Genomic DNA, 56,932 nt, shown 5'->3' with positions numbered 1-56,932 from the left:
GTGCTGCACTGTGGGAGGACATCGGAAGTGGCTCTCCTCGCCGATCGTCAGGAACACCCGGCATGGTAGCCGTTCCGGCACCGCGCGTCACCGGGCCACCGGCCGTCTCATGCATTGCGCTGACCGAGTCCGGCGACGCGGCTAACCACCGGCGAATAGCGCGCGTTCGGATATGGCAACTGCACCGGTGGTGGCTGACATAACACCCCGTCCCAGCTGCCGACGGTGTCCCCCTGGTGGTGTTCCCACCGTGAAACCGTCATCGACGTTGGGCGCGGCGGCACCTGGTGACAACTCTCTTGGCCGACTGGTGACCACAATCGTGTCCCGAGCGGCAAATGATTGTGCTTGTGGCTTCCACGGCGTTGAGTCCCACGGTGGCCGACGCTTGCTAGGCCACTACTCCAAATGGGCCGATCATGTGGATGGAGTGTGACATCGGGTAACTCGGCTGTGACTGATCCGCTACGCAACGCGCGAAATATTATGGGCTCCGCTCGACGTATCGTCACCGTCCTGACCACCGGCGCTGCCGCGTTCGGTGGCTTCATCGCGACCGCGGCCGCCGCGGAACCCGCCCTCTCGATGCCGTTGCCGGTCGATCAACAGCTTCTGCAGGTGAGAACACTCCGAATGGAGCGGAGATCGGCTCGCCCGGACTCCTGTCAGGCAATGCCGTCCAGGTGCAGTCAACGTCCCGGTCAATCTCTGCGCGAACAGCATCGACGTGCTAGCACTGCTCATTCCGACTAACGGCAACCTCTGCAACAAGCAATAGAACGCGGGGCCGGCGGGAACTGCAGCCAGCGGGAATTCTAGTCAAGACACCGGCGAATGGTCGTTTTCCGAACGGACACGAACACCTGCGCCACCACGGGACGTGCGCATCCACAGCCGGTGCTCGACGCTGAGTGCCGCAGGGCCGACCTCACCGCGACCGTAGGCACGATCGTCTCCCTCCACAAGAGATCCACTGACCATCGCTGGGCCGTCCTGGTTTGGAGCAGGCCGGGTTGGGCACTTCCCGGTGCGGCCACCGGCCGCCAGGGTGAGGACTCGCATGTCAGCGGCGCCTTATGCGCTCGCTACGGCGATCGGGCCGCGGTGGCGGAGGAGACGTTCACCCCGGAGACACCCGGCGTCCAACCGTTCTGGGACGGGATCCCGCCGTGTATCCAGACGGGTACGACCTCGGTGCCCAGGACCTGGGAGTCCTCGGCGTGACCGCGAGTTGCAGGACGTCGTACGGGGCGGCGGTGAACGTGAAGGTCTCGTTCCAGGTGGCGGTCGAGCCGGTGGGGTATCGGGTCGGAGTGCGGTGTTGTTGTCCCGGCGGACGTGATTGACCCCAGTGATGCCGGTGTGTCGCCCGGGTGGGGTGGTGCTCGTCCGGGTGGCTGCTGGTGCCGGAGCTGCCTCAAGGGGCATCCCCAAGCGGAAACCGAGCACGGGGTCGGCGAGTACACGAGCCTCGGGGGTGAGCCGCGGGCACAGGCAGTCGCCGTAGTACCAGAGATAGTTCCAGTGACCTTTGGTGGTGGGGGCGTTCCGACTCTCTCTGACCACGTCTCACCCTCATCATCAACGGCCACGTCGCCACGTCGCACACGTCCTGACCAGTAAACGGGAACAATAGCGCCACCGTGACCGGCGAACAGCGCAACTCACCGCCACAGAACCGGCCGTTGTCCGGGCGTTCGGATACCAGGCCGGCCATGCCGACCAACGCGACTCGATCCATCGGAAGACCGGCCGCGAGCAGATGACGGTGACGACGCACACGAGGTCTCACCGCCTGGTCCCGGGACCACCCCGGGTCGTTTCAGGCCCTCGACGGAACCGGCGGGCTATACGGCCACAACGTGGAATCGCAGCACGCGACGAACACAGCCCGCGGCGTCGGCGGGCCGAGGGACCGGCCGTGCTCAGTCCGCCCGGCGGTCGTCACGCGCCTTCTTGGTAAGCGACCTGCTGACGAAGATCAGCCCGCTGGATAGGACCACGATGTCGTCGAAGTACACCGGGTCGGGCAACAAGTCGAACGGGAACACCGTGTAGGCCAGGGAAACCCAGTAGGCGACCTTGGTCGGCACCGGCGTGCCCGGCTGATGGACCTCACGGTGCTTCCGCACCAGCTTGACCACAAGGAATAGCGCGACCACAACGAGGACGGCGACCACCACTACGGCCACCACGCCAAGTGTCGTCCACAGAGATTCCACGTGATCCGCTCCCATCACCACAACGCCGTCACCGTAGCGGCACAACCGCGATACGGATCTTGCTGTGCTGGCGCCTCCAGATTCAGGACCTCAGCTGGGACACAAGTTGAGCAAACCGGGCAGGCGACCTCCAGCCCAGAGTGCCACGGGTGCCACACGAGTGGCACACCGAGGCCTACTGACCTCCACCGTCGACTAGGCCATCACCGCCACCAGAAACCGGTTAATATACAGCGTGAATGGCTCACCTCGCTTACCATCTGCGGCCGCGGAGAAAAGGGCGAATGTCACCGGCGACGAGTGTGGGCGCCAGGCAGATCAACGAGCTCGTCTCGGAGAACACTCCGTGGCGGCTCAAGCAGGCCAACGCCAGGCAGGCCAACGTCGTGCACCAGTGCGGAACCGCCTCCCTGGACGCTCGGCGAGAACACGCGTCCGCGCTACCTGCGGGCCCCGCCATCCGGATATCTACCGGTCGGTTGCTTCGGGCTCGAGCTGCCAGATGTGTTTGCGCTAGCCGATGTGGTGATTTCCCAGAGCGGGCGGTGACCATCGCCCAGGTGACCGAGCTAAGGGACGGCGAAGGTGGTCGTTCGGTTGGCGTCCTCGTCCGGTGGCGAGCGGGTCCGCAACACGCGGCATCTCGCCGAGCAGGGTGCCGCGGCCGCGGCCGCGGCATGGCCGTTCGTGTACGCGAACTGGGACGACCGGGCCCTACTGACCTGCTCGTTGACGTCGCCCTGGACGCCGCGGGCGGAGTGCCGGGCACCGGTGGTGAGCAATGAGATCGAGTAGGTCATGTTTCAACTGGATCCGAGGATCGGAACTGCGACTGCCTCGGATCCGAACCGTAGTTCGGTCGGCAGAGGGGTCGTTCAGCTCAAGTTGTGGGGGCGAGCAAGGCACGCAGCCTTTGCAGAGCGCTGTGTCCGTGCGCGGCGACCGTGTGAAGACCGTGGCTATTAGCAGCTCGGAGGACCCGTTGGAGTTGATGCGGGAGCCGTCGTTGTTCAGCGGCGTGGAGCGCGTCGTTGAGTACTTCGGTCGCGCCGGCGTGGTCTCCCATGGCGGCCAGGGTCTCGCCGTGGGTGACGTGTTCGATGACCTGCCATTGTGGTGCGGCAGCGTCGGCTGCTGCGGGTCGGGACAGGACGTGCAAGGCGTCGGTGGGACGGTCGAGGGCCAGCAGGCCGCGGGCGTGGATTTCGCGTAGCGAGAATGGGTTCAGCAGCATGCCATCGTGGTGCGCGGTGTCGTCGAGTACGCGGCGGCACTCGGTGATCGCGGCAGTGAAACGTGGTTCGTGGCGCGCCTCGCCGGCCGCGCGGGCGAGCAGCGCGAATGCGGTGCCGCAGTCTTCGGGTGTGGTGGCGATGGCGGTGGCGTGGTCGAGGCGGGCGATGGCGGCGGGAAGCCGTTCGGCTTTGCGGAGTTCGTTGCCGTGCATGCGCAGGGTGTGCCCCAGAAAGGCAGGGTCGTCGAGATGGCGGGCGAGCAGGAGCGCTTTGCCGGTCCAGACAGCGGCGCCGGTGAGGCGTTCCTCGGGCAGGACCGTGCCCAGAGATACACCCAGAGATAGGCGACCGTGGGCCAGCAGCCGGAGGGTGTGGGGATCGAGGCGGCCTTCCGCGGCGCGTGCTTCGAGCCGCGCTACCAGGGGCCACAGCTCGTTCACGGCATCGACGGCGCGGCCGGCTTGCCGGGCGATGTCGGCCAGCCGGATGACGCTGTCGCCGAACTGGACGAGCGCGGCGAAGTCGGCGTCGTCGGGGTCGGTGACGCCGAGAAGGTGGTACGGCAGGCCGAGACGGTGCGCCAGGTGCTGTCTGGCGCGGACCCCGTCGAAGGACCGCTTCCCTGTCTCGATCATCGCGATGTACGACTTGTCGTAGTCCAGCAGCTGGGCGAGTTCCTGTTGGGACAGGTCGTTAATGGCGCGGTAGGCGCGCAGGTTGGTCGGCAAGTCTCGGGAGGCGAACGCCGTGGCTGCGGCGGGATCGGACCACATCCACACTGCCGGAGCGAGCCGGGACGGTGCGGTGATGAGGGAAGCGATGCCGCTGCGGCAGGCCGGACACACTGCCGAAGTTTCGACGCCGCTGAGGCGGTGTCCGCAGCGTTCGCACCGCTGGTCCACAACAGACCTACCCGACCGCACTGTCCGCGGCGAGCCGGTGAAACCAGGCCGCGATCGAACGTTTGTAGCCGTCCGGCATGACCAGGCCCGGGACCTCGTCGGTGGTGGCACGGCAGCCGTAGGTCACGATGAACACGTTCTTCTTCGCCACGGCGATGTGGTACATCCACGAATCGAGGATCTCCACGACGTCGACGCTGATCCGCGTCTCCTTGTGGATCTCGCGGGCAACGCATCGCTCGGGGGTCTCGCCGAGTTCGACGCGGCCGCCGGGCAGTTCCCATTCGTCGCGTTCGTTGTGCAGGAGCAGCACGCGGCCCGCGCGCACGACGACGCCTTTGATGGAGACCGGGTAGTCAGGCATCGCCGGCAGACCTCCCTGCACAGGGTGGACGAGGTGATCAGAACCGTAGCAGGCACCTGGCGAGACAGACCGCTGACAATCTGTCAGTGGACACCGACAGTGAGCGACCGGCGAACGCACTCTCATGCCGCGAAGCGCACGTTGGGCGGTTCCCTGCCTCGTGTCCCTTGTGGACGGTCATCGGGATGTGCGTGAGCGTTTTGAGTCGTTCTCTTGAAGGGAAAAGCGGAGCCCGGTCACCCGAGGCGCGCGCTGTCCGCGATCCTGGTGAGATCGTCTTCGGCAGGCGAGTCCGGCATCTGCAGGTCACCCCACACCACGACCAGCAGCGTCCCCTGCGCGGTGGGCAAGGCGACCACCCGGTAGGTGGTCGACGGCGGGTCGCAGTCGTCCCTGCCGTGCGGGGTGACCGTGCCCTGCACCTGCGCCCCGCCGTCCGGGCGGCGTCCGACAGGGCCGGAAGACACCTGACCGCCGCTGCGGAAAGCCCGCGTTCCCCGATACATCAACGCGTCCGCCGCGGCCGCCATCGGATCGGTGGTACGCGCCCGGTCGAGGTAAAGCTGGCCGAGGATGGCTTTCGGATTCGCTGCGCAGTAGCCCGGTTTGTACCGCGCGCCTCGGGTTCGAACGTCCGGGATGTAGGTTCCATCGACCGGCTGCCAGGTGGGTGGCACCTCGACGAACACGCCCAGCCCGAGGTCCAGCGTCTTCCAGCCGGGCGCCGGCGGGGTTCGGGAGGTACTGCTCTCGCTGATAGGCCAGGATGAGGCAGCGCTGTCGTCCTTGCTGTTCAGGAACACCAGCAGCCCGGCCACCAGACCAGCGATCACCACCAGCACGCCGACGGTGATCCCGGCGATCATCCCCGTGCGACGCCGTTTCGGCGAAGGCGCCGGGTAACCGGGCTGGGACGGGAAATCCGGAAACCACTGCTGCTGCCCCTGTCGCTCCACGAGCGCAGGCTAGCCCTCCGGCACGCGGTTCCGGCGCTGCTGTCCGCATCCTGCCAACGTCCTGTCATGCCGATGAGCGAGTGTTTTTCGATGCCGCCGGGTTTCGTCCTGAGGGTCGTTTGGGATGCGGCTTACGAGCGGGCCGCAGGGTTACAGTTCACCAGCGGCAACGCCCCGTCGCCCAGCCGCTCAACGGCCGAAGCCTTCGTCCCGCAGTACTAGCGCCAGCGCATCAGGTAGGTGGGGCCGTTGTCGTCGTGGCGCTCCTCGCGTTCGTCATAACGCCATTGCGCGAACATCGTCCGCGCGGTGGCGGGCGGCGTGCTACGGCGAGCCTTCAGCAGGGCTTCCAGTTCATCGAGGCGCGCGGGCATATGGTCCCCCGCATCCCATGCCTTCACCCAGACGCGCCAGGCTTCCTGTTCGAGGGCGAGACTCTCGTCGTCGATCGGCCAGACGGAGAACTCGTCGCCGTCCTCGAAGAAGCAGTTCAGCCTGATGAAATAGTGCGGAACGCCGGAGATGTCGGCGACACCGGCTTGCGGGCCGTCGTAGCGCTCGTTTTCCACGTGGACGTATTCGAAGCCAACGGAGATCAGCTGCTCCCGCGTGGTGAAGCCGCGGTTCTCCAACGGAACGATCGAGACGGGGTACTCGGTGAACCAGCCGCCGGCACGGAAACCGAGCTTACGGTACATCGGCTCGCCCTCGGCGGACGCTTGAAGCGCCACGGTGTCGTATCCGGTGGCGCGAGCGCTGTCCACTGCGGCCAAGGTCATGACGCCGCCGAATCCCCGGCGGCGGAAGGCGGCCAGGGTGGAGATGTTGTAGATACCGGCGACCTTGGCGTGCAGGAACGTTTCGCCTGAGCACACCGGCTCGCCGTGGTGGTAACCGATCAGATAGTGCGCCGGGCTGTCCTCGGCGAGGGCGGACGGGGCCACACGGTCGTAGAACTCGATCACGGCGGCGGCGGGTGGGTTCCAGTTGGCTGCCAGGATTTGGGCGTAGCTGGCGAGTTCCTTGGGTGTGCGGACCCGGCGGATCTCCAGGCCCGGGTGCGAGCCTCCGGCGGGGACTTCCGCAGTGTGGGCCCACATCGCGGCTTCCCTCTCCCCTGCAGCCAGCTCGACGTAGTCGAACGGCAGGTCCGCGGAATTCGGGCCTGCCCACCATGAGAAGGCGCGGCCGGTCAGACGCAGCTTGAACGCTATGAAGGAGAGGCGGTTTTCCCTTTCGTCCGGCGCGAAACGAGCATTCGCGACGATGTTGAAGGTGTCGGCACCGGTGCTGACATCGCCTTCGATACCGCTGTCGGCGATCACCACATCGTCGGTTTCCGTGACAGTCATGCCTTCGGTGTGGCGATGCAGATGACAGGCATGTTCGGCGAGGTTCGCCTCGATGCGCTGCGTGAGCCCGGCGTACATGGGCTCACCGTACGGTCATGGTCGGCACCTGACCACTTGATTTGCCAGTGGAAGCACCACTTCTCGTGCGTACCTGTACCCGGAAGCTTATTTCGTTCGCTCGCTGGACAGCGCGATCCACTTCAGTTTCTCTTTCTCCCGCTTGGAAAGCTGAGCGACCACGAAGTCGTAGGAATTCTCGATCGTCTCCCGGACCAGCTCGTCCGGTACCGATCGGTCCAGGACAACGGTGTTCCAATGTCGTTTGTTCAGGTGGTAACCGGCGTTGATCGCCGGATGGGCCGTGCGGAACTGGACCGCGAGATCGGGGTCGCTTTTGAGGCTCACCCGCAACGGCTTCGCCGACAACGGGGTGAGCGCGAAGATTTCCCCGCCACCTTGAAGACACTGGTGTTCTCGGCGAACGGGAACTCTTGGCGGGAACCGGGGAAGTCCGAACACAGTTTCTCCAGCGCGGCAGGCGTCATAGGGCGAGACCAGCCCCGCAAGACCGGTCCATTCGGCGGATAGCCGCCGGTCAGGGCCGCCGTCATGGATCGGATCATGAAACGCTTGCTGGTGCGGTGGTTAAAGCGCGGCCGCGGTTGTCCGTCTCCTCACATGCCGATGGGCGAGCGTTCGTCGTACACCCGTTACTGCCGTTGTCCCAGGCCCGGTTAGGGCCATGCCGGCTGGTGGCGCTGACCTGAAATCAGCCGGTGTTCGCGCGGTTTTGGCTGGTGCGGGTTCGCGCTGTGTCGGCGCGCGGAGAGAAGCGTGCAGGTACGGACAGGCAAACGTGTTCAGCCGTGGGAGCGCGAAAGTGCTCCTGCGGCCGTGATCGGTCGGTGTTGCGGGTGCTGAGCTTGGTTCTACCTCGCCGCGTCCGACGCGCGGAAGGTGTGCCGGTAGGTCGACGGGGCGACCCCCGCTTCCGCCGCCAGGTGTCGACGTAGCGAGGTGGCGGTGGCGAAGCCGACCTCGTGGGCGACTCGATCCACCGGGAGGTCGCTGGACTCCAGCAGGTGCCGCGCCCGCCGCAGCCGGTGCTGGGTCAGCCAGCGACCGGGACTCATGCCGGTTTCCTCGCGGAAGCGCCGGGCGAAGGTACGGGTGCTCATCGCCGCGTGGGTGGCCAGTTCGTCCAGCGACAGTGGCGATTCGAGGCGCTGCAGCGCCCAGTCACGCGTCGGCCCGGTGCCGGTCGTGCTCGCCGACGGCACGGGCTTTTCGATGTACTGCGCCTGACCGCCGTCCCGGTACGGCGGCACGACGCACTGGCGGGCGACCTGGTTGGCCACCTCGCTGCCGTGGTCCTGGCGCACCAGGTGCAGGCAAACGTCGACCCCGCTCGCCGCCCCGGCTGAGGTCAGCACGTCGCCGTGGTCGACGAACAGCACGTCGGCATCGAGCTCGACCTGCGGGAACAGTTCCCGGAAGTAGTCGGCCAGCGCCCAGTGGGTGGTGGCCCGCCGCCCGTCCAGCAGACCAACCGCGGCCAGCAGGAAGGCACCGGTGCAGATGGACACCAAACGGGCGCCAGGGCGCACGCGGGACAGGGCTGCGACGGCCCGCGGGTCCGGGGAGGCGGCCGAGGCCGGGAAGATCGCGTACGGCGGGATGACGAGGGTGTCCGCCTCGGGCAGTACCTCGGGACCGTGTCCGGGGGTGACGGTCAGGTCCGCGTCGGTGCGTACGGGCTGTCCGTCCACGCTCGCGGACAGTACCTCGTAGCGGCCACCGGCTGATCCCAGAACTCGGTGCGGGATGCCGAGTTCGAAGGGGTAGACGCCGTCGAGGACAAGGACGACGACCTTGTGTGCGTCCGGCCGCGGGCGGCGGCGCATCCGGCGGTCGAGTTCGGTCGCGCGGTCGGCGAGGTCACGGGCCCGGGACGACGCGGCGCGGGGGACGGCAGAGTCGGGGGGCATGGCAAGAACATATCGGAAGATGACCTTCTTGCCATCGTCGTGGATCGGGCGTCCGGCCAGGATGACCACATGACCTCGACCGAAACCGCGGAACACTCCGGCTCCACGGGCACCCCGATAATGCTCGCCCTGCACCAAACCGCCCTTGGTGGCCCCGACGTCCTGCGGCTGACCGAGCTTACGCGGCCCGCGCCCGGCCCGGGAGAGATCCTGGTCGCCGTGCACGCGGCCGGACTCAACCCCACGGACTTCAAACACCGCGCTCACCACATCTTCCTGCCGCCACCGCCGATGACCCTGGGGTGGGACGTCTCCGGCACCGTGGTGGAGACCGGCGTCGGCGTCACCCTGTTCCGGCCCGGTGACGAGGTGTTCGGCATGCTGCCGTACCCCTACGGCGCCGGTTCCCACGCGGAGTACGTGACAGGTCCCACCCGCGCCTTCGCGGCCAAGCCCGCCGGGATCGACCACGTCCAGGCCGCCGCTCTGCCTTTGGCCGCACTCACCGCCTGGCAGGCTCTCGTCGACACCGCGGACCTGCGGGCGGGGCAACGGGTGCTGATCCACGCCGCAGCCGGCGGCGTCGGTCATCTCGCGGTGCAGATCGCCAAGGAGCGCGGCGCGCATGTCACCGGGACCGCGAGCGCCGCCAAACACGACTTCCTGCGCGAGATCGGCGCGGATGCCTGCATCGACTACCGCACTGAGGACTTCACCGACACCGAACAGCGGTACGACGTCGTCCTCGACGCCCTCGGCGGGGCAACCGCGACCCGTTCGGTGGGCGTGCTCCGTCCCGGTGGGGTCCTGATGTCCCTGGCGCCGTACGCCGAAGACACCCAGGCCGCCGCGGAGAAGGCGCAGGTCCGCGCCGTCACCCTGCTCGTCGAGCACGACCAGGCCGGAATCCGCGCTGTTGCCAGACTCGCCGACCGGGGAAAGCTCCGCGCCTACGTCTCCGGCACCTTCCCCCTCGCCGAAGGCGCCCGGGCCCACGCCCTCGGAGAGACCGGCCACACCACAGGCAAACTAGTCATCACCGTGCGCTGACCCCGATGGCACAACCATCGCCCGATTCCGCGTCACGGTCAGCTCAGGGCCGCCCCTGAGCTGGTGATCTCCGACGGGCTCGCGTCTCCTGCCCGACACCCTGCACCGTCCATAGTGGACTAGTGAGGCATATGGCCAGCGCATCGCCACCTGAGCGCGTTCACCTTTACGGGGTGAGCACATTCAGGCGTACGCCGACACGCCGCGATGTCTGGCATCGCGCTGCTCGACCAACAGGCGCTGGAGCCAGCGCCGGAACGGCTGCGGTCCGATCTGACCACTGGCCGTTGGCATCGTCGGCACACTGACCTGCTGGCTATGGACGGTATGGACCTGGACTCATACCGGCTGTTGGTTGGTGGTGCGGGGTGAGTGCGGCGCCCCGATGATCATCCAGAGGCTCGCCGGCCAGAATCAACGCACTCTTCTGCCGCTGACCCAGTGTCTGAGCGCACGTGCCGGATGTTCGACGTGACAGTGACCGTCACGGTCCGGCGGTTGGATCGTCGAGGTCGAGCGCCGGCATCGCCGCTATGTCCTGGGCCCAGGTGTCGCAGAACCCCGGCTGGACCGCGAGGTCCACCAATTCGATCCGGGCTCCGATGCTGTCGAGACGGTGGTAGGTGAAGGAGCGACCGTAAGGGCACGAGTCGAACTCGATCGGTGCGCCTCGAGTCACCAGGCGCTGTTTGTCCGCCGTGACGTCCTTGGACCAGTAGCCGATGTGGTCGAAGCGGGAACCGTCGGTCGCATCCCACGGACTACCGACGGGGCCCTGAATCACTTCGAAGAACGGCGGCCCCTTGACGGAGAACACGATGCGGTAGTCCCAGTCCCCGAGGGTGCCCGCGCGGACTGGACTCCAGGTCACGCCCAGAGTGCGGGTGAGGTCTTCGGTCGCCCGTCCGATGTCCTGAACGACGAAGCACAGGTGGTAGAAGGAGTTCACCCGTCCTGTCTACCAACTCCGCGATGTGCGTGGCCGCCTGACCGAGACGCCGCGACATGTCCGGTCATGCCGCATGTCGCGCGCTCATGCCGAGGGCGGGAGTTGGAATTGGTCATCGCCGCCGCTGCTCACATGGATGGTTCGAGCGGTTTGACTTGGCTATAGGGGTGTTCGGGTCTCAGTACTTGTTCGGCAACGGGATCGCCTGGCCAGGCGGCAAGGTGATCACAGGACGAGCATGAGTTTGCCGCCGGGTCGGCGGGATTGGCTGAGCTTGGCCGCTTCCCGGATCTGGTCGAGTGTGTAGGTGCGGGCGACCGGTACGACCAGGATGCCTTCGCCGGCGAGCCGGGCGAACTCGTCCATCTGGTCGTAGCGGATCTCGGTGGTGATCCGGACTCCCAGGTCGGCCGCCGCGGCGAAGTCCGAGAGGGTGAGGACGCGGTCGGGGTCGCCGGTCAGCTCGATCAGAATCGGCAGCGAGCCACCGGCCGGGCTGGGCTGGTCGGCGCGGTCGATCCGCCCGCCGGTCGGAGTCGCGTCCAGGGCGCGGTCGACACGGCCTCCGGCCAGTGCGCTGACGCGTACGGCCGTGCCCTCGCCGTAGGTGGTCACCTGGGCGCCGATCTCTTCCAGAGCGGCGGTCCGAGTGGGTCCGGCGGTGGCGATCACCCGAATATCCTGGTGCAGCGCGAAGCGCACCGCCGCCTCACCCACGGTGGTGCCCGCGCCGTGGACGAGCAGCAGCTCACCCGGCTGAATGCCGAGGTCGTCGAGCGCGCGCCGCGCCGTTTCGGCCGCCATCGGCAGCGCGGCGGCCTGCTCGGCGGTGACGCCGTCGGGGATGTGTGCCCAGGCCGGCATCAGCGCGTACTCGGCGGCGCCTGCCGTCGGGCCGTCGAAGGTGGCCGGGCCGAACACGCGGTCGCCGATCTGGACGCCGGTGACGCCGTCGCCGAGCGCGTCGACGGTGCCCGCGACCTCGAGGCCGAGCCCGCGCGGCAGCGGTGGCAGCTGGTTGGCGAGGAGACCGTCGACGACATGCCAGTCGGCCGGTGTCAGGCCGCACGCCCGCACGGCGATCCGGATCTGACCAGGTCCGGGCTCCGGCTGTGGGACGTCGCGAAGCACGATCACGTCCGGGGAGCCGAACCGGTCGAACTGAAGAGCCTTCATGACGATCTCCTATGTGATGACAGCATCTGTTGTCATCGACCGTACCAGCTGATAACAGCTTCTGTTGTCGTACTCTGGTGGGTATGCCGAGATGGGAAGCCGACGCACAGGGCCGGCTCGAGCGCGCGGCGCTCGAGCTGTTCGAGACCCAGGGGTTCGAACGCACCTCGGTCGCGCAAATCGTAGGCGCTGCCGGTCTGAAGGAGCGCTCCTTCTATCGCTACTTCCCCGACAAGCGGGAAGTCCTCTTCGCCGGCAACGAACTCGAGGCCCACCTCGTCGCCCAGGTCGAGGCAGCCGACCCGGACCTCACCCCGATCGAGGCGCTGCTGACCGCGCTGGGAACCGCCGAGGAGATCTTCCGCCCGCGCGAGTTCCTGCTGCGCCGGGGGAGAGTGATCGCCGCCAACCCGGCACTGGCCGAGCGCGATCTGATCAAGCTCGCCGACATCGCCGACGCGCTGGTACCGGCGCTCGAGCGCCGCGGCGTCGAGCCCGGCAAAGCACGCTTCATCATCGACGTGGTGCTGGCGATCCACCGGCGCGCCATGCCTCGCTGGCTGGCCGAGCCGGACACCACCCTCTCCCAGCTCATGGCCCAGGCCGCCGCTGAACTGCGCGAGACGGTCACGCTGCCAGCTCCGACGACCGGCTGAGCAGGCTCGGCCAGGCTTCCCCCATCGGCGATCAAGCCCAGGCAGACGTTGCGGCTGGGGCCGGACGCATGGCGCTGCTGAACGCCCTCTCATGCCGCCGAGCGCACATTTCGGCTGGTCCACTGGCGTGCCATTGATCGAGCGCGTGCGAGGATCTACGCCTGTGGAGGTAGAGATCGTTTCACGTGCGATGGCTGCGGTGACGACACTGGCCAGAGAGCTGCGTCTGCGGGTCGACGACGTCGTCGTGATTCATGATTCGAACAGGCTCGCCCTGCATCTGTTGCCGTGTGGCGTCTCGCCCGAGTAGCACCGGCGGGACAGGAGGTAGCCGCGCTTGAGGTCGAATTCGCTCTGCGACTCGGTGAAACCGCGAGCCTCGTCGCGGCGCTGGAGGCTGGGGTTGAGCCGCGGGTCTACGAGCGTGACGGCTTCGCCGTGACCTTGTGGACTTACTACGAGGTCGTGCGTCCTGAATTGGACTTCCCGGGCGCATACGCGGGCGCGCTCGGTCCGGCCCTGCTCGAGTAGTGCCTGAGAGCTATGTCATAGACCTTGCGCCCACCGGCGTATTTCCGCGTGAGCGTCGCCGTGGGGGATGGCCCGGTCGGCACCGAGGTCGTTCGTCCCGCCTTCCCGCTGATTGCGCCTCCCGGAAGAAGCAGTCCCAGCATCATGCGGCGCGCAAGGTGGTTCGGGAGGCCTCGTCGCAGACGAAGAACGTCTCCACGTTGGAGTGAACCTGCTCGGCGGGCAGACCGAGCAGGCCGGTTCTGTCGGTGGTGCCTGCTCGGATCTGCGCTCATGAACAACGATTTCACCGAGTTGCTAGCCCAGCTGCGTGCCGCTACCACTGATTCTCTTGTGGACCAGGCCGAGCTCACCAGCGCTACTGGTCCACGGAGTCGTCCAATCTCACCACGGCGTCACCAGTCTCTCGGCCGCCCACTTCGAACCACTGGACCTGCGTGGACTCGCGGGACCATCACGTGACTTCCGAGAGCGGGCGCGGTGCCCCTACTGGCATGTAGGTTCTCAATTTCGACGTCGTAATCTCACGAATGATGTCGTGCGAAAGTCGTATACGACGTCGCCTTGAGACTTGCTCCTTCGCCGGTCTGCCACGGCATACGATCGCGGCCCCGTGGGCGAACGGGGAAACTCGCTGCTCAATGCCACCTTCAGGACACTGCGCAACGTCAGGCTCTGTCCCTGGATGATCGGCAAGATCGCCGCCGCTGGTGCTCCTCCACGTCGGGCACGACCCGTTACGTGGAAAGGCCCACTAGGAGCGGCTGTCGGTGAGCCTGCCGCCGCGCACCGGCGGCAGGCCGTAGGCGCGGCGGTATTCCCGGGTGAACTGGGTGCGCTGGTGTAGCCGACGGCATCGGCGGTGTGCACGGCCGTGGTGTCGCCTGCCACCAGCAGGCGCCGCGCCTCCTGGAGTCGCAGGTGCTTCTGGAACTGCAGCGGGCTCATGCCGGTGGCGGCCTTGAAATGCCGATGCAGGGTGGCCGGCTGCTGTTGGAAGGCCTGAGCCTGCACTGGGCCAGCATCCAGGCCGTGTGGCGCGGTGCGGTCAAGGACCGCCGCCTCGACGCCGTGCTGCTGGGCGCGCACATCGCGGTCTACCTCGCCGCGGTGTTCCTCTTGCTGTCGCCGCCGGTGGCGATCGCGTTCATCGCTGGGCACCAAGGCGTCTGGGGCGTGTACATGGGCTGCTCGTTCGCGCCCGGACACAAGGGCATGCCCACCTACACCGACGCCAGCACACTGGACTTCCTCCGCAAGCAGGTCCTCACCAGCCGCAACATCCGCGGCGGCCGGTGGGTCGACGTCGCACTCGGTGGATTGAACTACCAAATCGAACACCACCTGTTCCCCAGCATGCCGCGCGTCAACCTGCGCCGCGCCCAGCCTGTGGTGCACAAATTCTGCGCCCAGCACGGCATCAGCTACGCCCAATGCGGCCTGTTGCGCACCTACCGCTATGTCCTACAACACTTTCACGACGTCAGCGCGCCCCTGCGCACCTCGGCCTGATCCAGCCGCCGGTGTCACAAGGTCCGGTTGCTGTGCCGCCGCCATGACGAGCTGGTGTTCGGCCAGGCGCCTCCGGCGCCGCCCGTGCGCGGAGCCGGTCCCGCCGCATCCGCGGCCGTGCCGCTGCCAGCTCGACGCCGGGATCGCCGGTGAGGGATGGGAAGCCGACGCACGCCGGGCGAACTGTCCTTCACCAGCCAGCGTCCCATCGGTCTCAGGGCCCGCCGCGCAGGTGAAGACAAGGTGATGGCTCCCCGCTTCACCGCCGATCTACTACATCGACCCTGACCTCGAGCCTCCCGAAGATGCTGTCCTGAAGCGAGGTCAGGGCAACGAAGGCGCGGTCGCCGCCGAGCTGTTCCGGTGTCGGGCCGGCGGGTGTGGGGACGTTGGCAAGGCGCTCGGCCAGTGCGGCAAGCGCGTCACGGTCGCCTTCGAGGGCGGCGCGTTCGTCATCGGTGAGGGTGAGGCGTTCCAGCATCGGATCGACACCGTCCTTTACCTCGAGCAGGCGCCCGGCACTGGATTCCTTGGGCAGGTAGAACGGACAGCGCGCGCTCGAGTGTGCGATTCGACTTGACTGTGCCCTTGGGGCACGGTGTTCGCTGCATTCGGCTCGCACCATCGTCCGCTGTGGACCGCGCGATGGCGTCACCCCGAGGAGGAGCACTCAATGCGTAGATCTGTGGTTGCCGTTCTCGCCGCCGCCCTGGTGGTGCCCCTCGCCCCGCCGGGCCTGGCTGCGGACGCGGCACCGGACAGGCCGGCCACCGTAACCTGGGGGAAGTGCCCCAACGGCACACCTTTGGGGCCGCTGGAATGCGGGAGGCTGAAGGTTCCGCTGGATTACAACGACCGCGGTGGCAAGACAATCAACATCGCGATATCGCGGATGGCCAGTGCCAAACCGGAGAAGCGCCGCGGTGTACTGCTGCTCAATTCCGGCGGACCGGGCGCCCCGGCGATGAATTACTCGATGATCTTGACCTATCTCGGGTTGCCGCAGAGCGTGCGGGACAGCTACGACGTGGTCGGCATGGATCCGCGTGGCGTCGGCTACAGCACCCCGGTGACCTGTGACATGCCGCCGGGGACGTCACAGACCGCCAACATCCCGGAATACGCGTTGGATTCGGCCGATGTCGCCAACCGCGCGAAGAGGATGGTCGAGATCGCAAAGAAATGCGGCTCCTCTTCGACGGCGTCGATCCTGCCGTATATGACCACCGCGAACACCGCACGTGACATCGACAAGGTCCGCGAGGCACTGGGTGAGCGGAAGCTCTCCTACCTCGGTGTCTCCTACGGCACTTACCTCGGCGCGGTCTACGCCACGATGTTCCCGAACCGCGGTGACCGGATCGTGCTCGACAGCTCGATGAGCAACGAAGGCAGTAGTCCCGCGGCTTCGCGCGGGTTCGGTCAGGGTGTCGAAGACAGGTTCCCGGATCTGGCGAAGTTCGTCGCCGCACATCCGGAGTACGGCCTTGGCGCCACGCCAGAACAGGCGAAGCTGAAGTACTACGAACTGGCCGCCCGGCTGGACGCGAAACCGATGGCGGACGGCTTCGACGGCAAGCAGTTCCGCAAGGGCACGTTCGAGCGGATGTACACCGACGCGGGCCTGCCCCAGGCAGCCGAGATGTGGCGTGCCGTCAACACCGGCCAGCCCGTGGAACCGCTGCCGAGCACGCCGCCGCCTCCGGACCAGCCTGCGGACAACGCCGCCGCCGCCCAGCTGGCGGTGCTCTGCAACGACCGGAACTGGCCGGAGTCGGTGGAGTTCTACCAACGTCAGGTCGAAACCGACCGGTTCCGGCACCCGATGTGGGGTGCGGCCGCGTCCAACATCTGGCCGTGTGCGTTCTGGCCGACCGAGCCGATCGAGCCCCCGGTGGAGATCACCGGCCACGGGCCGTCGAATGTGCTCATCGTGCAGAACCTCCGAGACCCGTCCACCCCGTTGTCCGGTGCCGAGAAGATGCGTGCGGCCCTCGGTCACCGCGCCCGGATGATCACCGCCGACCAGGGCGGGCACGGTGCCTACCTCTACCAGAAGAACAAGTGCCTCAACGACGCCACGACCGAATACCTCGCCACCGGAGAGCGTCCGCCGCAGGATTTCGCGTGCGCGGCCGAAGGAACGTCTTGACGCAGGTGGACATTCGTTCGCCGTGCCCAGGTCGCTGTTGACGCCGAATGCTTCGAATGGTGGCAAGGTAATCGTGCGCTGGGCTGAGCCCAAATGTTTGCTGGCGCGGTGGAGGTCGAGGTGTCGCGTTGCCATGAGCCTCGGCGTGGACCTCCGTTCGTGTTCACCAGCTGACGCGGCTGCCACCTACGCCGGTGTCGGCCACCACCCGGCCCCGGTCATGGACCGGCTCGAAACCCTCGGCGGGCCGACGCTGCCGAGAGCCCTCCTGTCCGGTCGGACCGGTCGGTGATCAGCCGTAGCGCGGCGGTGCCGGCGTGGTTGATCACGCCCTGGTCGGCTGGTCTCGACGGCCAGAGCGACCGACCACGAGGTAATGTTCCGCACCGGAAAAGTGCTCCTTGGTTGTGTTGGGGAATAGGCGTAGACACCCTCATTTCCCCAGTCCAGGAGCACTTTTCTCGGTCAGGACACAGCCAGCTTGAACTACCCGGGTATCCATACCTTCGGGAGTACCCTCCGGCGTCATGTCGGCCCGGAAGGGACACCCGGCCCGCAGCACATAGCCGGCCTCCTGAGATTCCATGTATCCCGCTGGCAATACGTTTGGAGCGGGTCACTTCAGTGGTGAGTGCGCCATGAAGGATGTAGGTCCGTTCTCGGCGCTGTTGGTCGTGCGCCTTGTCAGCTCTGTGGGGTCAGTCCTGCTACGGCCAGCCGGAACAGTCGGTCCGCCGCGGAGGCGGGCTCGGGGTAGTGCTCGGTGGCCAGGGCGATGCCGACGATCAGCGTGATCAGGTCTGCGACAGTCCAACTGAGGCCACGGCGGCGGTTGGACACCTCCGGCACCGGGCGGTATTGCCGGTCAGCCGATCGCGGAGGCATAGTGAGCCACCAGCCGAACCACCTCCGGACTCGATTCCTTCGCCGAGAGAGGGAAGTGCCGTGCCAAATCCTTTCGAGGACCCCGACGCCCATTATTTCGTCTTGGTCAATGACGAGGGTCAGCATTCCCTCTGGCCCGTTTTCGCCGACGTTCCCGCCGGATGGAAATCCGTTTTCGGGGAAGCCGGACGACAGGATTGCCTTGACTACATCGAGAAGAACTGGACCGACATGCGTCCGAAGAGCCTCATCGAGGCGATGGAGAAAACAGCGTCGACGTCATGACCATCGACCTCACCGGATACCAGAGCCTGGGTGAGGCCTTCGCCGCGCGCGCCGCCGAGTTCCCCGATCGCACCGCGTTGACCTTTTACCAGGGCTCGACCGCGACGGAACACGAAAGTATCGGCTATCGGGAGCTGGAGCGCCGAGCCCGGGTGCGCGCGGCGGAGCTCGCTCAGCGGCTGGGCCCCGGCGAACGGGTGCTCATCGCCCTGCCGACGAGCCCGGAGTTCGTGGAGATCTACCTCGCTTGTCTGTTCGCCGGACTGATCGCTGTTCCTTCGCCGGTGCCGGCTTACTCGGCGAGCGCCGATGAGCGGATCGCCGCGATCGCGGCCGACTGCTTGCCAGCGCTGACCATCACCACCGACGCCGCGCTCGCGGAGGTCACCTCGCACCTGCGGGAGCACGGCCTGCCCGTCGAAGCCGTGCGCCCCGTGAGCGCGCAGCACCTCCCCGAGCCCGTGACGGGCGAGCGGCCGATTGGCCGCGACACGGACGCGGTGCTGCAATACAGCTCCGGCTCCACCGGGTCGCCGAACGGCGTGATCCTCACCCACGGCGCCGTCCTGTCCAACCTCGAGGCGCTGTGCGTGAACTTGCGCCTCGGCCCGAGGGACCGGTTCGGCGGCTGGTTGCCGCTGCACCACGACATGGGCCTGTTCACCCAGCTCACCGCGGCACTGCTGTGCGGCGCCCCGCTCGTCCTGATGCAGCCGACGACGTTCGTCCGGCGGCCGGTCGAGTGGCTCCGCATGCTCGACCGGTTCGAGATCACCTGTACCGGCGGTCCCAACTTCGCCTACGAACTCTGCACGCGCGTCATCACCGACGAGAAAATGGGCGGTCTCGATCTCTCCGGGGTGCGCTACTTCCTGAACGGCGCCGAGCCGATCCACGTGCCCACCTTCCAGGCGTTCACGGAACGGTTCGCCCGGATCGGGCTCGACCCTCGCACCCATTCCCCCGGCTACGGCCTGGCCGAGACCACGGCGTACGTGGCGTGCGTATCCGACGAGGTTTTGCCGACCGTGCTCACGGTGGACACCCGGCGCCTGGAAACGGCCGAGCGGCCCGAACTGGCCTCGGTGCCCAGTGGCGACGGCAGGCCGGTGACCGGAGTGGGACGGCCGCACGCCTTCGACACGCGGATCGTCGACCCGCGCACCCGCGAACCGCTACCCGAGGGCCGGGTCGGCGAAATCTGGTTACGCGGGGACAGCATCGGCCGCGGCTACTGGAGCAAGCCGGAGCTGAGCGCACGCGTCTTCGACGCCGCGTTGACCGGCGTCGAGGACGGCGGCGGCTGGCTGCGCACCGGCGACCTGGGTGCCTTCGCCGACGGCGAACTGTTCGTCACCGGCCGCCTCAAGGAGTTGCTGATCGTCCACGGCCGCAACCTGTTCCCCCAGGACGTGGAGCACGAGGCCCGTGCCGCGCATCAGGCTCTCGGCGGCCAGCTCGGTGCCGCGTTCGGGGTCGGCGCGCCGGACGAGCGCGTCGTGTTGGTCCACGAGGTCCGTCCCGGAACCCCGAAATCCGAGCTGGCGGCGGTGATCACGGCCGTCACCCGCAGGCTCAACCGGTCGTTCGGTTTCCCCGTGCGCAACGTCGTGCTCATCCGGCACGGCACCGTGCGCCGCACCACCAGCGGGAAGATCAGGCGCACCGCCATGCGAGACCGGTTCCTCGCCGGCGAAATGACAGTGCTGCACGCCGAACTGGAGCCGGGCCTGCGTCCCGCGCCGTCGGGAGTGGAGCCGTGACGTTCACCCGCTCCGGTGTCGAGATCGAGATCGCGCTCGACACCGCGCTGGTGGACGTCACGGCGACCGGCTCCGGCGGGGTCGGCCGCCGGATCGCCGAGCTGGACTCCGCCGAAGAATTCCCGTCGCCCCTCGTCGACCTGTTGGACGCCTTCGGCCTGCCCGCGTACTACGTCCCCACCGGATGGGGCGGCGCCGTCGAGGACCATGAACTGCTGCTTCGCCTGTGGCGCACGGTGGCCAGGCGCGACCTGAGCGCCGTGATCGCGCATGGCAAGACCTATCTTGGGGCCGCCTCCGTCTGGATCGCGGGCGACGCCGAGCAGGCCGCCGCTACCGCGGCCCGGATACTGGCCGGCGCCCAGATCGCCTGGGCGCTGTCCGAACCGGACCACGGCGCAGATCTGCTGAACGGGGAGGTGGCCGCGACAGCGCGTGCCGCCGGTTATCGGCTCGACGGCGTGAAATGGCCCATCAACAACGCCACTCGCGCCCGCTACCTGACCGTCCTCGCCCGCACCGGCAAGGCGGGTACCGGACGCGGCCAGAGCCTTTTCCTCGTCGACAAGGCCGCGCTCGAACCCGGCACCTGGCGACTGCTGCCCAAGGAACCGACGCACGGGATCCGCGGCGTGGACATCTCCGGCATCGCGTTCCAGGACGCGACACTGCCAGCCACCGCGCTGCTCGGCGCCGAGGGCACCGGAGTGGAGACCGTCCTTCGCGCGCTGCAGCTCACCCGGACCCTGTGCACCGCCTTGTCCCTCGGCTCGGGCGAACACGCGCTCCGGCTCGCCGCGGCCTTCGCCGCCGAACGGATCATCCAGCGCCGCCCGTTGCTGGCCCGCGCGTACCCGCGCGCGGCCCTCGGCCGCTGCGCCGCGTTACTGGCCGCCGCCGAAGCCACGGCAGTGGTGAGCAGCCGTTCGATTCACGCGCTCACCGGAGAGATGAGCGTGATCTCCGCCGTCGTCAAGGCTTTGGTGCCCACACTGACCGACGTGATGCTCGGCGAGGTGGCCGAATTGCTCGGTGCGCGCTCCTTCCTCACCGACGTGTACGCGCACGGCGCGTTCCAGAAGATTTGGCGGGATCACCAGATCGTCTCGGTCTTCGACGGCAGCACCCCGGTGAACCGCAGCGCGCTGATCCAGCAATTCCCCCGCCTGGCGAGGGAATTCGCCGCCGGCACGGTGGACACGGACGGGCTGGCGAAGGCGGTGTCGGTCGGAAGCGCGCCGGGTCCGCTGGACCGCGGTGCCCTCACCCTGCTGTCCCGGCGGGGGTGCTCGCTGCTGCAATCCCTTCCAGCGCTGGCCGGATCGATCACCGCCGAGACCGCCCCGGACGGGCTCGCGGCGCACGCGACCGCCCTGGCCGCCACCACCAGGCGGGTCCACGAACTGATGGCCGAGGTGCCCCCGGCCGCCCACCCGCCGATGGCCGCTTACGAACTCGCCGCCGCCTACGAACTCTGTTACGCGGGCGCGGCGTGCCTGCACACCTGGTCGGCCGAGCGGCACCGGGACGAACCGCTGTGGGAGAACGGCCTTTGGGTACGAGCCGCGCTCCGCGCACTGCGGGTCAGGCTCGACGCCACGCTGCGGCTCCCCGCGCCCGGCGCCGAGGCGGGAGACGACCTGATCGACGACGCGATCGCGGAACGCGTGGCCGCGGCCGCCCGCACCGGCGCCCCGGTCACCCCGTTCGGCACACCGATGATCCCGGAGGACCGGTCATGAGCGCCGCCGAGCTGGACGCGCTGTTCGGCGACGCCCTGGACGACCGGAACCCGTTGGGATACAGGGAGATCCTGGCGGCCGACGAACGACAGGAGATGCTCGCCGCAGGCGAACGGGTACTGGACGAGTACGGCCTGAACGCCGAGTTCGTTCCCGTGGCCTACGGGGGCCGCTGGGAGCGCGCTGACCGGCTCGCCGAGGTGCTGCGCACGGTGTGGCGGCGAGACCCGTGTCTCGGCCTCGGCTACGGCTTCAGCTCTCTCATCGCGTCCGTCAACATCTGGACCACCGGGAACGAGGAGCAGCGCCGCCGCGCGGCAGGCCTGCTGCTGGCGAACCGCCGGATCGCCGCCGCCTTCCACGAACTGGCACACGGCAACGACTTCGCGCACGCCGAGTGCGTCGCCCGACCGGACGGTGGGGACTGGCTGCTCTCCGGTCGCAAGGAGATCGTGACCAACCTGCGGCGGGCCGAGGCCATGGTGCTGTTCGCCCGCACCGGCGCGGCGGGGAGCCGCGGCCACAGCCAGTTCCTCGTCCTGCGGGACGACCTGCCCGCCGCGGGGCTGCGGGACCTGCCGCGGTTTCACAGCTCCGGCATGCGCGGAGTCCAGCTGGGCGGCGTGGAGTTCGACGGCTGCCCCATCCCCGGCGACGCCCTGATCGGTTCCCCCGGCCAGGGCATCGAGATGGCACTGCGCTCGTACCAGATCACCCGGTCGGTGGGCGCCGCGATGTTCGCCGGTCCGCTGGAGACCGCGCTGCGGCTGGCGATCCGCTGCTCGCTCGACCGCCGGCTTTACGGCGGCTCGGCCGCCGACCTGCCGTACGTGCGCGCGGCGATCGCCCGCGCCTACGCCGATCTGCTGGCCATCGAGGCGTTCTCGTCGGTGGTCCTGCGTGCCCTGCATCTGGCGCCGGAGTCGATGGCCGTCTACGCCCCGGCGGCGAAGTATCTGACCGCGCGGATGCTGCTCGACGCGTTCGCGGACCTGCGCGCGGTACTGGGTGCGCGTTCCTACCTCCGGCAGGGCCCGTACGCGATGTTCCAGAAACTGGCAAGGGACATCGCGCCTGCCACCTTCGCCCACGTGTCGCTCAGCGCGGCGCTGGTGACGCTGCTGCCGCAACTCCCCCGGCTGGCCAGGCGATCGTGGCTGTCCGACCCGGCCGCGACGCCTCCGCTGTTCGACATCGGCGGTGACCTTCCCTCGCTCTCCCTCGACCGGCTGAGCGCCGGAATGCCACGCCATGACGGGATCATCGGCGCCCTCGCCGAGATCGATGGCGAGGCGTCACCGCACGGCTCCGATCCCGTGCGCCGGTTCACGGCGCGCTACGCGGAGGAACTACGGAGGTTGCGGGACGGGTGCGCCGCACTCGAACCCGCGGACCTCGCCATCGACGCGTCGCCCGCCGCGTTCGCGCTTGCCGACCGGTACACCGTGATCCTCGCCGCCTCCTCCGTACTCGCGGTGCGGCGACACGGCGGCGAGCGCCACGACGAGGCCGTGCTGCTGGGCGCGCTGGACCGACTGACCGAACGGATGGGCGGCCCGGCGGTGCTCAGCCCGGCCGAACGCGAAGAGACGGAGCGACGGCTGTTCGACCAAGCCGTCGCGCGGTGCCTCGACGGCCTGCCCCTGAGTGCCTGAACCCGAATGACGTAGTGGCGGCCGGATGGTGCCGCACGGGCATGCAGGGAATCACTCACGAAAAAGGAAAGAGGAGACGGCAATGATCCGAATCATGCTCAAATCCGCGGTGACGATGACAGCGATGGCCGCCGCGCTGAGCTTTTCGCCCGCGATGTCCTCGGCGGCGGCTGCTCCCCCCGGCTACCTGAGGTTCTGCAATACGGGGGCCACTTGTCTCAATCGCCCAGTGGTCGAAGGGCCGGGCTGCAGCAACATCGGTGTCGGCGCTCCGCACGTCTGGGCGAAGAACCACTCCGACAGGGGCCAGTACATCTACCACCAGGAGGACTGCGCTGGAGCGAACCGGGTGTACCTGGGACCCGGTGTCACCAGAGGCGGCTTCGGTACCTACCGAAGCTTCAGCGACGCGTGACTTCTGATGAGGTAGGTGGCCCCACCCGGAGTACATGAAGGACCCCTTCCTGGCGCCTGGCGCCAGGGCTCCGGCAAAGTCGCGCAACTGCCGTTCGGTGTCGCGATAGCCACTTTCGGGACATCTGACGTCGCGAAAGTGGCTTTCGCGACACCGGGGGGCGGCCGCATTTGACGTCTGAGCCACTCACGACCCGCGTGACCAGCTTTGCGACTTCGCCGGGACCCCTTCCTGGCGCCAGGAAGGGGTCCTTCATGTACCCGCGCCCAGTGTCAGTTCCCGGCGGTGCAGCGGAAGACGAAAAGCCCGGGGTCACCACCGTGCTCGGCCGGCGGTACGAGCGGGCAGCTGGTGGCCGTCCAGACCACGATCCGGTACAGCTCCGAATCGTTCGTGAAGAGGCCACCCGCGCCGCCCAGCACCACGTGCCGCACTTCCCCTGCCTCCACGAGCTGCCGCACCCGCGCGAGGGTCGGCCACGGCACTTGCCCGGAGAACCCGCCCATCGGCAGGAACCGTTCTCCGGTCGGCACGATGAACTGACCGGCGGTCTGCCAAGACGTCGTGGCCGCCACGTAGCGCGCGCCTTCGCGATGCGCCAGCAGATAGTCGTACAGGCTCCGCTGTGTGTCGGTCAGGGTGTCCTTCGTGTCGCTGTCCAGATCCACCCCGACCGGTCCGCTCGGCCCGGCACCGGCCTCGAAGGCGCTGCCCGCGTACTTGTGGTCGAAAGCCGACAGGCCCCAGGCACACGGAAGCACCAGTACCGCGACGAGGCAGGCGACGGCCGCGGGCGCGACAGTCGCACGCCGCAGCGCCCCGGCGATCAGCACGGCCGCCGCCACCGCCGCCCCGCCGAGGGAAAGCCAAGTCAGCCAAGGCAGGAAGTCCGGGTACCCCGAGGCCAGGTACGCCGTCCAGGCCAGCTGCGCGACGAGCACCGAAGGCAGCAGCCAAGTCGCCCGGCGGTCGCGATACAGCCGCAGGCTCAGCACCGCCCCCGCCGCGGCCAGCGCGGCCAGCGGTGGCGCGAGCGCGACGAGGTACGCGCTGTGCATGACGGTCATCCGGCTGAGGACCACAGCGAAAGTGACCAGCCACAGCCCCCACAGCACGAACCCGCCCCACACCGGACCGGTGCGCCGGGTACGGCGATACAGGACGAGACCGGCGGCCAGCCCCGCCAAGGCGAGCGGGTACAGCCAGCCGACCTGGGTCGCGTAGCGCTCGCCGAACAGTTTGTGCCAGGCCTGGGGCGGGTCCTCGGCCGCGGGTGCCGAAGCGGGCTCCGGTGCGGGCTCCGGAACTGGTTGCGGCTCCCCCGGTTGCTCCGGTTGCGGCGGAGCGGCCAGGCGTTCGAGCTCGGGAGGCAGTTTCAGGTCGGTGGACAGAGAGGGATCCGTGAAGTCGGTGCGAGCGGCGCCCGGTACGTGGAGACCGAACCGGTCCAAACCGTTGTAGCCGAAGACCATCGAGAACGCGTTGTCGTTGGTGGTCGCGTCCATAGCGGGCCGCTTCCCCGCGGGAGTCACCGTGTACAGCAGGACCCAGCTCAACGAGACCGCGATCAGCACGGCACCGGTGAGCGCGAGCTGCCCGGCCCGCCGCCGCCACGAAGCGGGAGCGACGAGCAGATAGGTCACGGCGAACGCGGGCACCACCATCCAGGCCTCGATCATCTTCATCTGGAAACCGACCCCCACCCAGACGGCGGCGAGGATCAGCCAGCGCGTCCTGGCCCGCGTCACCGCGATCATGAACGCGTCCGCGGCGAGGAGCAGGCACAGGATCAACGCCCCGTCTTCCATGGCATGGCCGAACACCGAGGCCACTATCGGCGTGAACGCGAACAGGCCCGCTGCCAGTAAACCCGCGGCGGCGCCGAGCCAGCGCCGGACCAGCCGATAGAGCACCAAAACCGAGAGCACGCCCCAAACAACCTGCGGCAGGGTCAACGACCACTCGTGAAATCCGAAGATCCGCGCGGACAGCGCCTGCGGCAGAAAAGCCCCGCCCAGTTTGTCGAGGGTGATCGAAGCGCCGGGATCGAAGGCACCGTAGAAGAACGCCTTCCAGCTCACCGACATGCTCTTCACGGCCGCCGCGTAATAATGCGCGTACCCGCTCCGCCCGATGTTCCACGAATACAACGCCCCCGTGAGAACGACAATACCGAGCAACGCGGGACGCGCCCAGCGCGGCTGATCCGGCGGCGAGCGCCAGAACCGCAGCCGCGCCCAGCCACGCTCTGGTGCGCCGGCGGGCTCCGCCTTCACCATTTCGGTCTGCGTCGAAGGTAAAACGGTCTCCTCGGCCACGGCGCGCCCCTCGACACGTAGGTGGAGTTTCTGCGGTGAGAAGCACTTTAAGCGCCTGGGGCCGGATCACCGCAGTGTCAATATCGGCCCAAAGCACGGCCTTTCCCGCACCCTCCTGTACTTTCGGCTGATTCCCCGGACGCCAGCCCTTCCTATTCTGAGTCACATGACTTCAGCGGAACGGCCAGCGGGCATCATGGTCAACGTCGGGCTCGGCATCGTGTTCGCCGCGGGCATCGTGTTCACGGCGGTCATGCTCATGAACAGCTGGGGCAAAACGTCCTGGGTCTTCTGCTCGCTCGTCGCGGTGGTGTTGTCCGTACTCGCGCTGCTGCGCGAGCGACAGAAGACACTGATGGCGGGCGCGGGCGTGGCCGTCGCGGCCGTCGCCGTCGTGGTGTCGCTGGTCTCCGGTGACTCCCTGCCGAAGGAGCCCTCGCCCATCACGGCACTGGCACTGGCCGTACTCGTCGGCTCCGCGATCAGGACACTCCCGATCGGACCGGCCATCGCCATCGCCGCGGGCGGCATCGCGGTGAACGTGGGTGCCTGGCTCGACGGACGGGACACGGTGCCGTACCTGGCCACCGCGGCGCTGGTCGTCGCGCTGGTGGTGGGGCCGTCGCTGCGTACCCGCGATCATCACTTCCGGGTCACCAACCCCGCGCCGCGGTCGTACTGGTCCGATTCACCCCAACGGTAACCGTGCGCGAAGACATTTACCTCGCCATGTCCACCGCTCGGCCCGTCGGCCAGGACGAAACCCCCACGTCCGACCGCTCCGGGCTGCCCGAGTCGCCGCCGTACGGCCAGTCCGCACGGCGGCGACTCGGTACCCTGACCGTCGTGACCACTCCGGATCGCTGGGTCAAGGTCGCTTCCGACGCCGGGCTCGGCGCCTTGTTCCTCGCCGCGATCGCGATCCAGGTCTTCGCGCTCGCGGCGAGCTGGGGTGGCGCGTCCTGGGTTCCGGGCGCCCTCGCCGCCATCGTGGTGTGCGGGCTCGCACTGGCACGTCGGCGCGAGCGAACCTGGACCGCGGTCACCGGGCTCGTCGTCGCGGCGCTCACGATCCTGATCGGCCTGCTGCCGGCCACCCGCCTCCCCACCGAACCCGGACCCGCCATGGCGCTGGGCCTCGCGGTGCTCATCGGGTCCGCGGTCCGGACACTGGCACCGGTGCGGGCCGGTGCCATCGCGGGCGCCGAGCTGCTGCTGATCGTCGCCCAACTCGCCGTCGGGCCGGTGTCGGCCGTACCCGCGATCGCCGCCGCGACCTGGCTGGCCGGGGTCGCGGCGGGGTTGGCGCTGCGGGTACTCGACGGCAGGACGCGAACGGCCGCCGACCGGGTGCGCCGGGCCGAACGACTGGAACTCGCCAGGGAACTGCACGACATCGTGGCCCACCACCTCACCGGGATGCTGATCCAGTCCCAGGCCGCGCAGGTCGTCGCGCGGCGGAATCCCGAAAAGGTTTCGGAGTCGCTGGTCGAGATCGAGGCCGCGGGGTCCGACGCCATGGTCGCGATGCGCCGCGTCGTCGAGCTGTTGCGCGACACCGACGACACGGCACCCACTTCGCCGCAACCGGAGGGGCTGGGCGAGATGGTCCGGCGATTCGGCAAACAGCACGCGAACGTCCGGCTCAGCTCCCCCGAAGACACGACGGACTGGCCGCCCGAGGTGACCAGCACGGTGTACCGCATCGTCCAAGAAGCGCTGACGAACGTGCTGCGGCACGCGCCGAACGCCCGTTCGGTCGACGTGACCGTCGACCGTGACACCAAGGGCGTCACCGTCGAAGTCGTCGACGACGCCTCGCCGAGTACGGCCCGGCCCGGCCACCGAGGGGGCTACGGTTTGATCGGTATGCGCGAACGTGTCGAGACGCTCGGTGGGACGCTGTCCGCCGGACCGCGGCCTTCCGGCGCCGGCTGGTCCGTGCGGACGACTCTGCCCATCCCCACCAGGGAGCCTCGATGACGATCAAGATCCTGCTCGCCGACGACCAGGCAATGGTCCGCGCGGGCCTGCGGCTGATCCTGGAGGACCAGTCCGATCTCGAGGTCATCGGGGAGGCCGAGGACGGCGCGGAAGCGATCACCATGGCCAGACAGCTGCGGCCGGACGTGTGCCTGGTGGACATCAGGATGCCCAAGCTCGACGGCATCCAGGTCACCCGCACGCTGGCGGGCCCCGGGGTGACCGACCCGATCCGGATCGTCGTGGTCACCACTTTCGATCTCGACGAGTACGTCTACGGTGCGCTGCGCGGTGGTGCGGTCGGCTTCGTCCTCAAGGACGCCGGGCCGGCGCTGCTCATCGAGGCGGTGCGGGCCGCCCACAACGGCGAGGCGCTCGTCTCGCCGTCGATCACCCTCCGGTTGCTCAAGCACCTGAACGACACCGGCGAGGTGTCGCAGGCCGATCCGGCGCAGACGGCGTCGTTGTCCAGACGCGAGATGGAGGTCGTGCGGACCATCGCACGGGGCCTGTCCAACCGGGAGATCGCCGCCGAACTGTTCATCTCCCTCAGCACGGTCAAAAGCCACGTCGCCGGGATCCAGACCAAGCTCGGGGTGCGCAACCGGGTCGGGATCGCCGCGTGGGCCTGGGAAAAGCGGCTCGTCCAGAGCCCGACGTGACGGCGTGGCTCAGGACCGCAGCGATTCCGCCAGCTCACGCACCGTGGGATTGAGGTAGAGCGCACGCGGATGCAGCGGCGGCAAGCCGCGCTCGCGCATGGCCCCCGCGATCCGCATGGCCAGCAGCGAATTCCCGCCCATCTCCCAAAAGCTGTCGGACGCGCCGACAGCGAAGCCGAGCACCTGCCGCCACACCGCCAGCAGCTCACCGGCGAGGTCGTCTTCCCCCGCCGGTGATTCGCCGTCCACACCGGACTCCGGCGGAGACACCCGCGCGAGGGGCGCGGCGGGTTCCGGTAGCGCGGCGAGGTCCACTTTTCCGTTGGCGGTCACCGGGAGCGCGGGCAGCGCGGTGATGGTCGACGGCACCATGTGGTCCGGCAGGATGCGGCCGATCCGCTCCCGCACCGCCGCCGTGGTCCCCTCCGCGAGCACCACGTACGCGTCGAGCCGTGCGGTGGCCGCGTCCGTCCCGCGCAGCGTGACCGCGGCCGCGACCACCCCGGCGCATTCCGCCAGCACCGACCGGATCTCGTCCGGTTCGATGCGGAAGCCACGCAGCTTGACCTGGTCGTCCAGCCTGCCGAGGTGCTCCAGCACACCGTCCGGCCGCAGCCGTCCCCGGTCCCCGGTGCGGTACATCCGCCCGCCACCGAACGGGTCGGGCGGGAATCGTTCGGCGGTCAGTCCTGGACGGCGCAGGTAGCCGAGCGCGACACCGCCGCCGGCGACGTGGATCTCGCCCGCCACTCCCGGCGGCGCGAGCCGCCCGAGTTCGTCCAGCACGTACACCCGCCACCCTGGGATCGGCCTGCCGACGGACTTCGACCCGGCGAGCGCGTGCCACCGGGTGATGGTCTCGGCGGTGACATGCACGGTGGTCTCGGTGATGCCGAACATGTTCACCAGACGGCACCGGGTCTCGGGGTACCGGTCCAGCCACGGCAGCAGGCTCCTGACGTGTAGCGGCTCTCCCCCGAAGATCACCAGCCGGACCGGCAACCGCTCGTGGCTCGTGCGATCCACCTCCGCGAGCGGGGCGAACGCCGACGGAGTCTGGCTCAGCACGGTGACCCGGCGTTCGGCCAGCAGGTCGCGCGTCTGCTCCGGAGACCGCGACACCCAGTACGGGACGACGACGAGGTGCCCGCCCGTGAGCAGGCAGCCCCAGATCTCCCAGACCGAGAAGTCGAACGCGACGGAGTGGAAGAACGTCCACACGTCGTCGGCGCCGAGGGCGAAGTCGTCCCGGGTGGCGTCCACCAGCGCGACGACGTTGGCATGCGGGACGAGCACGCCTTTGGGCCTGCCGGTGGAGCCCGAGGTGTAGATCACGTACGCCGCTTCGTCCGGGCCACCCTCGATGGTGCCGGGTGCGCCGTCGCCACCCAGTTCCGCGACCGTTCCTGGTGTCACCACCCGAAGTCCCGGGGAGACGGGGAACCCGGGGAGCGTGGTGATCACGACGGAGAGCCGGGCGTCGTCGACCGTGTAGGCGAGACGCTCCGCCGGGTAGGCCGGATCGAGCGGCACGTAGGCGGCGCCCGCCTTGAGCACGGCGAGCAGGACCGCCACCAGTTCCACCGACCGGTCGAGGCAGACACCGACCAGGTCTCCCGGGTTCACCCCGGCGGCGCGCAGGCCGCCGGCCAGCCTGGCGGACCACCGGTCGAGCTCACCGTAGCTGACCTGACCGTCCTCATCGGACAGTGCGATCGCGTCGGGCCGCTCGGCGGCGCGCTCCGCGAACACCTCCGGGATGCGGCGTGGCGTGGCACGCGGGGCGCGCGACGAGCGTCCGAGCGCCAGCACGTGTTCGCGCTCGGCCTCGTCGAAGATGTCCTCCCCCGCCGTCCGGTGGGCTTCGAGCAGATGCCGGACGAACCGGTCGGCGACCGGCAGGCCGACCCCGCCGGGCCGGTAGTGGCACCGCAGTTCGCCCACTCCGTCGCCGCCGCGGGCGACCGTGACGGTCAGCGGGAACGGAGGCGCGAGGCAGGGTACGTACTCCCCTGTGTCGTCGGAATCGAGGCCGTCGAGATCGAACAGCATCCCCGCACCGGCGAGCCGCTCCCCCGGCTCGTACCGGGCGAGGACGGTGGCGAGCGCCGCCTTCCACCGCTCGGGGTCGCGGTCGGTGCCGGACGGCAAGGCGACCCGGAATTCGGCGGGTTCGTAGTAGCCGAGCCCCCGGTCACCCAGTCCCCACACCGGTACGTGGTCGGTGCCGGGCGGGCGGGCGAACGACCGTGCGGGTGCCGGGCCGCCCTCCAGCGCCGCGGCGGCGAGCAGGCGCAGCGCCTGGCCGTCGAACGCGGCCCGGTGCGCGACGACCACCAGATCCGCCCGGCCGTCGGAGTACTCGACCAGCGCGGCCCGCGCCCCGCGCCGGGCATCGACCGGCCTGGCCAGCTCGCGGGCGCGGCGTTGGGCGGCGGCCGGGTCTTCGGCGGAGAACGGGACCCGCTCGGCCCAGAGCTCTCCAGGGCCGGCGATGCTCGCGAAGCGCTTGGCGACCACTTCGGCGTCGACCGGGCCGTCGAGCAGGAGGCACAGCGCGTGGCAGTGCCTGGCGTTCCTGGACCATTGCGAAGGCGTGACCACAGCCATCTCCCCACGGTTCGGCGGTTGTCCGGTCAGCGGGCGGTGAACCCGCCGTCGACGGTGATGACCGATCCCGTGACCTGCCGGGATCCGTCGGAGGCGAGCCAGACGCCGGCCTCGGCGACATCGTCGGGCTCGACCAGGGCGTTCATGGGCTGTGACTGGACGAACGCCGCTTCGTGCTCGCCGACCGGCACCCGCAGCGACCTGGCGATCTCCGCCAGCATCCGGCCCTCCACCTCGGGGTCGTCCCGGACCGACCCTGGGCAGAGGGCGTTGACCCGGACCTTCACCGGGGCGAAGTCGAGCGCCGCGGCCTTGGTGAGCCCGATGACGCCGTGCTTGGCCGCGACGTAGCCCGCGAAGTGGCGATACCCGACCAGCCCCGCCGTCGAGGCGACGTTGATGATGCTGCCGCTCCGCTGGGCGGTCATGATCTTGCCGACCGCCGCCGTCGCACGCCAGGCACCGGAGAGGTCCACGTCGATCATGAGCTGCCATTCGTCTTCGGTGATCTCGTCGGTGGGGGTGCCCGACGGCGTGGCGATCCCGGCGTTGTTGACCAGGACGTCGATCCGTCCGCTCCAGCCGTGGGCGTCGTCGGCGACCTGCCGCAGCGCGGCGAGATCACGGACGTCCGCGTGCCGGGTCAGCACGGCGGCACCCCGCGCACGGCAGAGGTCGGCGGTGTGCGCGAGCTGGCTCGCGCTGCCCATCGGATACGACACACCGGGCAGGTCCTCGCAGACGTCGAGGAGGACGAGATCGGCGCCTTCACGGGCGAAGGCGACCGCGCAGGCCCGGCCGAGACCGCGGGCGGCCCCGGTGATGATCGCGGTCTTGCCGTCGAGCCGCATGGCTTCTCCTCACCACTCTCGGTGGGCGAGTTCGTCGTTGACCAGACGCAGCAGGGCGCCGGGATCCTCGGCGATGTACATATGCCCGCCCTCGATCTCCTCCTGCGCGAACTCGGCGCTGGTCGCTTGCAGCCACTCGGCCGTCTGCTCGGCCGTCACCAGGTCGTCCTCGGTCCCGCGCACGGCGGTGATCGGCCGCGGCAACGGCCGGTCCGTCGCGGGCACGTAGTTCTCGTGCATCTCGACGTCCGCGCGCAGGGTCGGCAAAATCAGCTCCCGCATGTCCGGCTCGGCGAGCGCCTCGTGGTCGTACTTGGCGAACTCCTTGACCCTGGACAGGAACTCCTCGTCGGGGAGGCCGGTCGCGCACCGGGTCCGCCGGGTCCAGGGGCCGGGCGAGCCACTCACGAACAACCGCACCACCTCGGCGTCGCTGTGCGCGACCAGCAAGTGGGCCAGCTCGTAGGCCAGCACCGCGCCGAGGCTGTGGCCGAAGACCGCGATCCGTTCCCCGGGCGCGAGTTCGCCGGTGACGGCGGGCAGCAGCCCGGCCGCGGCTTTGCCCACGTCCCGGTACGGATCCTCGGAAAGCCGCCATTCCCGTCCGGGCAGCTGCAGCGCGACGATCCGCGGTGCCCCGTCCGTCAGTGCCGCCCAAGGGTGGAAGAACGAGGCGCCCGCCCCCGCGAAGGGGACACACACCAGGGATGTCCGTCGCATGTCCGCTCTCTCCGTTCCTTCGGTCATCGCGATTCCAGCCAAGCCGCGATCGCCCGCCAGACCAGGCCCATCATGTCGGGACGGACCATGTCCGCGTGCTCACACGGAATGGGCACTTCGGTCAGCGCGCCGGAGACATAGGGGGCCCACCGTGCCCGGAGGGGGCCGTCTTCCGCCGCGTTGTCGGTCGCCGTGAGGATCAGCGTGTCGCCGTCGAACCGTCCGGTGGGGTGCGCCGCCCTGATCCGGGTGTTGTTCTCGAAGATCCGCGCGAAGACGGCGAGTTCCTCGTCGGAGAAACCGCCGAGCAGGTGGCCGAACTCCGCCCGGATCACCTCCTCCCACGGCTCGTCACCGTCGTCCGCGTCATCCGCTTCACGCACGATCTCGGCGAGCGGGAACGAGTCCATGACGACCAGGGCGACCTCCTCGCCCAGCGCCCGCAGCCGCACGGCGATCTCGTGGGCGGGAGTGGCGCCGAAGGAGTAGCCGACGATGTAGTACGGGCCGGTCGGCCGCACCGCGCGCAGTTGCTCGATGTAGTCGTCCGCCATCTCCGCCACCGAACCCGCGAGCGGGGTCTCACCGTCGATGCCGCGGGCCTGCAGGCCGTGGACGGGCACTTCCGGCGGCACATGCTGTGCGAAAGGCGTGTAGCACCAGCTCAGCCCGCCCGCCGGGTGGACGCAGAACAGCGGTGGCCGGTCGCCGTCGCCGCGGATGGTCAGCAGCACGCCGAGCGAGCCCCGCACCGACGACAGGCTGAGCGTGTTCAGCAGCGCGACCGGGGTCGGGGCGGCCATCACGTCCTGGACCGAGGTGGTGATGCCCTTGCGCTTCAGCCGCTGCACCAGGGCGACCGCCAGCAGCGAATGCCCGCCGAGAGCGAAGAAATCGTCGTTCACCCCGACCTCGGGGAGCCCGAGCACCTCGGCGAACGTCTCGCACACGGCCTGCTCGAGTACGGCGAGAGGACCGTTGTTCGCCCCACCGTCGCCCGCTTCGGTAGCGTACTGGGGCGCGGGCAGTGCTTTCCGGTCGAGTTTGCCGTGCCCGGTCAGCGGCAGGGTGTCGAGGTGGACGAACGCGGACGGGACCAGGTAGTCCGGGAGTCTTTCGGCGAGGTAGTCACGCACCGCGGCATCGTCGGGGGTGGTGTGCTCCTGCGGGATGAGATACCCGATGAGCCGTTTGTCCCCGGGAACGTCCTCACGCACCACGATCGCGGCGTGCGCGATACCCGGATATCCGTCGAGGACGGCTTCGACCTCGCCGGGTTCGACCCGGTACCCCCGGATCTTCACCTGATCGTCCGCGCGCCCGACGAACACCAGCGGCCCCTCCTGGGACCATCTGACCAGGTCTCCGGTGCGGTACATCCGCGCACCGGGTCCCCCGTGAGGGCAGGCCACGAATCGCTCCGCCGTCAGCGGCGCCTGGTTGGCATAGCCACGCGCGACACCGGCACCGGCCACGTACAGTTCTCCGGCCACCCCGACCGGCACCGGGTTCAGCGCACCGTCGAGGACGTACACCCGGGTGTTGTCCAAGGGCTTCCCGATCGGCAAAACACCATCGACCTCGCCAGGGTCACCGACTTCATGCTGGGTGGCGCACAACGTCACCTCGGTCGGACCGTACAGCTGCCGCACCACCACACCGGGATTCGACTCCAGCACCCGCCGCACGGACTCGGCCGGAACCACATCCCCACCCGTCAGCACCTCACGAACACCCGCGAAACAAGCCGGATCCTGCTCGGCCAGCACCCGCAGCAGCCCCGCCGTGACATGCACGTGCGACACCTCGTGAGCGGAGATCCACCGCCGAAGCACCTCCGCGTCCACTCGCTCGTCCGGTGCCACCACGACGGTCCCGCCCGACAACAACGGCACCCACAACTCGTACGACGACGCGTCGAACGCGTACGGCGCATGAAACAACACCCGCGACGTCACACCCCAGCACCGGTCCTTCGCCAAGCCGACCACATCCCGGTGAGTCGCCACCACACCCTTCGGCACACCAGTCGAACCCGACGTGTACATCACATACGCCGCGCTGCTCGGAGACACCGGCGGCAGCACGACCCCGTCGTCCGCATCCCCGTCGAGATCGGCCGATATCCGAGGCAGGTCGGTCGTGCGAGCGAACTCGTGGCCGGCCGTCGCCTCGTTCACCACCACTGACCGTGCGCCCGCGTCCCGCACGATCGCACGCATGCGGGCGACCGGCCACGACGGGTCCAGGGGCAGGTACACCCCGCCCGCCTTCAGCACCGCGAGAAACGCCACGACCACATCGGCCGTTCGTTCCAGCAGCACGGCGACGATCTGTTCCGTCCCGTCCACCGCCAACGCCCGCGCCAGCCGATCGGAACGCTCGTCCAGCTCACCGTAAGTGAGCCGGAAACCCGCACCCGCGACCGCGACCGCCTCCGGCTCGGCGACCACGCGATCGGCGAACGCCTGGGGCACCGAGACATCCGCCGTTGCGACCGAGGTGTCGTTGCGCCTCTCGACCAGCTCGGCCGACTCGGCCTCGCCCAGCACGTCCACCGCGAAGAACGGTGTGCCAGGAGTGTCCGCCAACGCGGTGACGAGGTTGTCCAGGCAGGTGTGCAGGAGCGCGGCGACCTGGTCGGGATCGGCGGGAGCCGCCGCGTCCACGGCGATCGTGAAGCCGCTGCTGTCGACATCGATGGCGACGCCGAGCGGATAGTCGGTCAGGTCGCGGACGGACACCAGGTCGATTCCGTACATCGACTCCGCCTCGTCACTGGACACCTCCTGGTTGTGCCGGTAGTTGAACAGCGAGGTGAACAGCGGGCTGCCGGACAGGCCGCTGGCCGCCTGCGCGAGCGCCAGCGGCGCGTGCTCGTGGACCATCAGGTCGGCGAGCTGGTTCCGCAGGCCGGTCAGCGCTTCGCCGACGGACAGCCCGGCCAGCCGGACCCGCACCGGAAGGGTGTTCATGTACAGGCCGGGGACCCGGTCGGCTCCCGCGCCCGAGTTCATCCGGCCGAACACGATCGTGCCGAACACCACGTCGTCACGGCCCGACAAGGCCGCCAGCACCCGCGCCCACGCCAGGTGGAACACCGTCGCCGGGCTCACCGCCAGCGATCGCGCGATCTCCTTCAGCCGCCCGGACAGCGCCTCGTCCACCCGGAGGCCGGCCTGCCCCGTCGTCGTGCCGTCGCCGTGTACCTCGGTCAGCCCATACGGAGCGGTGGGCTCGGTGACGTCGCCGAGGACTTCGCCGAAGTACCGCTCGTGTTCCTCCCGCGACACTCCGAACCGCGCCTGCGCGACGAACTCCCGGAACGGCAGCGGCGGCGGCAGCTGATCGGTCCGGCCATCGAGGTGTGCCCGCAGCTCGGTGAGCATCACCTGCATCGCGGTGTGATCCTGGAGCAAGTGGTGGACCCGGAGCAGGCACAGCCATCGGCCGCCCCGCGGATCGGCAGCGATGTGCGTGGTCAGGAGCGGTGCCCGGTCCAGCGGCATCCAGTCGCGGACGGCGGCGGTCAGCTCTTCGGAGGAATCCTGCTCCCCTTGCCGGAGTTCGACCTCCGTGACCGGCAGCTCGGCGTTACGCACCACCACCTGTACCGGCTCCGGGAGCCCGTCCGAAATGACCGCGGTGCGGTAGATGTCGTGCCGGTCCACCACCCACTGCATGGCCGTGAGGAACTCGTCCAGCCGCTGCCGCGACTCGAACTCGATCACCGCGGGCGTCACGTACACGTCCGTGCCCTCGTGGCCGACCATCAGGTTGTGGAAGAAGATGCCCTCCTGCAACGGTGCCAGCGGGTACACGTCCGCCACGTTCGCCGCACCGCCCGGCACCTGCTCCACCAGCCGGGCGACCTCCGCCTCGGTCAGCTCGACCATCGGCAGCATCTCCGGCGTGAGCCGCGTCGCCCCGGCCGGGATGAGGTTCGGCGGGACGACCACCGGTTCCGGCCCGGAGGCCGTGGCCAGCCCGGCGGGTGTCGGCGTCACGAACAACGCCCGCACCGAAACCGACACACCGCGCTGCCGCAGCCACTCCACCAGCGACACCGCCAGCAGGGAATGCCCGCCCAGCGCGAAGAAGTCGTCGTCCACGCCGACCGACGGCAGCCCGAGCACCTCGGCGAACGCCTGGCACAGCAGCTCTTCTTCGGTCGTGGTGGGGACGCGTCCCGAACCGGTCGCGTAGGCGGGCGCCGGCAGCGCCCTCCGGTCCAGTTTGCCGTTGACGGTCAGTGGCAGCGCCTCGAGTTCCACCACGGCCGACGGCACCAGGTACGACGGCAACCGCTCCGAGACGAAAGTCTTCAGCCCGCCGACATCCACGCCCTCGTCGGAAACCACGTAACCCACCAGCCGCGGATCGCCGGGCGAGTCCTCCCGCGCGAGCACCGCGACCTGGGACACCCCGGGATACGCCGCGAGCACGGCCTCGACCTCACCTGGTTCGATCCGGAACCCGCGGATCTTCACCTGATCGTCCGCGCGGCCCGCGAAGACGAGCTGCCCGTCGGCGTCCCAGCGCACCCGGTCGCCCGTCCGGTACATCCGCTCCCCCGACTCGAACGGACACGCCACGAACCGCTCGGCGGTCATCCACGGCAGTCCGAGATACCCGCGCACCAGGCTCGTGCCCGACAGGTAGAGCTCTCCGACCACGCCCGTCGGGACGGGTCGCAGCGCGGAGTCCAGTACGTAGACGCGGGTATTGGCGATGGGGCGGCCGATCGGGACCGCGGTCCCCGGTTCGAGACCGGGACGGCAGCGCCACACCGTGGCGTCGACGGTCGCCTCACTCGGACCATAGGTGTTGAACATCGTGCGCCCGCCAGCCCAACGTTCAACCAACTCCGGCGGACACGCCTCACCCCCGACATCCAACACGAACCCCGGATCCAACACATCACCCGGCATCGTCGCCACCACCGCCGGCGGCAACGTCGCATGCGTCACCCCCTCCTCGACCAAAAACCGGGCCAGCTCACCCCCCAACCGCCGATCCGACGGCACAATCACCAACGCGGCCCCCGACAACAACGCCAAAAGCCACTCCTCACAAAACATGTCAAAACCCACCGACGCGAACTGCGCAACCCTGCTCCCAGCCCCCACCCCATAACGCTCATGACTCACCGACAAACTCACACACGCCTCATGCGTAACCACCACACCCTTCGGACGCCCCGTCGACCCCGACGTATAAACCACATACGCCGGATGGGTCGGCGACAGGGGCGCGATCCGGTCTATGTCGGACACCGGGGTGGACGCGTAAGCCGTGGCCTCGTCCACGAAGCCCGGCGCGTCCAGCACCAGTGCCGAGGCCGCGTCCTCGATCATGAACCGGATCCGCTCCGCGGGCTGGTCCGGATCGATCGGCAGGTACGCGCCCCCCGCCTTCAGCACCGCCAGTACGGCGATCACCAGCTCCGGCGAACGCCCCAGCACCAGGGCCACCACCGACTCCGGCCCGATCCCTTGGGCGATCAACCGGCGCGCCAGGCGGTTCGCCCGCGCCTCGACCTCGCCGTAGGTCAGTTCGATCCCGTCGCCCACGACCGCCGTCGCCTCCGGCGCCCGCGCCGCCTGCTCGGAGAACAGCGTGGGCACCAGGCGATCCGGCACCGGGCGAGCGGTGTCGTTCCATTCCTCGACGATCCGGTGGTATTCGGCCGGATCGAGCATCTCCACCGCGCTCACGCGGACTTCGACGTCGGCCGAAACCGCGGTGAGGACGCGGATCAGGTAACTGACGAGCCGCCCGGTCGTGTACTCGTCGAACAGGTCGGTGGCCGCGGTGAGGGAGCCGTGCATCCCAGCCGGGGCACCGGACTCGTCGAAGGTCTCGCCCAGGCTCAGGTCGAGGTCGAATTTGGCCGACGCCGCGGCGCCCATCGACAGTGGGGCCGTCCGCAGGCCCGGCAACCCGGCGGCCGATCCGCCGCCGGCCCCGGCGGTGTTCTGCACCGTGAGCATGACCTGGAACAGTGGATGCCGGGCCAGCGACCGTGTCGGGGACAGCTCCTCGACCAGCTTCTCGAACGGCACGTCCTGGTTCTCGTACGCCGACAGGCTGGCGGCCCGCACCCGCGCGAGCAGTTCACGGAACGTCGGGTCGCCGGACAGGTCGCTGCGGATCACCAAAGTGTTCACGAAGAAGCCGACCAGCTCGTCCAGCGCCTGGTCCATCCGCCCGGCGACGGCGGCCCCGATGGGGACGTCGGTGCCAACGCCGAGGCGGTGCAACAACGTCGAGAGCGCCGCTTGCAGCACCATGAAGACCGTCGCGCCCTCTGCCCTCGCCAGCTCCAGCAGCCGCGCGTGGACCTCGGCCGGTACCAGGATCGGCAGCTCGTGGCCGCGGTGTGACGCCTCGGCCCGCCGCGGCCGGTCCGCGGGCAGCTCCAGTTCGTCCGGCGCCCCCGCGAGGGCGTCTCGCCAGTACGCCACCTGGTCGGCCAGCACCGTGCCCGCGGTGTGCTCGTCACCGAGCAGGTCCCGTTGCCAGAGTGTGTAGTCGACGTACTGCACCGGCAGCGGCGACCACGCGGGTTCGCCTCCCTCGAGACGGGCCGCATAGGCCGCCGCGAGGTCACGGGCCAGCGGTTCCATCGACCAGGCGTCACCCGCGATGTGGTGCACCACCAGCACGAGCGCGTGCTCCCCCGCGCCGGTGGCGAACAACCAGGCCCGCAGCGGGATCTCCGTGGCGAGGTCGAATTCGTACCCGGCCGCCGCGGCCACCGCTTCGTCGAGGTCCTCCGGTGACACCTCCGCGAAACGCAGCTCGAACCCGGTGTCGGAGATCGGCAGGACCCGTTGGCACGGCTCCTCATCCTGCATCGGGAACACTGTCCGCAGGACCTCGTGGCGCTCGATCACGTCGCGGAACGCGGCCTCCAGCGCCTCCCTGTCCAGCTCTCCGGACAGCCGGAGGCCCACCGGAACGTTGTACGCGGCGCTCGGGCCGTCCAGTTGCCGCAGGAACCACAACCGCCGCTGCGCGAACGACAACGGCACCCGCGCCGGTCGCTTCCGCGCCGCCAGCGCGGCCCGTCCCGGCCCGGCCTCGACGAGCCCGCGGACGAGACCCGCCGGGGTCGGTGTCTCGAACAGCGCCCGGAGGGGCAGCTCGACGCCCAGCACCGCGCGCACCCGGCTCACCAGCCGGATCGCGAGCAGGGAATGCCCGCCCAGCGCGAAGAAGTCGTCGTCCATCCCGACCGACGGCAGCCCCAGTACCTGGGCGAACGCGCCACACAGCAGTTCTTCGCGGGCACCGGACGGTGCCCGGCCCTCACCGGCGGTGTAGCCGGGGACGGGCAGCGCGGCGCGGTCGAGCTTCCCGCTGACCGTCAGCGGCAACGAGTCCAGCGATACGACCGCCGACGGCACGAGGTGCGAGGGCAGGCGCCCGGCCACGAACGCCCGCACCGTTCCCACCTGCTCACCGGTGTCCTCGCCCGGCACCACGTACGCCACCAGTCGCCGATCGCCGGGGACGTCCTCGCGGACGACGACCGCGGCCCTGCGCACCGCCGGATGCTCGGCCACCACGGCCTCGACCTCACCCGGCTCGATCCGGAACCCGCGGATCTTCGCCTGGTCGTCCGCGCGGCCGAGGAACACCAGCTGACCGTCCGCGCCCCAGCGGGCCAGGTCGCCCGTCCGGTACATCCGGCCGCCCCACGGGCAGGGCACGAACCGCTCGGCGGTCAGCCCCGCGCGGCCGACGTAGCCGCGTGCCACACCGGGGCCCGCCACGTACAACTCGCCCTGCACACCGGCGGGTACCGGAACCAGCCTGTCGTCGAGCAGGTACGTCCGGGCGCCGCCGATCGGACGGCCGATGGGCGGGAGTTCGCCGGGACGGAGCTCGTCGCTCAGTGTGCACAGCACGGTGATCTCGGTCGGGCCGTAGGCATTCACCATCCGCCGTCCCGGCGTCCAGCGTCCGACCAGCTCCGGCGGGCACGCCTCGGCGCCAACCACCAGCGTGACCAGTGCGTCGCCCACCTCCTCGGGCACGGTGGCCAGCACACTCGGCGGGATCAGCGTGTGGGTGATCCGTTCCGTCCGCAGCACCTCGGCGAGTTCCTCCCCCGCCAGCGGTCCCGCCGCCGCCGGGACGACCAGCGTCGCTCCGCACGACAACGCCATGACCATTTCCATGACCGACGCGTCGAAGCTGAGCGAGGCCAGTTGCAGTACCCGGGACGCGCCGTCCAGCGCGAAGGACTCGATCTGGGCCAGCGCCAGCGAGGGCAGGCCGCGGTGTGTGACCACCACGCCTTTCGGCCGTCCCGTCGAGCCGGAGGTGTAGATCACGTACGCCGGGTGGTCCGGCAGCAACCGGGCGACCCGGTCGGCGTCGGTGACCGCGCCGTCATCCAGGCGCGCCAGCTCCGCCTCGACCTCCGGAGTCCCCAGCACGACCACGGGCACGCCGTCCGGCACCACCGACCGGCAGCCGGCGCTCGTCAGCACCTGCGCCGGACCGGCGTCGGTGAACATCAGGCCGACGCGGTCGGCGGGCAGAGCGGGATCGACCATCAGGCAGGCCGCGCCCGCCCGCACGATCGCCAGGAACGCGATCACCGGCTCCAGCGATCGCTCCAGCACCACCGCGACCACCGATTCCGGCCCGGCGCCCCGCGCGATCAACAGCCGCGCCAAGCGGTTCGTGACGGCGTCCAGCTCCCGATACGAGAGTTCGACGTCCCCGCGTGAGAGCGCCACGGCGTCCGGCGTCTCGGCCACCCGCGCCGCGAACAGGTCCCCGAGTGGCACCTGCGGCAACTCCCGGACCGGCCCGGTGCCCGCGTCCAGTACTCGCCGTCGCTCGGCGGCGTGCACCACTTCGACCGCCGAAAGCGCCGTACCGGGGTCTTCTTCGAGCACGGAGGCCAGGCTGTCGAGGCAGGCGTGCAGCAACTCGCAGACCTGCTCCGGATCGGCCGGGGCAAGCGCGTCCACGGTCAGCAGGAACCGGTCCGTCACGTCGTCGACGGACACCGTCAGCGGGTAGTTGCTCTGCTCGCGGAACGCCAGCAGTTCGATGCCGTCGACGGGGTCGTCACGGTCCTTCTCCCCGTCCTCGTCCGGGGCCGCCGTGAAGCGGTAGTTGAGCAGCGACGTGAACAGCGGGAGACCGCCCGGCACGCCACTGGCCGCCTGCGCGACCGTGAGCGGCGCGTGTTCGTGCACCATCAGCCCGGCGAGCTGGCCCCGCATGGCCGAGAGGGCCGCGCCCGCGCCGGTGGCGTCGAGGCGGACGCGTACCGGCAACGTGTTGATGAACGGCCCGGCCGCCCGCCGCACGTCGGTCGCGGCGTTCATCCGTCCGAAAAGGACGGTTCCGAACACCACGTCGTCACGACCGGCCAGTGTGCCGAGGACCCGAGCCCACGCCAGGTGGAAGACGGTGGCGGGGCTGACTCCGCGCGAGCGTGCCAGCCCGCGCACCCGCTGAGCCAGCGCGTCGTCGACCCACCGGTCGGCGCGCGTCACCGCGTCGCCGCCTCCGTGCACGTCGAGCAACCCGTACGGAGCGGTCGGCTCGGTCAGATCACCGAGAAGCTCGGCGAAGTAGGCCTCGTGCTCCTCCCGCGCGACGCCGAACCGCGCCCTCGCCACATACTCGCGGAACGGTACGGGCTCGGGCAGTTCCGCGGCCCGCCCGGCGAGTATCACGCGCACCTCGTCCAGGAGTACGTCCAGCGCGGTGTGGTCCTGGACCAGGTGATGGATGAGCAACAACGCGACCCAGCGCCCGGTGGCCGGTTCGACGGCGACCCGTACCCGCATCAGTGGCGCCCGGTCCACCGCCATCCCGGCCCCCGCGCCGGCCATCAGCTGCTCGGCAGCGTCACCGGCGCCGTCGAGGACGACTTCGTCCACCGGCAACTCGGCGGTACGGCACACGACCTGCACCGGTTCGCGCAGTCCTTTCCAGACGACCGCCGTCCGGTACATGTCGGTCCGATCGACGATCCGCTGCAGGGCGGCGAGGAAACCATCGAGAAGGGCTCGCGAGCCGAAACGCAGCACGGTCGGCAGCACGTAGACGTCCGCGTCGTCGCCCTTGGCCATCAAGTGGTGGAAGAACATGCCCTCCTGCAGTGGCGCGAGGGGGTACACGTCGGCGATGTTGGCCGCGCCGCCCGGCACGGCCTCGACCACCGTCGCGATCTCCGCCTCGGTCAGCTCGGCCAGGGTCAGCATCTCCGGGGTGATCTCGGCGGCACCGGGCGGAATCAGGTTCGGTCGCACCACCACCTGGTCCGGACCCACCGCCGCGGCCATCCCCGCCGGGGTGGCTTGCTCGAACACCGCCCGCACCGACACCTCGGCGCCGTGCGTGCGGAGATACTCCACAAGGGACACCGCCAGTAGTGAATGCCCGCCCAGCGCGAAGAAATCGTCGTCGGCCCCGACTTCGTCGAGACCGAGAACGTGGGCGAACGCCGCGCAGAACAACTTTTCCCGAGGACCGACGGGGAGCCTGCCCGCACCGGCGTCCGTCGTGGGGCCGGGTGCGGGCAGCGCCTTGCGGTCCAGCTTCCCGTTCGGCGTCAGCGGCAACGCGTCGAGCGGCACGACCACGGACGGCACCATGTACGACGGCAAATGTGCGGACGCGTACGCGCGCACCGCCCCGGAAGGCTCGTCGCCGGTGGCCACCACGTAGGCGACGAGCCGCTTGTCGCCCGGCACGTCCTCACGCGCGACCACCGCGACCCGGTCCACGTCCGGGCAGGCGCCCAGCACCGCCTCGACCTCGCCGAGCTCGATCCGGAACCCGCGGATCTTCACCTGGTCGTCCGCACGCCCCAGGAACTCCAGTTCGCCGTCCGCGCGCCATCGCACCACGTCACCGGTGCGGTACAGCCGCTCACCGTCCTTGCCGAACGGGGAGGCCACGAACCGTTCCGCCGTCGCCCCCGGACGCCCCAGGTAGCCACGCGCGAGCTGGACGCCCGCCAGGTACAGCTCACCGACGGCGCCGGGTGGGACCGGCCGCATCGTGCCGTCGAGTACATACGCCCTCGTGTTGGCGATCGGCCTGCCGATCGGCACCCTGCCGGGGCCTTTCCCGTCGACCTCGGCCGCGGTCGCCCACACCGTCACCTCGGTCGGGCCGTACAGGTTGGTGACCGTGCCCGCCGACGCTTCGGCCAGCCGGACGGCCAGCGCCCCTGGCAGAGCTTCGCCGCCGACCAGTGGGCGCAGCCCGCGCGCGGCTTCGGCGTGTGTGGTCAGCAGTGCCTGCCACAGCGCCGGGGTCGCCTGCATCGTCGTGACACCGAACCGGTGGATCAACTCGGCCACCGCCGCCGGATCCCGGACGGCCGCGTCCTCCGCCAGCACGACCCCGGCGCCCGCGAGCAGCGGCACGTACAGCTCGAGGACGTGAATGTCGAAGGACACCGTCGTGACGGCCAGCAAGCGGTCCGCGGTCCCCATCGGGAAGCGCACGCTCATCGCCGCCACGAAGTTCGCCATGGCGCCGTGGGGGACGACGACCCCCTTGGGCCGCCCGGTGGAGCCCGACGTGTAGATCACGTAGGCCGGGTGGCCTGGCAACAGGGGCCCGTGGCGCTCCGCGGTGGTCAGATCGCCGTCGTCCGGTGCCGCGAGTTCCGCCACGACACGAGGATCGTCGACCACGATCCGGTCCGGCCCGTGATCGGCGAGCTCGGTGTCCAGATCGGTCAGCACGAGCCCAGGACGGGCGTCGTCGAACTGGTATCTGACGCGCTCGGCCGGATGCCCGGGGTCGACCGGCAGATAGGCGCCCCCGGCCTTGAGGACCGCCAGCAGCGACACCACCAGATCGGCGGAGCGGCGGAGACACACCGCGACGGACGACTCCGGCCCGACGCCGTGCCGGACGAGCAGCCGGGCGAGCCGGTTGGCCCGCGCGTTCACCTCGGCGTAGCTCAGCCGGGTACCGTCACCGTGCAGCACCGCGAGCGCGTCCGGCGTACTCGCCACCCGTGCCTCGAAGGCCGACGGCACGAGCATGGCCGGTCGCGGGGCGTCGGTGTGGTTCCACTCCTGCACCACCAACCGGCGCTCGGCGGGATCGAGCAGGTCCACCGTGCTCAGCCGCGCGCCGGTGTCGTCGGCCAGCAGGGTCAGGACCCTGACCAGGTAGCTCGCGAGGCGGTCGGCCGTGTCCTGGTCGAACAGGTCGGCGGCCGCGATGAGCATGCCCGCCATCCCGGCGGGCGCGCCTGCCGCGTCGAAGGATTCGCCCATCGACACGTCGAGGTCGAACTTGGCCGCCACGCCGTCGACGGGCAGCGCGCCGATCCGCAGGCCGGGCAGCGTCACCGGGGGCCTGCCTTCCGGCCCACCCGTGTTCTGCAGGGTCAGCATGACCTGGAACAACGGGTGCCTGGCCAGTGACCGGGCAGGCGCCAGCTCCTCGACGAGCTTCTCGAACGGGGTGTCCTGGTGGGTCAAGGCGGCCAGCGACGTGGTCCGTACCCGGCCGAGGATCTCGGCGAACGTCGGGTCTCCGGACAGATCGGTCCGCAGCACGAGCGTGTTGACGAAGAAGCCGACGAGGTCGTCCTGCGCCTGGTCGGTGCGCCCCGCGACCGCGACACCGATCGGGATGTCGATCCCCGCGCCCAGCCGCGACAGCACCGCGGCCAGCGCGGTCTGCACCGTCATGAACAGGGTCACTCCCCTGTCCTGTGCCACCGCCCGGAGGCGGCGGTGCAGTCCGGCCGGGATCTCGATCGAGGCGAGCGAGCCCTGGTAGGACGCGGTGGCGGGCCGTGGCCGGTCGGCGGGGAGGTCCAGCTCCTCTGGTACCCCGTCGAGGGTGTCACGCCAGTAGGAGACCTGTCGGGAGAGCAGGCTTTCCGGATCGTCCTCGTCGCCGAGGAGGTCGCGCTGCCAGAGCGCGTAGTCCGCGTACTGCACGGGCAGCGGTGTCCACGCGGGTTCCGTGCCCCGCAGCCGCGCCTTGTAGGCCGCGGCGACGTCGCGCGACAGCGGCGCCATCGACCACGCGTCCGCCGCGATGTGGTGCACGACCAGGACCAGGACGTGGTCCTCCGGTGTCACCGCGAGCAACGACGCCCGCACCGGGGCCTCGGTGGTCAGGTCGAACGCGTGTCCCGCCGTTTCGGCGATCGTCTCGTCGAGGTTCCCGGCCGTCACCTGGACCACGTCCAGCGCGAAGGCGGTCTCGTCCAGCGAAAGCACCCGCTGATACGGCTCCCCGTCAGCCAGCGCGAACACGGTACGCAACACCTCGTGCCGCCCGACCACATCACGCAACGCAGCCGCGAAAGCCACCCGATCCAAAGACCCGGTCAGACGCAACGTCAACGGGATGTTGTAGCTGGGACTCGGCCCCTCGAACTGGGCCAAGAACCACAACCGGCGCTGCGCGAACGACAACGGCAGCGTTTCCGGCCGTTCCCGCGCCACCAGCGCCGTCCGGTCGGGGACACCAAGCGAGGCCGACGCCGCCAGGCTCGCCGGGGTCCGTGCCTCGAACAGCGCGTGCAGCGGCACCTCCACCGACAGCACCACGCGCACCCGGCTCGCCAGCTGGATAGCCAGCAGCGAATGCCCGCCCAGCTCGAAGAAATCGTCATCCATCCCGACCGACGGAAGACCGAGCACGTCGGCGAACGCCTGGCACAACAGCTCTTCCGTGGCGTTCGCCGGAGCACGACCCATACCGGACGAGTACTCCGGCACGGGCAACGCGGCACGATCCACCTTCCCGTTGACCGTCAGCGGAAGGGTCTCCAGCTCCACGAACGCCGACGGAACCAGGTACTCCGGCAGCCGCTCGGCGGTATACGCGCGCGCCGTGACACCGACCGCGGTGCCCGGCTCGGCGGGAACCAGGTAGGCGACCAGCCTCTTGTCGCCCGGCACGTCCTCGCGGACCAGCACGGCGGCCCGCGCGACGGCCGGATGCCCGGCGAGGACGGCTTCCACTTCGCCGGGCTCCACCCGGAACCCGAGGATCTTGGCCTGCTCGTCCGCGCGCCCGACGAACACCAGACGACCGTCCGAAGACCACCGGACCAGATCGCCCGTCCGGTACATCCGCTCGCCTGAACCGAACGGGCAAGCCACAAAACGCTCCGCTGTCCACAAAGGACGATTCAGGTAGCCGCGCGCGACGCCCGATCCGGCGACGTAAAGTTCACCGGCCACCCCGGCGGGCACCACGTCGAGCTTGTCGTCCAGCACGTAGACACGGGTGTTCTCCAACGGCCGCCCGATCGGCAGGACACCGTCGATCTCATCGGCTGCACCGACCTCGTGCTGGGTGGCGCACAGCGTCACCTCGGTCGGACCGTACAGATGCCGTACCGCGACGCCGGGGTTCGACTCCAGCACCCGCCGCACCGCGTCCGCCGGGACCACGTCGCCGCCCGTCAACACCTCCCGCACGCCGGAGAAGCAGGACGGATCCTCGTCGACGAGGGTCCGGAGCAAACCGGCCGTCAGGTGCACATGGGACAGCTCGTGCCCGGTGATCAGCCCGCGCAGCACGGTCGCGTCCACCCGTTCGACCGGCGCCACCACCACGGTCCCGCCCGACAACAACGGCACCCACAACTCGTACGACGACGCGTCGAACGCGTGCGGCGCGTGGAACAACACTCGCGACGGCGATCCCCAGCACCGGTCCTTCGCCAAGCCCACCACGTCTCGATGCGTGGTCACCACGCCCTTCGGCACGCCAGTCGAGCCGGAGGTATACATCACGTAGGCGGCTTGTCCCGGCGGGCCCGGCCGGGGCAGCACGGCGGCATCGGCATCGGCATCGGCAGCGGCAGCGGCAGCGGCATCGACGGAGATCGTCCGGAGCGCCAGCCCGTTCAAGAACTCGTGGCCCGCCGTCGGTTCGTGTATCACCAGCGACGCGGCACCCGAATCCTCGACCACCGCCCGCATCCGCGCGGCCGGCCAGCCCACGTCCAGCGGCACGAACACCCCGCCGGCTTTGAAGATCGCCAGCAGCGCCACCACCAGCTCGGGTGACCGGTCCATCAGCACCGCGACCGGCGACTCCGCTTCCACCCCGGAGGCCACCAGCGCTCGCGCGAACCGGTCCGAGCGGGCATCCAGCTCGGCGTACCCCAGCGTCACGTCACCGGCCACCAGAGCGGCGGCTTCCGGTGTGCGGGCCACCTGCGCCGCGAACGCCTCCGGCACCGAAACGTCCGGAACGGCCACGGTGGTGTCGTTCCAGTCCACCCGCAGCCGTCGCCGGGACGGGGCGTCGAGCACGTCGACTCCGGTGAACGGCGTCTCCGGGGCCGCCGTCAGCGCGGTGACCAGGTTTCCGAGACAGGTGTGCAGAAGCGCGCAGACCTGGTCGGGGTCGGCGGGTGCCACGGCGTTCACGGTGATCGCGAAACCCGGGCCGTCGTTGTCGATGGACACGTGGAGCGGGTAGTTCGTGTGCTCCCGGGTGAAGACCGTCCGGATACCGTCGATGCCCTCGCCGGGTTCGGGCTCCTCCTGGTTGTGCCGGTAATTGAACAGCGACGTGACCAGCGGGCTGCCACCTGGCAGTTCGGCCGCGGCCTGCGCCGACGCCAGCGGCGCGTGCTCGTGGACCATCAGGTCGGCGAGCTGGCCCCGCATCGCGGCCAGTGCCTCGCCCACGCTCGCCTCGGCGATGCGCACCCGCACCGGAAGCGTGTTGAGGAACAGTCCGGGCGCGCGGTCGGCACCCGCGCCCGCGTTCATCCGGCCGAACAGGAGCGTGCCGAACACGACGTCGTCACGTCCCGAAACCGCGCCGAGTACGCGTGCCCATGCCAGATGGAACAGTGTCGCCGGGCTCACGCCGAGCGTCTGTGCCACCTCGCGCGTCCGCGCCGCCAGGGTGTCGTCCACCCGCCGGTGGCCGAGCGCGGCCGCCTCGCCGTCCCCATACGTGTTCAAAAGGCCGTACGGTGTGGTGGTTTCGGTGACGCCGTCGAGCAGTTCGGTGAAATAGCTTTCGTGGTCGGCCTGGGACACCCCGCCCCTGGTCTGCGCGACGAAATCGCGGAAACGCGCCGGCGGCGGCAATTCGCCTGCCCGCCCGGTGAGAAACGCCTGAAGGTCGGCGACTATCACGTCGAAGCTGGTGTGGTCCTGGATCAGATGGTGGATGCGCAGCAGCACCAGCCAGCCGCCCGCCGGATCGGCGGCGACGTACACCCGGATGAGCGGGGCATCGGCCAGTTCCATCCTGCGGTCGCCCGCGGCCAGGAGCTGGTCCACGGGGCTGGGGCCGTGGGGGTCGAGTGTGATTTCCTCGACCGGCAGCAGGGCGTGCCGGGTGACCACCTGCACGGGGTGCGGAAGCCCTTCGGACAGGATCGCCGTGCGGTAGATGTCGTGCCGGTCGACCAGCCATTGCAACGCCACGAGGAAGCCGTCGAGGCGATCCCGGGTGTCGACGGCCAGCACGGTCGGCGTGGCGTACACGTCGGTGCCGTCACGACCGGCGAGCAGATAGTGGAAATAAATCCCTTCCTGCAACGGCGCCAGCGGATAGACGTCCTGGATGTTGGGTGCCCCGCCCGGAATCGCCGCCGCGACCAGGCCGGCCTCGTCCTCGGTCAGGTCGACCAGCGTCAGCATCTCCGGCGTCAACTCGGTGGCACCATCCGGAATCAAATTCGACGGCACCTCCACCCAACCGGACCCGGCGACAGCGGCCAATCCAGCCGGGGTCGGTGTCGTGAACAACGCCCGCACCGACACCGACACACCACGCTGACGCAACCACTCCACCAACGACACCGCCAACAACGAATGACCACCCAGCACGAAGAAGTCGTCATCCACACCGACTCGCCCCAGACCAAGCACCTCGGCGAACGCCTGGCAGAGCAGCTCCTCCTCGATGCCGGCCGGAGCGCGGCCACCACCGGCGGTGTAGGACGGCGCGGGCAGTGCCGCGCGATCCAGCTTTCCGTTAGCGGTCAACGGCAGCGCCTCCAGCACCACCACCGCGGAAGGCACCAGGTACGACGGCAACCGTCCCGTCATGAACCCGCGCACGACGTCCGGCAGATCGTCGGCGCCTGCCTCGGCACTGGGCACGACGTAGCCCACCAGGCGGACATCACCAGGAGAGTCCTCCCGCGCGAGCACCGCGGCCTGTGCCACGTCGGGATGCGCCGCCAGTGCGGCCTCCACCTCACCCGGCTCCACCCGGAACCCGCGGATCTGGACCTGATCGTCCACGCGGCCCGCGAACACCAGCAGGCCGTCGGCGTTCCAGCGGCCCCGGTCCCCCGTCCGATACATCCGGACACCCGGGGACCCGAAGGGACACGCCACAAAACGCTCACCGGTCAAACCCGCACGATTCACATAACCACGCGCCAACTGCGGACCAGCCACATACAACTCACCCACCACACCCACCGGAACAGGCCGCAACCATTCATCCAGCACATACACCGACAAACCCGCAAGACCCCGACCGATCACACCCCCCTCGGTATTCGGTGCGAGATCGCAATGGGTGACATGCACCGTCGTCTCAGTAATCCCATACATATTCACCAACCGAGGACCGGAATCACCAAACCGCTCCCACCACTCGCTCAACCGCGCGGGCTCCAACGCCTCCCCACCGAACACCACCGCCCGCACACACGCCAACCCCGCCCCCGACTGAGCTGCCATCAACTGATAGAACGCCGACGGCGTCTGACTCAACACCGTAACCCGCTCCCGCTCCAGCAAATCCACAAACTCCCGCGGCGAACGCGACACCTCGAACGGCACCACCACAACCCGGCCGCCATACAACAACGCGCCCCACAACTCCCACACCGAGAAATCGAACGCGAACGAATGAAACCACGACCACACATCATCCGCACCAAAATCAAACAACCCACCAGCAGCCGCGAACAACGCCACCACATTCCGATGCGGAACCACCACCCCCTTCGGCAACCCCGTCGAACCCGACGTGTAAATCACATACGCCGCATGGTCGGGGCGCGCCACGCTCGGCCGGTCCGAAACCACGTCGTGCCCAGGATCGTCCGCCAGCACGACCGGGACACCCTGCGGCACCACCGACACGCAGTCCGACGTCGCGACCACACATACCGCGTCCGCGTCCGCCAGCACGAACTCGATCCGCTTTACCGGAGAATCCGGATCCACCGGCAAATACGCGCCACCCGCCTTGAGCACCGCCAACAGCGACACCACCGACTCGGCCGACCGTCGTGCGACCACCCCGACAACCGACTCCGGGCCGACACCCCGGCTCGCCAGCCGACGGGCCAGACCGTTCGCTCGCGCATCCAGTTCCGCGTACGACAGCTCGACGTCGCCCGCCGTGACGGCGATCGCGTCCGGCGTCCTCGCGGCCTGGGCCTCGAACAGCTCCGGCAGCGTGGCATCGGGGACCGGCGGCCCCGGCTCGTTCCATCCATCCAAAGTGGACAGTTCACCGGCGTCGAGGACGTCGACCGCGCCGAGCCGCAGGTCCGGCCGTCGGGTCACCTCGTCGAGCACTCGTGCGAACCAGGTCACGATCCGGTCCGCGGTGCTCGGGTCGAACAGGTCGGCGGCCACGACGAGCGTTCCGCGCAAGCCGGCGGGCGCGCCCGCCGGGTCGAAACTCTCCTCGAAGGCGAGGTCCAGATCGAATTTGGCGGCCACCGCCCCCGTGGGCACCATCGAGGTCCGCAGGCCGGGCAGCTCGGCGTCGGTCCCGGCGGTGTTCTGCACGGTCAGCATCACCTGGAACAGCGGATGCCGGGTCAGCGAACGGGCCGGGGAGAGCTCCTCGACCAGCCGCTCGAACGGGACGTCCTGGTGGGCCAGCCCCGCGAGGAGGTTTTCCCGTGCCCGCCCCAGCACCTCGGCGAAGGTCGGATTCCCGGACAGGTCGGTGCGCAGCACGAGGGTGTTGACGAAGAACCCGGCCAGCTCGTCGAGGGCCTGGTCGGTGCGCCCCGCGACGGCCGTGCCGATCGGGATGTCCCGGCCTCCGCCCAACCGCGAGAGCGTCACCGCCAACGCGGCCTGCAGCAGCATGAACACGGTCACGCCCTCGGCCGCCGCCAGCTCCAGGAGCCGCCGGTGCAGCTCGGCGGGAAGTTCGGCCTCGGCGACGTGGCCTCGATGGGACAGCTCCGCCGGACGTGGCCGGTCGACCGGCAGGTCCAGCTCGTCCGGTGCGCCGGCCAGCGCGGCCTTCCAGTAGCGCACCTGCTGTGCGATCACGCTGCCCGGATCGTCGTCGTCGCCGAGCAGCTCCCGCTGCCAGAGCGCGTAGTCGGCGTACTGCACCGGCAGCGGGGCCCACCGGGGAGCCGCGCCGCCCAGCCGTGCCTCGTACGCCAGCGAAACGTCGCGGGCCAAGGGCGCCATCGACCAGGCGTCACCCGCGATGTGATGCACCACCATGACCAGCACGTGCTCGTCCGGCGCCACCAAGAACAGCGAGGCGCGCACCGGGATCTCCGCCGCCAGGTCGAAGGGGTGCGTCGCGACCCGCGCCACCGCCGCCGTCAGGTCGTCGGGCGGCACTTCCACCACGTCCAGCGCGAACCCGGACTCGTCCACCGAAAGCACCCGCTGATACGGCTCGCCGTCGGCCAGCGCGAAAACAGTACGCAGCACCTCGTGGCGCCCGACCACATCACGCAACGCCGCCGCGAAAGCCGCCCGGTCCAAGGTCCCGGTCAGACGCAGACCCCAGGGAATGTTGTAGGTCGGGCTCGGCCCCTCCAGCCTGCCCAGGAACCACAACCGGCGCTGCGCGAACGACAACGGCACCAGGTCCGGCCGTGACCGCGCCGTCAGCGCCGTCCGCCCCGGCGCGGCGACCTGGTCGATCCGGACCGCAAGGCGCCCGGGAGTCCGGGCTTCGAACACAGTCCGGATCGGAAGTTCCACGTCCAGGATCGCGCGTACCCGGCTCACCAGCTGCATCGCCAGGAGCGAATGCCCGCCGAACGCGAAGAAGTCGTCGTCCATCCCGACCGACGGCAGCCCCAGGACATCGGCGAAGGCCCGGCACAGCAGCTCTTCCCGCGCGTTCACCGGAGCCCTGCCCGCTCCGGCCGCGTACCCGGGCGCGGGCAGCGCCGCCCGGTCCACCTTCCCGTTGGCCGTCAGCGGGAGCGCGGCCAGTTCCACGAACGACGCCGGGATCAGGTACTCGGGCAGGCGCCCGGCCACGTGGTCACGCACCACGTCGACGATCGAAGCGCTCCCGTCCACGGGCACCACGTAGCCGATCAGCCGCTTGTCCCCCGGGACGTCCTCCCGCACTACGACGGTGGCCTGCGCGACCGCCGGATGCTCGGCGAGCACGGCCTCGACCTCACCCGGTTCCACCCGGAAACCGCGAATCTTCACCTGGTCGTCCGCGCGCCCGGCGAACACCAGCCGCCCGTCCGGCGTCCAGCGAGCCAGGTCGCCGGTGCGGTACATCCGCCCGCCCGTCCCGTACGGGCACGCGACGAACCGCTCCGCCGTGGTCTGGGCGCGGTTGACGTAACCGCGCGCGATGCCGGCCCCGGCCACGTACAGCTCACCGGCGACGCCCACCGGGACCACGTTGAGCCCGTCGTCCAGGACATAGACGCGGGTGTTGTCCAGCGGCCGCCCGATGGGCAGCGCGCCGCCCACCTCGGCGGCATCGGCGATCTCGTGCTGGGTGGCGCACAGCGTGACCTCGGTCGGCCCGTAGAGGTGCCGCACGACCACCCGGGAGCCCGACTCCATGACCCGGCGCACGGCGTCGGCCGTCACCACGTCCCCGCCCGTCAGCACCTCACGCACCCCGGCGAAGCAGCCTGGGTCGTCCTCGGCCAGTGCCCGCAGCAGACCGGCGGTCACGTGCACGTGGGTCAACGCGTGCGCGGAGATCAACCGCCGCATCGACGCCGCGTCGATGCGCTCGCCGGGTGCGATCACCACGGTGCCACCCGACAGCAGCGGCACCCACAGCTCGTAAGACGACGCGTCGAAGGCGTGGGGGGCGTGGAACAGCACCCGTGCCGCGGCACCCCAGCACCGGTCCATCGCCAGGCGCACCACGTCCCGATGGGTGGCCACCACGCCCTTCGGCTCCCCGGTCGAGCCGGACGTGTACATCACGTAGGCGGCACAACCCGGCGGGACCGAGTCCGGCAGGTCCACCGCGGTGTCCGCCTCGGCCTCGACCGTCAGCGCCGCGACGCCGAGTTCGATCCCGGTGGTCGCCTCGTGCGCCAGCAACAGGCAAGCGCCCGCGTCCGCGGTCACCGCGCGCATCCGGGCCTCCGGCCAGCCGGTGTCCAGCGGCACGAAGACACCGCCTGCCTTCAGCACCGCCAGAAACGCGACCACCAGGTCGATCGACCGCTCCATCGCGACCGCCACGGCCGACTCCGGCCGCACGCCCGCGGCGACCAGCGCCCGCGCCAGCCGGTCCGCACGCGCGTCCAGCTCGCCGTAGGACGTCTCCACCTCGCCGGAGACGACCGCGACGGCGCCGGGATCGGCCGCGGCCCTGGCCGCGAACGCGTCCGCCACCGACACGTCCGCCACCGGTACCGCGGTGTCGTTCCAGCCGTCCACCAGCGCGGACAGCTCGGACTCGTCCAGCACGTCCAGCGTGCGAAGCGGCGTGGCGGGCTCGTCCGCCAAGGCGGTGGCGAGGGCGTCGAGACAGGTGATCAGCAGCGCGCCCACCCGGGCCGGGTCGGCGGGCGCCACCGCGTCCAGGGTGATCGCGAAGCCGGACTCGTGGGCGTCGACTGCGACCGCGAGCGGGTAGTTGGTGAGGTCGCGGGCCGACAGGACGTTCATCCCGTCCAGCGCCGGGCGGTCCTCCTCCGGAGTGGCCGGGCTGTGCCGGTAGTTGAAGATCGAGCTGAACAACGGACTGCCGCCGGAGAGACCGCTGGCCCCTTGGGCGAGCGCCAGGGGCGCGTGCTCGTAGGCCAGCAGGTCCGCGAGCTGGTGCCGAAGTCCGGTCAGTGCCTCACCGACGCCCTCCCGATCGAGGCGGACCCGGACCGGCAGGGTGTTGATGAACAGTCCCGGCACGCGGTCCGCGCCGGTACCGGCGTTCATCCGTCCGAAGAGGACGGTGCCGAAAACGACGTCCTCGCGTCCCGACACCGCGCCCAGCACGCGGGCCCACGCCAGGTGGAACACCGTGGCCGGGCTCGCTCCCCACGACCGCGCCACCTCGCGGACGCGCCTGCCCAGCGCGTCGTCCACCCACAGGTGAGCCTGCTCGGCGCCGGTGCCGTCGCCGTGCAGATCCACCAGCCCGTAAGGGGCGGTCGTCTCCGTCACGTCGCCGAGGAGGCCGGAGAAGTACCGCTCGTACTCCTGTCGTGGCACCCCGAGCCGTGCCTGCGCCACGAATTCGCGGAACGGGACCGGCGCGGGGAGTTCCCCGGCCCGCCCGGACAGGAAGGCTCGCAGGTCGTCGAGCAGCACCTCGAGCGTGGTGTGGTCCTGCAGCAGGTGGTGGACGCGCAGCAGGCCGAGCCATCGACCGCCGCGATGATCGGCGGCGAAGTGCACGTCCATCAGCGGCGCCCGGCCCAGGTCCAGCCGCCCGCCCACCCTGTTCAGGAGCTGTTCGACGGCGTCGGGGCCGCTGGGATCGAGGACGACTTCCGCGACCGGCAGCTCGGCGTGGCGCACCACGACCTGCACGGGTTCCCGCAGCCCCGCCGACACGACCGCGGTGCGGTAGATGTCGTGCCGGTCCACCATCCAGCGCAACCCGGCGAGGAAGGCGTCGAGGCGGTCACGCGAATCGAATTCGATGACGGTGGGCGTCACGTAGACGTCGGTTCCGTCGTGGTCGGCCATCAGGTGGTGGAAGAAGATACCTTCCTGCAACGGCGCCAGCGGGTACACGTCCTGGATGTTCGGCGCCCCGCCGGGAACCGCGGCCACCACCCGCGCGATCTCGGCCTCGGTCAGCTCGGCCAACGGCACCATGTCCGGCGTGATCCCGTCGGCGTCCGGCGGGATCAGGTTGGGCGGTACCACCACGGGTTCGGGGCCCGCGGCGGCGGCCAGCCCGGCCGGCGTCGGGGTCAGGAACAGGGCTCGCACCGAGACCGACACCCTGCGCTGCCGCAGCCACTCCACCAACGACACCACGAGCAGCGAATGCCCGCCCAGCACGAAAAAGTCGTCATCCACACCGACTCGTTCCAGGCCGAGCACCTCGGCGAACGCCTGGCACAGCACTTCTTCCCGCGCGGTCTCCGGCGCGCGACCGGTGCCCACGAGACCCGCGAAGTCCGGCGCGGGAAGGGCCTTGCGATCGAGTTTCGCGTTGGGTGTCAACGGGAAAGCGTCGAGAACGACGATCGCCGAGGGCACCAGATACGAGGGCAGTCTCTCGGCGAGGAAGGTGCGTAACTCTTCAACGGACACCGCGCCCGCGAGAATGACATAACCGGCCAGCCGGACATCGCCCGGAGTGTCTTCCCTGGCGATCACCGCCGCCTGGTCGACGTCAGGATGCGTCAGCAGGACACTTTCGATCTCCCCTGGCTCCACCCGGAAACCCCGGATCTGAACCTGCTCGTCCAGACGCCCCAGGAACACCAACTCACCATCGGCAGTCCACCGCACCCGGTCGCCCGTGCGATACATCCGCTCCCCTGGCTCGAACGGGCACGCCACGAACCGTTCACCGGTCAGGCCCGCGCGGCCTACATAGCCCCGCGCCACTCCGGAGCCGGCCACGTACAACTCGCCCGCCACCCCGGCCGGAACCGGCTCCAAGGTCTCGTCCAGCACGTAGACCCGGACGTTCGCGATCGGCTGTCCGATCGGGACAGAGCCAGGACCAACGTCGGCCCGGCAGCGCCATACGGCGGCGTTCACCGTCGCCTCGGCCGGACCGTAACTGTTGAACATCACCCGATCAACGGCCCATTGCGAGACCAGCTCACCCGGCAGCGCTTCACCACCCACGTCCAGCACAA

The 56,932-nt window shown here is 69.6% G+C and carries 32 protein-coding genes and 2 pseudogenes; 17 read left to right on the top strand and 17 right to left on the bottom strand.

Annotation, left to right across the window (positions count from 1 at the left end; genetic code table 11):
* Positions 1-626 precede the first annotated feature (626 nt).
* Positions 627-778 (top strand): annotated as a pseudogene (locus ACM6LU_RS37000) (chaplin family protein); the annotation flags it as partial.
* A gap of 119 nt (positions 779-897) precedes the next feature.
* Positions 898-1,224, top strand: a complete 327-nt coding sequence (locus ACM6LU_RS36995; RefSeq protein ID WP_414942520.1) for a hypothetical protein — start codon at positions 898-900, stop codon at positions 1,222-1,224.
* Positions 1,225-1,925: 701 nt separating this feature from the next.
* On the opposite strand, the gene ACM6LU_RS36990 is transcribed toward ACM6LU_RS36995, so the two are convergent.
* Positions 1,926-2,192, bottom strand: coding sequence for a YkvA family protein (locus tag ACM6LU_RS36990; protein WP_414942519.1), 267 nt, complete (start codon positions 2,190-2,192; stop codon positions 1,926-1,928).
* Between the two features lie 615 nt (positions 2,193-2,807).
* Between ACM6LU_RS36990 and ACM6LU_RS36985 the strand changes: the two genes are divergently transcribed.
* Entirely contained in the window at positions 2,808-3,017 is a 210-nt protein-coding gene (locus ACM6LU_RS36985; RefSeq protein WP_414942518.1) for a hypothetical protein, read from the top strand.
* 85 nt (positions 3,018-3,102) lie between these two features.
* Here the strand turns inward: ACM6LU_RS36985 and ACM6LU_RS36980 are convergent, their stop codons facing one another.
* The 6 genes from ACM6LU_RS36980 to ACM6LU_RS36955 form a co-directional block, all read right to left on the bottom strand.
* Positions 3,103-4,185: a helix-turn-helix transcriptional regulator gene (locus tag ACM6LU_RS36980; protein ID WP_414942517.1), complete on the bottom strand. Its 1,083-nt coding sequence runs from the start codon at positions 4,183-4,185 to the stop codon at positions 3,103-3,105.
* A gap of 181 nt (positions 4,186-4,366) precedes the next feature.
* Entirely contained in the window at positions 4,367-4,723 is a 357-nt protein-coding gene (locus ACM6LU_RS36975) for an NUDIX hydrolase (RefSeq protein WP_414942516.1), read from the bottom strand.
* A gap of 236 nt (positions 4,724-4,959) precedes the next feature.
* Positions 4,960-5,679, bottom strand: coding sequence for a hypothetical protein (locus ACM6LU_RS36970; protein WP_414942515.1), 720 nt, complete (start codon positions 5,677-5,679; stop codon positions 4,960-4,962).
* A 218-nt stretch (positions 5,680-5,897) separates the two neighbouring features.
* A complete protein-coding gene (locus ACM6LU_RS36965) occupies positions 5,898-7,109 on the bottom strand; it encodes a GNAT family N-acetyltransferase (protein WP_414942514.1) in 1,212 nt (403 codons plus the stop codon).
* Positions 7,110-7,196: 87 nt separating this feature from the next.
* Positions 7,197-7,550: an MmcQ/YjbR family DNA-binding protein gene (locus ACM6LU_RS36960; protein ID WP_414942513.1), complete on the bottom strand. Its 354-nt coding sequence runs from the start codon at positions 7,548-7,550 to the stop codon at positions 7,197-7,199.
* Between the two features lie 410 nt (positions 7,551-7,960).
* Positions 7,961-9,019: a GlxA family transcriptional regulator gene (locus tag ACM6LU_RS36955; RefSeq protein ID WP_414942512.1), complete on the bottom strand. Its 1,059-nt coding sequence runs from the start codon at positions 9,017-9,019 to the stop codon at positions 7,961-7,963.
* A 120-nt stretch (positions 9,020-9,139) separates the two neighbouring features.
* Here ACM6LU_RS36955 and ACM6LU_RS36950 point away from each other — a divergent pair, with 120 nt between their 5' ends.
* On the top strand, positions 9,140-10,069 hold the full coding sequence (locus tag ACM6LU_RS36950; protein WP_414942521.1) for an NADP-dependent oxidoreductase: 930 nt from the start codon (positions 9,140-9,142) through the stop codon (positions 10,067-10,069).
* Between the two features lie 484 nt (positions 10,070-10,553).
* Here the strand turns inward: ACM6LU_RS36950 and ACM6LU_RS36945 are convergent, their stop codons facing one another.
* Positions 10,554-11,018 (bottom strand): VOC family protein, encoded by a 465-nt coding sequence (locus tag ACM6LU_RS36945; RefSeq protein ID WP_414942511.1) that lies wholly within the window; start codon positions 11,016-11,018, stop codon positions 10,554-10,556.
* Between the two features lie 225 nt (positions 11,019-11,243).
* A complete protein-coding gene (locus ACM6LU_RS36940) occupies positions 11,244-12,194 on the bottom strand; it encodes an NADP-dependent oxidoreductase (protein ID WP_414942510.1) in 951 nt (316 codons plus the stop codon).
* Positions 12,195-12,277: 83 nt separating this feature from the next.
* On the opposite strand from ACM6LU_RS36940, the gene ACM6LU_RS36935 reads away from it, so the two are divergent.
* Entirely contained in the window at positions 12,278-12,850 is a 573-nt protein-coding gene (locus ACM6LU_RS36935) for a TetR/AcrR family transcriptional regulator (protein WP_414942509.1), read from the top strand.
* Between the two features lie 288 nt (positions 12,851-13,138).
* The gene (locus ACM6LU_RS36930) at positions 13,139-13,381 is read left to right on the top strand and encodes a hypothetical protein (RefSeq protein ID WP_414942508.1); all 243 of its coding nucleotides are present in this window, start codon (positions 13,139-13,141) and stop codon (positions 13,379-13,381) included.
* A gap of 504 nt (positions 13,382-13,885) precedes the next feature.
* On the opposite strand, the gene ACM6LU_RS36925 is transcribed toward ACM6LU_RS36930, so the two are convergent.
* Positions 13,886-14,329: a hypothetical protein gene (locus tag ACM6LU_RS36925; protein WP_414942507.1), complete on the bottom strand. Its 444-nt coding sequence runs from the start codon at positions 14,327-14,329 to the stop codon at positions 13,886-13,888.
* A 39-nt stretch (positions 14,330-14,368) separates the two neighbouring features.
* Between ACM6LU_RS36925 and ACM6LU_RS36920 the strand changes: the two are divergent.
* Positions 14,369-14,893, top strand: a pseudogene (locus ACM6LU_RS36920) (fatty acid desaturase family protein); the annotation flags it as partial.
* 259 nt (positions 14,894-15,152) lie between these two features.
* Here ACM6LU_RS36920 and ACM6LU_RS36915 read toward each other — a convergent pair.
* Positions 15,153-15,374, bottom strand: coding sequence for a hypothetical protein (locus ACM6LU_RS36915; RefSeq protein ID WP_414942506.1), 222 nt, complete (start codon positions 15,372-15,374; stop codon positions 15,153-15,155).
* 192 nt (positions 15,375-15,566) lie between these two features.
* On the opposite strand from ACM6LU_RS36915, the gene ACM6LU_RS36910 reads away from it, so the two are divergent.
* Complete coding sequence (locus ACM6LU_RS36910; protein WP_414942505.1) at positions 15,567-17,045, top strand: alpha/beta hydrolase; 1,479 nt, start codon at positions 15,567-15,569, stop codon at positions 17,043-17,045.
* A gap of 133 nt (positions 17,046-17,178) precedes the next feature.
* Positions 17,179-17,337 (top strand): hypothetical protein, encoded by a 159-nt coding sequence (locus ACM6LU_RS36905; RefSeq protein ID WP_414942504.1) that lies wholly within the window; start codon positions 17,179-17,181, stop codon positions 17,335-17,337.
* A 392-nt stretch (positions 17,338-17,729) separates the two neighbouring features.
* On the opposite strand, the gene ACM6LU_RS36900 is transcribed toward ACM6LU_RS36905, so the two are convergent.
* Positions 17,730-17,930 (bottom strand): hypothetical protein, encoded by a 201-nt coding sequence (locus ACM6LU_RS36900; RefSeq protein ID WP_414942503.1) that lies wholly within the window; start codon positions 17,928-17,930, stop codon positions 17,730-17,732.
* Positions 17,931-17,990: 60 nt separating this feature from the next.
* On the opposite strand from ACM6LU_RS36900, the gene ACM6LU_RS36895 reads away from it, so the two are divergent.
* The 5 genes from ACM6LU_RS36895 (at position 17,991) to ACM6LU_RS36875 (ending at position 23,790) form a co-directional block, all read left to right on the top strand.
* Positions 17,991-18,215 (top strand): MbtH family protein, encoded by a 225-nt coding sequence (locus ACM6LU_RS36895; RefSeq protein ID WP_414942502.1) that lies wholly within the window; start codon positions 17,991-17,993, stop codon positions 18,213-18,215.
* Positions 18,212-19,978 (top strand): fatty acyl-AMP ligase, encoded by a 1,767-nt coding sequence (locus tag ACM6LU_RS36890; RefSeq protein ID WP_414942501.1) that lies wholly within the window; start codon positions 18,212-18,214, stop codon positions 19,976-19,978. The genes ACM6LU_RS36895 and ACM6LU_RS36890 overlap by 4 nt, the downstream gene beginning before the upstream one ends.
* Positions 19,975-21,720, top strand: coding sequence for an acyl-CoA dehydrogenase family protein (locus tag ACM6LU_RS36885; RefSeq protein ID WP_414942500.1), 1,746 nt, complete (start codon positions 19,975-19,977; stop codon positions 21,718-21,720). The genes ACM6LU_RS36890 and ACM6LU_RS36885 overlap by 4 nt, the downstream gene beginning before the upstream one ends.
* Positions 21,717-23,375, top strand: coding sequence for an acyl-CoA dehydrogenase (locus ACM6LU_RS36880; RefSeq protein WP_414942499.1), 1,659 nt, complete (start codon positions 21,717-21,719; stop codon positions 23,373-23,375). Before ACM6LU_RS36885 ends, ACM6LU_RS36880 begins: the two co-directional genes overlap by 4 nt.
* A gap of 82 nt (positions 23,376-23,457) precedes the next feature.
* Entirely contained in the window at positions 23,458-23,790 is a 333-nt protein-coding gene (locus ACM6LU_RS36875; protein ID WP_414942498.1) for a hypothetical protein, read from the top strand.
* A gap of 272 nt (positions 23,791-24,062) precedes the next feature.
* On the opposite strand, the gene ACM6LU_RS36870 is transcribed toward ACM6LU_RS36875, so the two are convergent.
* On the bottom strand, positions 24,063-26,108 hold the full coding sequence (locus ACM6LU_RS36870) for an ArnT family glycosyltransferase (protein WP_414942497.1): 2,046 nt from the start codon (positions 26,106-26,108) through the stop codon (positions 24,063-24,065).
* Positions 26,109-26,274: 166 nt separating this feature from the next.
* On the opposite strand from ACM6LU_RS36870, the gene ACM6LU_RS36865 reads away from it, so the two are divergent.
* Genes ACM6LU_RS36865 through ACM6LU_RS36855 form a run of 3 tightly spaced genes read left to right on the top strand, consistent with a single transcriptional unit; the run spans position 26,275 to position 28,753 of the window.
* Positions 26,275-26,811, top strand: a complete 537-nt coding sequence (locus ACM6LU_RS36865; protein WP_414942496.1) for a metal transporter — start codon at positions 26,275-26,277, stop codon at positions 26,809-26,811.
* A gap of 2 nt (positions 26,812-26,813) precedes the next feature.
* Complete coding sequence (locus ACM6LU_RS36860) at positions 26,814-28,091, top strand: histidine kinase (protein WP_414942495.1); 1,278 nt, start codon at positions 26,814-26,816, stop codon at positions 28,089-28,091.
* The gene (locus ACM6LU_RS36855; protein WP_414942494.1) at positions 28,088-28,753 is read left to right on the top strand and encodes a response regulator; all 666 of its coding nucleotides are present in this window, start codon (positions 28,088-28,090) and stop codon (positions 28,751-28,753) included. Before ACM6LU_RS36860 ends, ACM6LU_RS36855 begins: the two co-directional genes overlap by 4 nt.
* Positions 28,754-28,762: 9 nt before the next feature.
* On the opposite strand, the gene ACM6LU_RS36850 is transcribed toward ACM6LU_RS36855, so the two are convergent.
* Genes ACM6LU_RS36850 through ACM6LU_RS36835 form a run of 4 tightly spaced genes read right to left on the bottom strand, consistent with a single transcriptional unit; the run spans position 28,763 to position 56,921 of the window.
* Positions 28,763-31,363 carry an amino acid adenylation domain-containing protein gene (locus tag ACM6LU_RS36850; protein WP_414942493.1) on the bottom strand — a complete coding sequence of 867 codons (2,601 nt, stop codon included), beginning with the start codon at positions 31,361-31,363 and terminating at the stop codon, positions 28,763-28,765.
* 26 nt (positions 31,364-31,389) lie between these two features.
* The gene (locus ACM6LU_RS36845; protein ID WP_414942492.1) at positions 31,390-32,214 is read right to left on the bottom strand and encodes an SDR family oxidoreductase; all 825 of its coding nucleotides are present in this window, start codon (positions 32,212-32,214) and stop codon (positions 31,390-31,392) included.
* Between the two features lie 9 nt (positions 32,215-32,223).
* Positions 32,224-32,934, bottom strand: coding sequence for a thioesterase II family protein (locus tag ACM6LU_RS36840; protein WP_414942491.1), 711 nt, complete (start codon positions 32,932-32,934; stop codon positions 32,224-32,226).
* Between the two features lie 23 nt (positions 32,935-32,957).
* On the bottom strand, positions 32,958-56,921 hold the full coding sequence (locus tag ACM6LU_RS36835; RefSeq protein WP_414942490.1) for a non-ribosomal peptide synthase/polyketide synthase: 23,964 nt from the start codon (positions 56,919-56,921) through the stop codon (positions 32,958-32,960).
* Positions 56,922-56,932: the final 11 nt, after the last annotated feature.

This window comes from Amycolatopsis sp. cmx-11-51 (genome assembly GCF_047608665.1).
In the GTDB taxonomy this organism is placed as follows: Bacteria; Actinomycetota; Actinomycetes; order Mycobacteriales; family Pseudonocardiaceae; genus Amycolatopsis.
This window is presented reverse-complemented; position numbering and strand designations above follow the sequence as displayed.

Bases quoted from the DNA above. Each gene is read 5' to 3' on its own strand.
- ACM6LU_RS36975 (WP_414942516.1), bottom strand. From the start codon at position 4,723: ATGCCTGACTACCCGGTCTCCATCAAAGGCGTCGTCGTGCGCGCGGGC.
- ACM6LU_RS36965 (WP_414942514.1), bottom strand. From the start codon at position 7,109: ATGTACGCCGGGCTCACGCAGCGCATCGAGGCGAACCTCGCCGAACAT.
- ACM6LU_RS36955 (WP_414942512.1), bottom strand. From the start codon at position 9,019: ATGCCCCCCGACTCTGCCGTCCCCCGCGCCGCGTCGTCCCGGGCCCGT.
- ACM6LU_RS36950 (WP_414942521.1), top strand. From the start codon at position 9,140: ATGCTCGCCCTGCACCAAACCGCCCTTGGTGGCCCCGACGTCCTGCGG.
- ACM6LU_RS36940 (WP_414942510.1), bottom strand. From the start codon at position 12,194: ATGAAGGCTCTTCAGTTCGACCGGTTCGGCTCCCCGGACGTGATCGTG.
- ACM6LU_RS36935 (WP_414942509.1), top strand. From the start codon at position 12,278: ATGCCGAGATGGGAAGCCGACGCACAGGGCCGGCTCGAGCGCGCGGCG.
- ACM6LU_RS36925 (WP_414942507.1), bottom strand. From the start codon at position 14,329: ATGAGCCCGCTGCAGTTCCAGAAGCACCTGCGACTCCAGGAGGCGCGG.
- ACM6LU_RS36915 (WP_414942506.1), bottom strand. From the start codon at position 15,374: ATGCTGGAACGCCTCACCCTCACCGATGACGAACGCGCCGCCCTCGAA.
- ACM6LU_RS36910 (WP_414942505.1), top strand. From the start codon at position 15,567: ATGCGTAGATCTGTGGTTGCCGTTCTCGCCGCCGCCCTGGTGGTGCCC.
- ACM6LU_RS36905 (WP_414942504.1), top strand. From the start codon at position 17,179: ATGAGCCTCGGCGTGGACCTCCGTTCGTGTTCACCAGCTGACGCGGCT.
- ACM6LU_RS36900 (WP_414942503.1), bottom strand. From the start codon at position 17,930: ATGCCTCCGCGATCGGCTGACCGGCAATACCGCCCGGTGCCGGAGGTG.
- ACM6LU_RS36890 (WP_414942501.1), top strand. From the start codon at position 18,212: ATGACCATCGACCTCACCGGATACCAGAGCCTGGGTGAGGCCTTCGCC.
- ACM6LU_RS36880 (WP_414942499.1), top strand. From the start codon at position 21,717: ATGAGCGCCGCCGAGCTGGACGCGCTGTTCGGCGACGCCCTGGACGAC.
- ACM6LU_RS36875 (WP_414942498.1), top strand. From the start codon at position 23,458: ATGATCCGAATCATGCTCAAATCCGCGGTGACGATGACAGCGATGGCC.
- ACM6LU_RS36865 (WP_414942496.1), top strand. From the start codon at position 26,275: ATGACTTCAGCGGAACGGCCAGCGGGCATCATGGTCAACGTCGGGCTC.
- ACM6LU_RS36855 (WP_414942494.1), top strand. From the start codon at position 28,088: ATGACGATCAAGATCCTGCTCGCCGACGACCAGGCAATGGTCCGCGCG.
- ACM6LU_RS36850 (WP_414942493.1), bottom strand. From the start codon at position 31,363: ATGGCTGTGGTCACGCCTTCGCAATGGTCCAGGAACGCCAGGCACTGC.
- ACM6LU_RS36845 (WP_414942492.1), bottom strand. From the start codon at position 32,214: ATGCGGCTCGACGGCAAGACCGCGATCATCACCGGGGCCGCCCGCGGT.
- ACM6LU_RS36840 (WP_414942491.1), bottom strand. From the start codon at position 32,934: ATGCGACGGACATCCCTGGTGTGTGTCCCCTTCGCGGGGGCGGGCGCC.